The 52,621-nt window shown below is 35.8% G+C and carries 46 protein-coding genes (1 of these 46 only partly in view); 23 read left to right on the top strand and 23 right to left on the bottom strand.

Features of this window, described 5'->3' with window-relative positions:
* The first annotated feature begins 356 nt into the window (after positions 1 to 356).
* Positions 357 to 497: a hypothetical protein gene (locus BMX24_RS21370; RefSeq protein WP_228404881.1), complete on the top strand. Its 141-nt coding sequence runs from the start codon at positions 357 to 359 to the stop codon at positions 495 to 497.
* Positions 498 to 638: 141 nt separating this feature from the next.
* Here the strand turns inward: BMX24_RS21370 and BMX24_RS16480 are convergent, their stop codons facing one another.
* From BMX24_RS16480 to BMX24_RS16395, 18 genes are all read right to left on the bottom strand, one after another.
* Positions 639 to 1,325 carry a hypothetical protein gene (locus BMX24_RS16480; protein ID WP_089794641.1) on the bottom strand — a complete coding sequence of 229 codons (687 nt, stop codon included), beginning with the start codon at positions 1,323 to 1,325 and terminating at the stop codon, positions 639 to 641.
* A gap of 3 nt (positions 1,326 to 1,328) precedes the next feature.
* Positions 1,329 to 2,195 (bottom strand): dTDP-4-dehydrorhamnose reductase, encoded by an 867-nt coding sequence (rfbD, locus tag BMX24_RS16475; protein WP_089794639.1) that lies wholly within the window; start codon positions 2,193 to 2,195, stop codon positions 1,329 to 1,331.
* Positions 2,192 to 2,677 carry an acyl-CoA thioesterase gene (locus BMX24_RS16470; RefSeq protein ID WP_089794637.1) on the bottom strand — a complete coding sequence of 162 codons (486 nt, stop codon included), beginning with the start codon at positions 2,675 to 2,677 and terminating at the stop codon, positions 2,192 to 2,194. The genes rfbD and BMX24_RS16470 overlap by 4 nt, the downstream gene beginning before the upstream one ends.
* Positions 2,678 to 2,748: 71 nt before the next feature.
* Positions 2,749 to 3,252, bottom strand: a complete 504-nt coding sequence (locus BMX24_RS16465) for an OmpH/Skp family outer membrane protein (protein ID WP_089794634.1) — start codon at positions 3,250 to 3,252, stop codon at positions 2,749 to 2,751.
* Positions 3,253 to 3,319: 67 nt separating this feature from the next.
* A complete protein-coding gene (locus tag BMX24_RS16460) occupies positions 3,320 to 3,865 on the bottom strand; it encodes an OmpH/Skp family outer membrane protein (protein WP_089794632.1) in 546 nt (181 codons plus the stop codon).
* A gap of 8 nt (positions 3,866 to 3,873) precedes the next feature.
* Complete coding sequence (gene bamA / locus BMX24_RS16455; protein ID WP_089794629.1) at positions 3,874 to 6,411, bottom strand: outer membrane protein assembly factor BamA; 2,538 nt, start codon at positions 6,409 to 6,411, stop codon at positions 3,874 to 3,876.
* Positions 6,412 to 6,439: 28 nt separating this feature from the next.
* Positions 6,440 to 7,189: an isoprenyl transferase gene (locus BMX24_RS16450; protein WP_089794627.1), complete on the bottom strand. Its 750-nt coding sequence runs from the start codon at positions 7,187 to 7,189 to the stop codon at positions 6,440 to 6,442.
* Position 7,190: 1 nt separating this feature from the next.
* Positions 7,191 to 8,084, bottom strand: coding sequence for a type IX secretion system protein PorG (porG, locus tag BMX24_RS16445; RefSeq protein ID WP_089794625.1), 894 nt, complete (start codon positions 8,082 to 8,084; stop codon positions 7,191 to 7,193).
* A 213-nt stretch (positions 8,085 to 8,297) separates the two neighbouring features.
* Positions 8,298 to 10,796: an exopolysaccharide transport family protein gene (locus BMX24_RS16440; RefSeq protein WP_089794624.1), complete on the bottom strand. Its 2,499-nt coding sequence runs from the start codon at positions 10,794 to 10,796 to the stop codon at positions 8,298 to 8,300.
* Positions 10,797 to 10,800: 4 nt separating this feature from the next.
* Positions 10,801 to 11,682 (bottom strand): polysaccharide biosynthesis/export family protein, encoded by an 882-nt coding sequence (locus tag BMX24_RS16435; RefSeq protein WP_394332543.1) that lies wholly within the window; start codon positions 11,680 to 11,682, stop codon positions 10,801 to 10,803.
* 34 nt (positions 11,683 to 11,716) lie between these two features.
* Positions 11,717 to 12,844: a glycosyltransferase family 4 protein gene (locus BMX24_RS16430; protein ID WP_089794620.1), complete on the bottom strand. Its 1,128-nt coding sequence runs from the start codon at positions 12,842 to 12,844 to the stop codon at positions 11,717 to 11,719.
* Between the two features lie 108 nt (positions 12,845 to 12,952).
* Positions 12,953 to 13,954, bottom strand: a complete 1,002-nt coding sequence (locus tag BMX24_RS16425; protein ID WP_089794618.1) for a glycosyltransferase family 2 protein — start codon at positions 13,952 to 13,954, stop codon at positions 12,953 to 12,955.
* Between the two features lie 3 nt (positions 13,955 to 13,957).
* The gene (locus BMX24_RS16420) at positions 13,958 to 15,028 is read right to left on the bottom strand and encodes a formimidoylglutamase (protein WP_089794616.1); all 1,071 of its coding nucleotides are present in this window, start codon (positions 15,026 to 15,028) and stop codon (positions 13,958 to 13,960) included.
* A gap of 220 nt (positions 15,029 to 15,248) precedes the next feature.
* A complete protein-coding gene (locus BMX24_RS16415) occupies positions 15,249 to 16,346 on the bottom strand; it encodes a glycoside hydrolase family protein (protein WP_089794614.1) in 1,098 nt (365 codons plus the stop codon).
* Between the two features lie 162 nt (positions 16,347 to 16,508).
* On the bottom strand, positions 16,509 to 19,070 hold the full coding sequence (gene topA, locus BMX24_RS16410) for a type I DNA topoisomerase (RefSeq protein ID WP_089794612.1): 2,562 nt from the start codon (positions 19,068 to 19,070) through the stop codon (positions 16,509 to 16,511).
* Between the two features lie 256 nt (positions 19,071 to 19,326).
* On the bottom strand, positions 19,327 to 22,809 hold the full coding sequence (locus BMX24_RS16405; RefSeq protein WP_089794610.1) for a T9SS type A sorting domain-containing protein: 3,483 nt from the start codon (positions 22,807 to 22,809) through the stop codon (positions 19,327 to 19,329).
* Positions 22,810 to 23,125: 316 nt separating this feature from the next.
* Entirely contained in the window at positions 23,126 to 24,265 is a 1,140-nt protein-coding gene (locus BMX24_RS16400; RefSeq protein ID WP_089794608.1) for an EpsG family protein, read from the bottom strand.
* Positions 24,262 to 25,266, bottom strand: coding sequence for a glycosyltransferase family 39 protein (locus tag BMX24_RS16395; protein ID WP_089794607.1), 1,005 nt, complete (start codon positions 25,264 to 25,266; stop codon positions 24,262 to 24,264). The genes BMX24_RS16400 and BMX24_RS16395 overlap by 4 nt, the downstream gene beginning before the upstream one ends.
* A gap of 195 nt (positions 25,267 to 25,461) precedes the next feature.
* Between BMX24_RS16395 and BMX24_RS16390 the strand changes: the two genes are divergently transcribed.
* From BMX24_RS16390 to BMX24_RS16285, 22 genes are all read left to right on the top strand, one after another.
* A complete protein-coding gene (locus BMX24_RS16390) occupies positions 25,462 to 29,115 on the top strand; it encodes an MMPL family transporter (protein ID WP_089794605.1) in 3,654 nt (1,217 codons plus the stop codon).
* 42 nt (positions 29,116 to 29,157) lie between these two features.
* The gene (locus BMX24_RS16385) at positions 29,158 to 30,072 is read left to right on the top strand and encodes a hypothetical protein (protein WP_089794603.1); all 915 of its coding nucleotides are present in this window, start codon (positions 29,158 to 29,160) and stop codon (positions 30,070 to 30,072) included.
* A 1-nt stretch (position 30,073) separates the two neighbouring features.
* A complete protein-coding gene (locus BMX24_RS16380) occupies positions 30,074 to 31,213 on the top strand; it encodes a dialkylresorcinol biosynthesis protein DarB (RefSeq protein WP_089794602.1) in 1,140 nt (379 codons plus the stop codon).
* Complete coding sequence (locus BMX24_RS16375) at positions 31,213 to 31,644, top strand: hotdog family protein (protein ID WP_089794600.1); 432 nt, start codon at positions 31,213 to 31,215, stop codon at positions 31,642 to 31,644. The genes BMX24_RS16380 and BMX24_RS16375 overlap by 1 nt, the downstream gene beginning before the upstream one ends.
* A gap of 38 nt (positions 31,645 to 31,682) precedes the next feature.
* On the top strand, positions 31,683 to 32,126 hold the full coding sequence (locus BMX24_RS16370; protein ID WP_089794598.1) for a hotdog family protein: 444 nt from the start codon (positions 31,683 to 31,685) through the stop codon (positions 32,124 to 32,126).
* Positions 32,127 to 32,132: 6 nt separating this feature from the next.
* Positions 32,133 to 32,537 (top strand): flexirubin biosynthesis protein DarG, encoded by a 405-nt coding sequence (locus BMX24_RS16365; protein WP_089794596.1) that lies wholly within the window; start codon positions 32,133 to 32,135, stop codon positions 32,535 to 32,537.
* A 59-nt stretch (positions 32,538 to 32,596) separates the two neighbouring features.
* Positions 32,597 to 33,592 (top strand): BtrH-related acyltransferase DarH, encoded by a 996-nt coding sequence (locus BMX24_RS16360; protein ID WP_089794594.1) that lies wholly within the window; start codon positions 32,597 to 32,599, stop codon positions 33,590 to 33,592.
* Position 33,593: 1 nt separating this feature from the next.
* Positions 33,594 to 34,352 carry an ABC transporter ATP-binding protein gene (locus tag BMX24_RS16355; protein WP_089794592.1) on the top strand — a complete coding sequence of 253 codons (759 nt, stop codon included), beginning with the start codon at positions 33,594 to 33,596 and terminating at the stop codon, positions 34,350 to 34,352.
* Complete coding sequence (locus BMX24_RS16350) at positions 34,339 to 35,610, top strand: ABC transporter permease (protein WP_089794590.1); 1,272 nt, start codon at positions 34,339 to 34,341, stop codon at positions 35,608 to 35,610. The genes BMX24_RS16355 and BMX24_RS16350 overlap by 14 nt, the downstream gene beginning before the upstream one ends.
* Complete coding sequence (locus BMX24_RS16345; protein WP_089794588.1) at positions 35,600 to 36,025, top strand: acyl-CoA thioesterase; 426 nt, start codon at positions 35,600 to 35,602, stop codon at positions 36,023 to 36,025. Before BMX24_RS16350 ends, BMX24_RS16345 begins: the two co-directional genes overlap by 11 nt.
* Positions 36,025 to 37,179, top strand: a complete 1,155-nt coding sequence (locus BMX24_RS16340; protein ID WP_089794586.1) for a beta-ketoacyl synthase N-terminal-like domain-containing protein — start codon at positions 36,025 to 36,027, stop codon at positions 37,177 to 37,179. The genes BMX24_RS16345 and BMX24_RS16340 overlap by 1 nt, the downstream gene beginning before the upstream one ends.
* A 4-nt stretch (positions 37,180 to 37,183) precedes the next feature.
* Positions 37,184 to 37,723, top strand: coding sequence for a 3-oxoacyl-ACP synthase (locus BMX24_RS16335; RefSeq protein WP_089794584.1), 540 nt, complete (start codon positions 37,184 to 37,186; stop codon positions 37,721 to 37,723).
* A gap of 89 nt (positions 37,724 to 37,812) precedes the next feature.
* Complete coding sequence (locus tag BMX24_RS16330) at positions 37,813 to 38,070, top strand: phosphopantetheine-binding protein (protein ID WP_089794582.1); 258 nt, start codon at positions 37,813 to 37,815, stop codon at positions 38,068 to 38,070.
* 85 nt (positions 38,071 to 38,155) lie between these two features.
* On the top strand, positions 38,156 to 39,355 hold the full coding sequence (locus tag BMX24_RS16325) for a beta-ketoacyl-[acyl-carrier-protein] synthase family protein (RefSeq protein ID WP_089794580.1): 1,200 nt from the start codon (positions 38,156 to 38,158) through the stop codon (positions 39,353 to 39,355).
* On the top strand, positions 39,352 to 40,413 hold the full coding sequence (locus tag BMX24_RS16320) for a beta-ketoacyl synthase N-terminal-like domain-containing protein (protein WP_089794578.1): 1,062 nt from the start codon (positions 39,352 to 39,354) through the stop codon (positions 40,411 to 40,413). Before BMX24_RS16325 ends, BMX24_RS16320 begins: the two co-directional genes overlap by 4 nt.
* A 157-nt stretch (positions 40,414 to 40,570) precedes the next feature.
* Positions 40,571 to 41,323: a polysaccharide deacetylase family protein gene (locus BMX24_RS16315; protein ID WP_089794576.1), complete on the top strand. Its 753-nt coding sequence runs from the start codon at positions 40,571 to 40,573 to the stop codon at positions 41,321 to 41,323.
* Positions 41,320 to 41,946: a flexirubin biosynthesis/transport protein LolA2 gene (locus BMX24_RS16310; protein WP_089794574.1), complete on the top strand. Its 627-nt coding sequence runs from the start codon at positions 41,320 to 41,322 to the stop codon at positions 41,944 to 41,946. Before BMX24_RS16315 ends, BMX24_RS16310 begins: the two co-directional genes overlap by 4 nt.
* On the top strand, positions 41,912 to 42,547 hold the full coding sequence (locus BMX24_RS16305) for a flexirubin biosynthesis protein LolB2 (protein ID WP_089794572.1): 636 nt from the start codon (positions 41,912 to 41,914) through the stop codon (positions 42,545 to 42,547). Before BMX24_RS16310 ends, BMX24_RS16305 begins: the two co-directional genes overlap by 35 nt.
* A gap of 5 nt (positions 42,548 to 42,552) precedes the next feature.
* Positions 42,553 to 43,161, top strand: coding sequence for an outer membrane beta-barrel protein (locus tag BMX24_RS16300; protein WP_089794570.1), 609 nt, complete (start codon positions 42,553 to 42,555; stop codon positions 43,159 to 43,161).
* A gap of 4 nt (positions 43,162 to 43,165) precedes the next feature.
* Positions 43,166 to 43,546: a 3-hydroxyacyl-ACP dehydratase gene (locus BMX24_RS16295; protein WP_089794568.1), complete on the top strand. Its 381-nt coding sequence runs from the start codon at positions 43,166 to 43,168 to the stop codon at positions 43,544 to 43,546.
* The gene (locus BMX24_RS16290; RefSeq protein ID WP_089794566.1) at positions 43,543 to 44,019 is read left to right on the top strand and encodes a hypothetical protein; all 477 of its coding nucleotides are present in this window, start codon (positions 43,543 to 43,545) and stop codon (positions 44,017 to 44,019) included. Before BMX24_RS16295 ends, BMX24_RS16290 begins: the two co-directional genes overlap by 4 nt.
* Positions 44,020 to 44,023: 4 nt before the next feature.
* Positions 44,024 to 45,196: a DUF2062 domain-containing protein gene (locus BMX24_RS16285; protein ID WP_089794564.1), complete on the top strand. Its 1,173-nt coding sequence runs from the start codon at positions 44,024 to 44,026 to the stop codon at positions 45,194 to 45,196.
* A gap of 210 nt (positions 45,197 to 45,406) precedes the next feature.
* On the opposite strand, the gene BMX24_RS16280 is transcribed toward BMX24_RS16285, so the two are convergent.
* The 5 genes from BMX24_RS16280 to BMX24_RS16260 all read right to left on the bottom strand — a co-directional run.
* A complete protein-coding gene (locus BMX24_RS16280) occupies positions 45,407 to 47,422 on the bottom strand; it encodes an FG-GAP-like repeat-containing protein (protein ID WP_089794562.1) in 2,016 nt (671 codons plus the stop codon).
* Positions 47,423 to 47,447: 25 nt separating this feature from the next.
* Positions 47,448 to 48,542, bottom strand: coding sequence for a hypothetical protein (locus BMX24_RS16275; RefSeq protein ID WP_089794560.1), 1,095 nt, complete (start codon positions 48,540 to 48,542; stop codon positions 47,448 to 47,450).
* Between the two features lie 165 nt (positions 48,543 to 48,707).
* Complete coding sequence (locus tag BMX24_RS16270) at positions 48,708 to 49,961, bottom strand: alpha/beta hydrolase (protein ID WP_228404879.1); 1,254 nt, start codon at positions 49,959 to 49,961, stop codon at positions 48,708 to 48,710.
* A 1-nt stretch (position 49,962) separates the two neighbouring features.
* Complete coding sequence (locus tag BMX24_RS16265; protein WP_228404876.1) at positions 49,963 to 51,738, bottom strand: C45 family autoproteolytic acyltransferase/hydolase; 1,776 nt, start codon at positions 51,736 to 51,738, stop codon at positions 49,963 to 49,965.
* On the bottom strand, positions 51,728 to 52,621 hold the 3' portion of the coding sequence (locus BMX24_RS16260; RefSeq protein WP_089794762.1) for a phytoene desaturase family protein. Its footprint extends 645 nt past the window's final position; only the last 894 of its 1,539 coding nucleotides appear in the window; its start codon lies off the right edge, out of view; its stop codon occupies positions 51,728 to 51,730. Before BMX24_RS16260 ends, BMX24_RS16265 begins: the two co-directional genes overlap by 11 nt.

Raw genomic sequence — 52,621 nt, 5'->3', positions numbered from 1 at the left:
TTTTTCTCTAGTTTATTTCTCCCGGAGCTAATCTCTATGCCCATCTAAAGGCTCTTCTGCGCTACCTACTAACATCTCGTTTTCAGTGGGGCAAAAGTACACCTTATCCTCCTTTACTTCCAAATATATTTAACATAAATTTTACCCTTTGTTCATATTTAATCTTAACTTACTGAGTCTCTGAATGAATAATTTTATTTTTTTTAAACTAATGTTTGGTAATTAATAACAAACGGTAATTAAATGGTAATGATAATGTCTCGCTGATCTAGCAGATTGAGCAGATTTAGATAATTTAAAAGAGATTGTTTCATCGCTACGCTTCTCGTAGTGATCTAAAATTGATCTGAAATATAATGCTGAGAGCCTTTCAGGATGACGAACTTTGGGGAATATTTTTTCTAATATTGAAAAATATTGAATTACCGGCTGCTACCCTAGCCCCGATAGGAACGACATCCTTTTTGGTTGCGGCCGGAGCGAAGCGGAGGCCGTAACCAAAAAGATATAGTGGATAGCGGGATCAAGCTCCTTATTGAGTGGGAGGGTTTATGGGTTGGAGAGGATGGGCGTTTGTTTGTAGGTATTGCTTTTGAGCTTCGCTTGTCATTTGAGTTCTGGGGAAATAAAAAGCAGAGTTAGTTACTCTGCTTGTCTTTATTATATATTGTGCTTAAAAATTCTGCGTAGGATTTTTCTAATCCGATAATATCCCCGCTTTTCAAATTCAATCCGCCTACGCCGGTTTCGTCGGACTTGACTTTGGTGGATGAGATTTGAAAATACTGATTGGAACTATTTTCTTTGGGCTGTATTTTTATTGTTGAGCCTAACAGTTTTTTTGTTGAGATCGTATACACTACGCCCGGAATTGTTTTAACCACTAAGTAAGATCTTGGCGAAATGACATAATCTTGTTTATTCAGATTTATTTTCTGGTCTTTTTCTGAAGATGCAAATACATATAAATAGCCAGTTTGGTTTAATAATTTCTCTTTCGGTAAATAATATAAACTTAGCTTGTAATTGGCCGGATTGAAATTCTGAGCAGAACCATCGATGTTTTCGAAAGGTTTTAATGAAAATGTATTGGCTCCGATTTCTTTTGCTTTCTTATATAGTAACGAAAAAATTTCAGCATCATCTTTTGAAAATCCCTGCACTTCTACTTCACCAAGATATTCTGCATCTTTTACTTCCTCGTTTATTCTATATAAGAATTTGTCTGTGTTTTCATTTGTTTTTTCAACTTTCGTTAAGTACACGTTTTGTGCGTTAAAAAATTGAATTAAAAAAACAAAAACAATGAATATTATTTTTTTCATCCTTTATATATTATTGTGCAAGATATTTATACATTCTTCCAGACTGTTTTCCCAATGTTTGGGTTCTATTTTATAAATTTCTTCAATTTTGTCGAGACACATGGTGCTTCTCTTCGGTCTTTTTGCCGGAGTCGGATATTGCTCGGTTGTTAATTGATTTAATTTAATATTAGATTTCGAAAACTCTGCGATTTTTTTTGCAAAGTCGAACCAGGTGGTTTCCGGATAATTTGAAAAATGGAAAATTCCGTACGTTTTCTGTGGCGCTTCGATGATTTCCATGATTGCTTCTGCCAGATCGTTTGCATTTGTAGGCTGACCAAACTGATCGGCAACGATTCCCAATTCTTCTTTCTGCGAAAAAAGATTGAGCATGGTTTTCACAAAGTTTTTATTGAATTCCGAATATAACCAAGATGTTCTTAAAATAACAGTTTTGCGATTGATCTCCAATGCCAATTCCTCACCCTTTAATTTTGATTCTCCGTACACCCCGATCGGATTGGTAAAATCATCTTCGGAGTAGCATAAATTGGTTTCGCCATCGAAAACATAATCTGTAGAAACATGAATGAAAATCGTTTTGTAATCTTTACAAGCCTGCGCAAGATGTGCAACACCATCTGCATTTACAGCAAATGCTTTTTCTTTTTCTTTTTCTGCCAGATCAACCGCAGTGTAAGCCGATGCATTGATACAAAAGTCGGGTTTGTTTTCGTAGAAGAAGGCATTAACCTGATCTTCATTTGTAATATCCAGGGTCTGGGAATCTGTAAAAATAAATTCGTAATCAAGCTCAAAATCCGGAGCGATTTTTCTGATACAGTTTCCTAATTGACCGTTTCCTCCTACTACTAATATTTTTTTCATGAATTTTTTGCGTTTTGTGATCTTAAAAATTTAACTCTTGCTTGGAAATCTTTCTGCTCCAAATCTACATAGAATTTATTAAATGTTTCTTTGATATCTTCGGGATGTACATCTGATTTTCTTGTTTTAACATTAAAATAAATCACCGTAACCCATAAAACAGCATGAATTGTTTTTTCGTCTGAACTTTTCATCAGGATTTCAACCTTCGCCGTTCTGTCCTGAACATCGATGGTTTTGCTGCTAATCACAACCGAGGTATTATATCGTACTTCTTTTAAATAGGCTATTTCGTTTTGGATCGCAATCCAGGTACAGCCGGTCTGTTTGGTGTATTCTTCATAGGTGAAACCGTAAAATGTTTCTACATGATCTTCTCTGGCATTGAACATATAGTCCAGATATTTCACATTGTTTAAATGACCAATCGGATCGCAATCACTAAACCTGACCTTTACCGTGGTTGATACTTCTCTTTCCATGTTGCAAAAATAAAAAAACCACCTCGATGAGAGATGGTAAGTTTTATAAATGTTTGTTAATTTCTAAAAAATTATTGAACACCTAGTTCTTTCTTCACAGCTGCAGTAGCATCCGGACCTCCTTTGTATACGAAAGCAGAAGAGTTTGCATCCATGATATAATCGTAACCGTTTGCTTTTGCCACTTTAGTTACAGCATCGTTCAGTTTTTTCTCGATTGGTTCGTAAGCAGTATCTTGTTTAGCAACAAAATCTTTTTGAGCTTTGTCGTTCATTTGCTGGATTTCTTCCTGCATTTTTGCTAATTCAGCTTCTCTTGCTTTGTTTTCGTCAGCAGTTTTCTTAGGCGCTTCTTCAGAGTATTGCTTTAATTTAGCTTGTCCGGCATCAGCTTTCTTTTTAATTTCAGCTTGCTTAGTATCCAAGAAAGCTTTAAGGTCAGCATCTGCCTTTTTCTTCTCAGGCATTGCGTTAAGAACACCTATAACATCTAAAGTAGCAATTTTTTGAGCTTTTGCCATACCTACCGATACAACCATCATTACCGCTGCAAATAATACACTTAATTTTTTCATAATTGGTAAATAAATAATTTAATTTGTTTTTAGATCTTTAAATTTAATAAAAGTTAATTATAAACTTTTATTTTTTGGTATTAGTTTTTTCTTTTTTATCTGTTCCTTTCAATAAAATATCTAATACTTTATCAGAATAATCATATCTTTTTTGAAGGAAAAGTACATTGTTACTCGTTTTATCAAGAACTATGCCTAATCCGTTTTTCTCAGACATCGTTTTGATCGCGCCCCAGATTTCATCCTGGAAAGGCTGCACCAGATTCGTTCTTAGCTTGGCGATTTCTCCCGTTGCTCCGAAACGTAAACTTGTAGTGGTTTTGATATTTTTTTCCAAATCCATTACTTCCTTTTCTCTGAGTTTCAGCTGATCTCCGATCAAAAGTACTTTTTCACTTTCGAAGGCAGATCTTTTACGCTCATATTCAGATTGTAAATTCTGAAGTTCCGATTGCCAAGTGTCAATCTGTGAATTCAATCTTGCTTCTGCTTCTTTATACTGAGGAAGTTTGTTCAATATATAATCTGTATCTACAACACCAATTTTCTGTGCGTTGCTAAGACCGAAAAGCAAGAATAATACAAATGAGAAAACAATTTTAAAATTTTTCATATTGTGAATTATAATGACTGGTTCATTAAGAAGTGTGTCTTCCAACCTGATGGTTCACTAGATCCTATCGTTTTATCGAATCCGTAAGCAAAATCAAATCCAATAAGACCAAATGCTCCCATATAAACCCTTACACCAACACCCACTGATCTTTTTAACTGGAATGGGTTGTAGCTTCCCCAAGAATTCCACACGTTTCCTCCTTCAGCAAACGTCAGTGCATAAATTTTTGCCGTCTGGTTTAATGAAATCGGGTATCTTAATTCTAACGTGAATCTGTTATAAATAGTACCTCCCCCTGTTGGAGTGATATCTTCAGAAGTTCCTCCATATGTAGAAGCATTTTCGTAACCTCTCAACGGAATCAATTCTCTACCGTCATATCTACCACCGAATAATCCTGTACCTCCTACATAGAATCTTTCAAACGGCGGAGCTCCCAGCTGCTTGTTGTAGCCATCCATGAATCCCATTTCGGCAGAAGATCTTAAAACTAATTTTCCAACAATTTCGTTGTAAACATCAGCCTTGAACTTCACTTTATAGAATTCCATCCACTTATACTTGTCCATAGGACTCATCGTAGAGTAATCTTTGTTGCTAAACGCAGAATATGGAAGGGTGAATTTCACAGAGAAATCCAAGTTTGATCCTGTAGTAGGGAAAATCGGGTCGATCCCTGCAGAGTTTCTGCTTAATCCTAAGTTGATACTTAAGTTATTGGCAGAACCGTAATATTCCGTAGTTTCTCCAAACTGGAATGGATAATTACTGAAATCATATTTCTGATATTGAAGACCTGTATACAATGAGAAATAATCATCCGGCCATTTCAATAATCTGTTTAAACCTACTGAAGCAGAGAAAATATTTAATTTCTGAGACGCACCGTATGCATCAGAATATTTTACCCTGGAGTTGTTCAAACTTACAGAAAGAGCTGTAGGTCTTGTTCCAAATAGCCAAGGCTCTGTGAAAGATACCCCGTAGTTTTGGAAATATTGTCCTGCCTGTGCCTGGATGGATAATGTTTGTCCATCACCTTGAGGTACCGGCTTAAAGTCTTTAAACTTAAGGAAATTCCTTAATGAGAAGTTGTTGAATGTTAATCCTAATGTTCCGATGAAGCTGTTACCACCGTAACCCGCCTGTAACTGAACCTGAGAAGAACCTTTCTCTACCAATTTCCAGTTGATATCAACTGTATTATCCTGTTGATTCGGCTGAATGTCCTGACCAATTTGTTGTGGGTCGAAGAATGACATCCCCGCTAAATCAAAATATGTTCTTTTAATATCACTTTTAGCAAAAAGGCTTCCCGGCTTTGTTCTTAAAGCTCTAAGGATAACGTGGTCATGGGTGGTTGTATTTCCTTCCCAAGTTACTCTGTTCCAAGTTGCTTTTTCTCCTTCATTGATTCGGATCTCAAGATTGATCTTGTCACCGTTTACAGATTTTTCAACTGGTGTTACATTTGAGAAAAGATAACCGTTGTTCATGTAAACAGACTTGATGTCGGAATCATCTTCCTTACCACCGTCTTCACCTACTTTCTTGTTGAAACCTACTGCATCGTAGATATCTCCTTTTTTATATCCTAAAAGTCTTTGTAAATAATCTGTAGAATAAACCGTATTTCCGGTAAATGTAATATCACCTATGTAATATTGCTTACCTTCTTTCAGTTTTACATCGATTTCATAGTTGTTTCTCTTGTTTCTCCAAACAGAATCTGAAACAATCGCAGCATCTCTGTACCCTAAAGAGTTGTAATAGCTGATAAGGTTCTGCTTGTCCTCCTGATATTTATCTTCAATGAATTTTGAAGATTTCAGAATTCCTCCGATACCGAATCTTTTCTGCTTCGTTTCTTTAAAGGCTTTATTTCTAAGTTTTCTATCTGTCACATTCTCATTTCCTTCGAATTCGATGTGATCGATTTTTATTCTTTTTCCTTTATCAACGTTAATCGTCCAGTCTACCAAATTAGGATCTCCTGCATTTACTTTATCCTGAATGGTAATTTTAGCATCTGCAAATCCTTTTTTGATGTAGTCTTTAGGAATATTGGTTTTAAGACTTGAAACTAAGTTTTGAGTAATTTTAGTTCCCGGCTTAAGGTTGTTATCTTTTGCTAGTTTTTCGCTTTTAGATTTCCCGATCCCTCTTCCTGTGAATTTTACTTCCCCAAGATCTTTCAGATCCTGCAGGTAAAATCTTAAGACAATCGTTTCGCCTTCAATGCTCTGAACATATACTTCAACCTCAGAAAAAGATTGTGTGTCCCAAAGTTTTTTTACAGCGTTACTGATTTTTTGTCCCGGAATGTCTACAGTTTCACCTTTTGATAATCCTGTAAACCTCAAGATCTGAGCCGGCGTATATTTTTTCACCCCATCTACAACGATGTCTTTCAGTGTATACGTTCCTGCTTGATTTTCTGCGTGTACAGAATTGCTCACTTTTGTGCTATCCTGTGGAGTTACCTGTCCATAAAAATGTGCAGAAGCAACAAACATAATGATGGGTAATAGTCTAAACTTCATTTTATCGTAGTCTTTCTTTTCTTAAATTTTACTGGATCTTTATTTGTTCTCCGGTCATCCCGAATCTTCTTTCCTTGTTTTGATAATTTACAATACACTGGAAGAAAATATCTTTCGTAAAGTCCGGCCACAGAACATCTAAAAACTGCAGTTCTGCATAAGCAATCTGCCAAAGGAGGAAATTACTGATTCTGATTTCCCCGCTTGTCCTGATCAACAGGTCCACAGGCGGAAAGTCTTTAGTATAAAGATAGCTTTCGAATAGTTTTTCGTCTATGCTTTCTACCGCTACCTTACCTTCTTTTACGTCTTCGCTTATGTTTTTTATGGCATTCAGTATTTCGTTTTGAGAACCATAGCTTATGGCTAATACTAAATTACCTTTTGTGTTTTCTTTTGTAAGTTCCACCACACGCAGAAGCTGATCTTTTACAAGTGGGGGAAGTTTTTCCAAATTTCCAATGACATGCATTCTTAACCCTTTAGAGAAAATCTCTTCCGCTTCCAGCAATAAGGTTTCTACAAGTAAATTCATTAAAGTATTTACTTCATCAGCCGGGCGGTTCCAGTTTTCCGAAGAAAAGGTATAAAGCGTTAAGTATGGAATATGAATCTCATTACATGCATTAATGGCATTTCTTACAGCATCAATGGCATTCTTGTGACCGAAAGTTCTTTCTTCGCCACGAGATTTTGCCCACCTTCCATTACCATCCATGATGATAGCAACGTGCTTTGGTAAATTTTCAGGATCTATTTTATCTTTTATCAACGACATATTAATCACAATAACATGGAGGTCTTCCAAATGAATACGTCAACCCAAGGCTAAAAGTATTCATCCAATCTTTAGATTTAAGATCTCCAATATTTCTTTCACCCAAAAATGCAGCTTCTCTTTCTTTAGATACTACATAGTAAGCATCTGTTTCAAGTAAAGATCCTCCCGTTATAGGGCTTAAAATATCTCCGTTATACGTAGAGATTACATCTTTGCTCAGGATTCTGCTGTGATCCAGCTGATCCGTCATCGTGTATCTAAATGTAGCTTCTGCGAAGATCGCCCAGCTATAATTAAATTTATATTTTAAACCTACTCCAAAAGGAATATGCATAGTTGTCTTTGTTCCGGTAGAGTAAACAGGTGTGGTGGTAAAATCCAATTCGTTGATCGGAGCCTGTGCAACACCATCTGCATCTCTTCTAAAATCATTTACCAAGGTAGCCTTCGGCGCATCAAACATCAAAGCACCTACCCCACCGAAAATATATGGGCTTACCATACCTTTCTGTTCGTTGTTTACAGGGAAGAAATTATATTCGAAGACCAAACTAGCTTCATACACATTGTTTTTCCCGAAAGCATTTCTGTTTTTCCTGTATTCTTCCTTAGCAACCTTGTCACTAAACTGAATCTGGTTATATCCAAGATCTAATCTCACCGTCTGATGAGGGTTAAAATTAAATCTGTATAAAATACCTCCGTAAAACGGGACACCCCAGTCCGATGTTCTACTTAAATCCAATGGCTTTTGTAAAATATAATTCGTTCTTCCTATATCACCCACTAGGTTACTCATACCTAGACGAACTCCCAATTCGTTTCTTTGAGCTTTAACACTTACCACAGTTCCTAGAGCGGCAAGGAAGCTAAACAATAATTTTCTATTCATAAAAGAATATGGATTTATGGTTATTTTAAAAATTAATTTTTGCAAATATAAAACATTTTTATATTAATGATAATCTTAATGTTTAGTTAAAAATAAACAAAAAAACATAATTTGTTATAAAGTAAACGACAAACTCGTGAAAATATTCTTTTTTTAATAGATTCAAAATTGCCGTGATACAATAAACCCCCATTAAATGAGGGCCTAAATGTATTATTTTTTATTGAATATTGATTGAACTTTATTCCTAATTCTTATCAACAATGGTTCTTTATAATTTTTATCTTCATCAAAATAGCCGTAACCATAGCCATAGCCGTAGCCATAACCGTATCCGTAGCCATATCCCTGCTTCGTATTATAGTCATTATACACAAGCCCAAGATGCTCAATTTCTCCATTATGATACTTTTCGGAGATCATTTTTAGCATATATTTCTCCGTATATTCGTGGCGAACTACATACATATTGGCATCAGAATACTTCATCAGCTCATAAGAATCGGCAACCAGACCTACCGGCGGAGAGTCGATAATGATGAAATCGTATCTTTCTTTAAGGTCTTCAATAAACTTAATATTCCTTTCACTCATCAAAAGTTCTGATGGATTTGGCGGAATCGGCCCCGAAGTAGCCACATCAAGATTTGGAATTCTGGTTTTATTAATAATCTGGTCTATTTCCACTTCGCCCGTAAGGTAGTTTGAAATACCATATTTATTATCAATTTGAAAATCACCGAAAATTTTTGGCTTTCTTAAATCCATTCCCAATAGAATCGTCTTTTTGTCGCTTAAACCAAGAACTGAAGCCAAATTGATGGAAACATAAGTTTTCCCTTCCCCTCCGATAGACGAAGTAACGAGAATAACTTTACTTTTTCCGTTTTCTCCGGACAGGAATCTTACATTTGCCCTGATTCCCCTGAATGCTTCTGCAACAGAAGATTTAGGCTGATCCAGCACTGTAAGCATATTTTCGTTGGTATTATTTCCGATAACGCCCAGCAACGGAATTCTTGTAGCATTAAGCAATTCTTTGATATTTCTGATCTTGCTGTCCAGGAATTCTCCCACTAAAATAAATAACAAAGGTAAAATCAACAATCCTCCGATAATTCCGGCTTTTGCAGCCTTTATATTCGGACCGATCGGCGGCTGCCCAACATTTTTCGCAGGGTCAATCACACTGATGTCCGACTGGTTTGTAGCCATTCTCATCTGTGTTTCATTTTGTCTTCCCAACAAGCTGTTGTAGGTCGCCTCAATCATGTTATACCCTCTTTCCGCATCCAGATATTTTCTTTGCTTTTCAGGATAAGAATCCAGGTCTGAATTAGCATTTGCTACTTCATTATTGATTCTGTTGATTTCGTTGTAATACGTATTGTAATAAGTTCTTAAAGAGCCTGTAGAACCCATTTTTGCTTCATTGATCAATCTGTCAATCTCCTTCATCGGTTCAGAATTCGGAGTATAAATGGTAGCCATTTCTCTTTTCTTAAGATAAAGAGCTTTTAATTCCGAAACAGATGCCGTGAAAAGACCATCCTGAAAACCAGCAGCATTTGTACTGATCATTTTATCAAAATTCTGAGATTCAAGACTTTGCTTAATCATATTTAAAGAACTCAGCTTGCTTTCAATATCTGCTTTTTTGGCTTCAAGCTCTTTAATTCTTGTTAAGGATTTTTCATCTCTGTCTTTGATATCATAAAGCTTCTCGGTGGTCTTCATATAATTCAGAAGATTAGCACTCGAATCAAGTTTTTTTCTGATCGTATTAAGATTTCCCTGCAGGTAAACCGCTGTGTTTCTGTCAACTGTAAGTTTATCTGCCAGTCTTTTTTTCTGTAACTCACTTACCGATTTGTTCAGGAAGTTTACTGTACTATTAAGATTATACCCTTTTTTAGTAATAATCATAATCGTATTAATTTCCTTGTCAAATTCTACTCCGACAGTAGAAACAATATCATTAACCGATTGGTTTACAGAGTTTAAATTAACAATAATATTAGTAAACTGTATTTTAGGCATTACAGGATTGGCAATCAGCCTGAATCTTAAATTGGGAGAATTGTACCATTCTCCGATTTTTATGATTTTGTTTGCCGGTCTTTCATAAGGATTAATATTTACAAAACCTTCGGCAACGTAGCTGTAAAGGTTTGTAGATTGGCCTTCGTCGGGTAAAACAACCTCGTAAGTGTTACCACTTTTAGGTATCAAAGTGATGGGATAACTCAACTGTTGAGGATGACTTTTATCAATTTGCAAAAATACCGGAGAGTCATCTTTATCCAAATAAGTAGATTTGATCACTCCTTTGGTAGAATAGTTCACAAAAAGATCCAATTCTTTCACCAAATATTCATTATGTGATCTTGAAAGAAGCAATTTTTTCAGATAAACCCCATCCTGATTTCCGCCTTGTCCCCAGATAAAGTTGAAAGACTGATTGGTAGGCGTAAAATAACTTGCCGTATTATTCGAAACACTTAAAGATAAATCGGATGCATAGATATTCTGAGCGTAATATTTAGCATATATCCAAGAGAGTGCATAGCCCATAAAAAGCATAAGCACAAACCAATACCAATTCTTTAAAACCCTTCTTAAAAAATGTTCAATATCAAATAATGAGAAAGAACCGTATTTTTCCTTCTGAGAATCATTCTTCTCTAAAGCTTCGTTTTTTCCTGGAATCATGATATTAAAGGTTTTTTAGAAGTAGATAAATTGATAAAGCCGTCGTGATTACAGAAACTCCCGTTGTAAGCGTCTGGATAGGATCTTTTCCGAATCCGTTTAAGCTTTTCGCTCTTGTATTCAGGTAGATTTCGTCACCGTTTTGTACATAATAGTACGGCGAATTCATTACATCTTCACGGGTAAGATCTATTCTTGCAATCTTGATCCCTTCCGGTAATTTTCTGTGGATGACGATATTCTTTCTGTCAATAGTTCTGTTTAATCCACCACTGATTGCTAGAGCCTCAGTAATGGTAAGCGTATTTTTATGTACTACTTTCTCACCGGTAACACCTGTTGTTTCAACATCTCCTAAAACATAGAACGTAATTCCGTTGATGTTTAATCTCACCTGAGATTTTCCTTCCTGGAAGTTTTCATTTACTTTATCCTGAATCTCAGTACTGATTTCGTCGATGGTTCTGCCTTCTGCTTTTACATATCCTATACCGAAAATATTAATTTCTCCGTTGGAGTCCACTTTTAATCCGTTAAAATAAAAGATAACGTTTCCTCCTGTATTTCCATTATTACCTCCAATAGATCCCATTGCCATTCCGTTTCCGGATCCGACAGAATTCGTTCCCGGAGTAACAGTAGATCCAGAAGTATTCAGGGATGAATAGAATTGTGCTGCATCCCCTTTCGGAGTGGTCACAATATTAAGGTTTAAAATATCATTTTTAGTAATTCTATAAACGGGAATATTATAGGGAACTAAACCTTCTTCGTTGATTACAAGACTTTCATTGGGCTGCATATACCGCACATCTTTGGTTGTGATACAAGATGTCGTAATCAGAAAAGGTAAGATTAAAAGGAATAAATTTTTAAAATTCTTCATCATATTTTTTCAAGTTGTTTGCAAAAATAAAGATTTAATTGTTAGTCTTTTTATTATTCTTCAAAAGATAAATAAAATCTGGCAGATAAGCTCCAAAAAAGCCTAGGGAAACTACAATTAATAATAGCAGATTTACATTCATATGTCTCAGATAATAGGCTACAGCGACTACAAAAAGATAATATAAAATAATATAAAAGCTTGATCTTCTGTGAGTAAGATTGAGTTTTAATAATTTGTGATGGATGTGATTTTTGTCTGCATCAAAAGGTGATTTTTTGTTGGCAAGCCTTATAATAATCACATTCAGGGTGTCTACAATCGGAAGGATAAGAATGGCAACAGCCACTACCGGTGCCGATTGTAAGTGATATTTTGGAATGTTGGGAAGCTCTCTGTCTATAAAAATATCAATAAAACAGATCGAAGTAAATGCCAGTAAACAGCCTAAAAGCATCGATCCTGTGTCTCCCATAAATATTTTATTGGTTCTGTAATTTGACAAATTATAATATAAAAACGCCAGAACCGCCCCAATTATTACGGCCGATAAAACTACCAAAGGATAATTATACTCGCCTAATCTGTAATAGCTTATCCCGAAAAGTGCACTGCAGATGATAGAATACCCTCCGGCAAGGCCATCAATCCCGTCTATGAGATTAAAAGCATTAATAAGGATAATAAATGTTGTGATACTGAATAATACACTTACCAAATATTCCATTTCATAGATCCCGAATATCCCGAATAAGCTTCTAATCCTGATATCCGAACCTATCACAATAAGTGCGGCAACAACAATCTGAGCCACAAGTTTTTTATAAGCTCTCATAACTACAATATCATCCATTACACCGATGTAAAGGAGAATGATAAGAGATGCAAACAAAAATTTGTACAAATCGAAAAGTTCGTACGCAAAAATGGATGCGCAGATTCCTATGGAATAAAAAATAGCAATTCCTCCCAGATTGGGAATTTTTCGAAGATGGGAACTTCTCACGCCCGGTTCGTCCATTAAGTTTTTCCTTCTGGAAATTTTAATAATGGTGGGAACGGAAAAAAACGTGATTAGGAATGAGAATAAAAAACCCAGTCCTACCTTTACATAAAAAATAGGAATGCCCGATTGAGTTAAGAACAATTCAAAATTCTTCATTTTTTTCTATTCAAGTACTTTTTATGATTCACTAAAGAAGGCTGTAAACCTTGTAAAAAACCTGACTTCACGTCCGCAATACTGAAACAATAGTACTTACATTTGTGTCTAAATTAATTTTCTTATCAATTTTTTCTGCCCCGCAAAAAATAACAGATAAAATATCTTTTTTTTCAGAGGCAAAGATAACAGATAATTTTTATCAAAACGACTATACTTTAATATATCTTTAATTTTTATGTCTCTTTCTTTCATGAAAAGCTTCAATTTATGAGACATTTCGTAAAAAGTTTCTGCATCTTTCACAAAAGCCAAATATGCTAAAAAAGAATAAACTCCCTCAAAAATCTGAAAATTTTTAAGTTCTTCCCTTTTTTTTGAGTATTGAGACGTTTTAAAAACCTGTTCTACATCTTCTACAGCCTTTAAAATATCAAGACCTCTTTCTGTATGGGTTTTCGTAATAGAATCCGTCCTTTCAAGGTATTGATAATGGAAATTCTGGGTCTGAGCCAGCACTTTACACTCCAATAAAAGCTGCGGAATCAATTGAATATCTTCAAAATGAGCCCCTTTTTTGAACCTTTTTTCATGAAAAAGTTCTTTTTTAAAAAGTTTGTTACAGGCAAAATAACTCAAATCAGAAAAAACAGAAAAATTCTTTTCAAGGTCAATTTTTTCCGGCATATTCGGAATTTGCGTCAGTCGTTGAGTAATATTTCCGTTTTGATCAACTTTTTGAATATTACAGATCACCATTTTTGCCTGATGTTTTTCTGCAAGGGTTATCATTTCTTCAAACATCGTCGATGTTACATAATCATCGCTGTCTACAAAACCAAGATAATCTCCTGTCGCTCTGTCAATTCCAAAATTGCGGGCATCGCTTAATCCTCCATTTTCTTTACTAAAAGGCTTAATTTTTTCAGGATATTTTTGAGCATATTCTTGGATAATCTGCTCAGAATTGTCTTTACTTCCATCATTCACCACCAGTATTTCGATATTCTGATGGGTTTGGTTGATCAGAGAATCGAGGCATTTTGCCAGATAATTCTCTACATTATAAACGGGAACAATGATGGAAACTTTTGAGGGAACGTTTGTCATACATTAAATTTTCGTCAGTCGTGCATTCAGCCAGCCTTTTTTGGCTTCGTCAAAATCTTTCCTTGAGCAGGGAATACAATTTTCTATGTTTTCATCCTCCCCGAAATACCACAGATTACTGAAAGTATCACGCTTAAAAGCATATTGCCTGTCGTCAACAAGCACATAAAATACCTCGTATTGTCTTTCTTTCGGGTGAGATTTCTGGATATTAATTCCTTCTATCAGATACCAGATCATTTGTGCGAGAAGCTGGTGATTCAATTGATTTTCGGAGTAAATATTATAATTAAAAATCCCAACCGATTTCAGATTTTCGCTTAATCCGATTTCTTTCATATAAGCACAGATTTCTCTTCTGTTGAGCCCATTTACCTGTGGATTCATCGAAAAAGGTTCACTGAAACTTTCAATCGCATCACAATTTACCGTCACCAAATCTGCTTTTCTGAAAAAAGGTTCTGTTTTTTCCGTAGAATTCATCATTTCGGCCAGACGGATAATGTCAAACTCCACTTCTTTAATTAATCTTACGGAATCAACTTCATTTAAATGTTTCTGATACCCTAAATGATGATAATTTTTAATTGAAAAATTCTTTGCTCCGAAAATTTTACTTAAAAAAGTATGTTCATTAATAATTTCCCCTTGTTTAAGGGAAATAATATTGCTGATCTGGGTATAATTGATATTTTTTGTGTGAAAATTCAACGCAGAAAAAAGGGAAAAAGCAAAGTCATTCGAACCGCCGATAATCACCGGAATCGCTCTTTTGTAATGACAGGCCGACAGCACTTCCTGCAGAATATAATGAGAATCCTGAACCGATTTTCCTGAAACCAAATCTCCCAGATCCACGATCGGGATTTCAAAATCCAGTTGTGAAAGTTTGTAAAATTCTTTTCTGATTCCCGTAAAATCCTGCACCTCCGCATCGCCATTCGCTCCTCTGTAATCCGACACGAAAAGGAGAACAATGCTGTCTTCTTTTATATCTTTCGTGATCCGGTTTCCGATCTGCCAGGTTTCAGTTTTGAAATTTCTTGGTGAAATGATAAAATCTTCAAAATTCATAAATTACAATGTAGTAGCTAGCTCTTTCCGAGTTCGAAGCCCTGAAAAGCTTTAGGTTTAAAAAACATTTTCACAAACATACAAAAAACCTCATCAAGTTGACATCTTATGATATTTTTTGTTAATAAAAAAACCATCAACAAATTGTTAACGGCTTCCCGACTTTGTCAAAGTTTAAATCTTTGACAAAGTTTTTGTACATAAATTTTTAGCTTTTAAATTAATCCCAATCTCCTTTACCATTTACAATCTCAAAAACAAAAGTCGTAGAAGTTTCAAAAACTCCACCCTGAGTCGCTCCGAATAAAAACTTAGGCGTTTTTCCGTCTTTATCCAACAAAAGCATCGGGCGTTCCAGTCTTCCAAATCGGTTCAGATGTTTGGGCGGAGTCGGTTCGGTGATATAATGTTTCATATTAAGATATGCGATTTCCGGCTTTGTCCATTGCTGTCCGTCTTTTGTAGTCAGATGCAGCCCGTATTCATGATTAAAAAATCCCATATCTCTTGCTATCATGTGAAATTTTCCATGTTGTTTCCATACAAAAGCATCTTCCAGCTGTGCATTGTTGGGCAATGATGAAAAATCAATCACAGGATTTTCAGAGACTTTTACGTAAGGGCCTGAAGGAGAATCGGCCTTTGCCAATCCGTATTTCCGGTTTCCGCGAACGGGTCCTTTTTGAGTTTCGTATTCGTGAGTATTCCATGATTTATAAAACAACCAATATTTGCCATCGTTTCCTTTTACAAAAGCCGGATTTGTCGTGCAATGATCGTCCCACGAACCTTCTTTTCCCGGAAGAAGCAAAGGTTGATCGGGTCTTGTCCATTTACCATTGAGGTTTTTTGAAGTGGCTAATCCGATCCTTTTGGTATTTGTTTTCCCATTAGAATTTCCCATGAAGAATAAATAATATTGATCTTCCACTTTTTTGATCAAAGGGTTGTGGCAGGTCGTTGCATCCCAAAAACCTTCACCTCTCGGTGCAAGAATAACTTGTTTATGCTCAAATTTATCAAATGGAGAATCTGCTTCGGCACGGCAAATTTCAGAGCCGTTGAGCCATCCACCCATTCCTTTTTCTTTTTTCCATCGGGAATAAAAAAGATGAACTTTCCCGTCTTCACCCCAGATCGGTGAGCTGCACCAGATATAGTAACCCTCTAAAGAAAATTGTCTTCCGATAGGTTTTAAATTAAAATATGGCTTGTCATCCGAATCTAATAAACTTGTAAATGATGATCCCAAAACCACTGCCGCGATTCCCAAGGCTGAAGTTTGTAGAAATTCTTTACGCGTGAAAGTTTTTTCCATTGCATTTATTTGAAAGCTAATTTAATACAAGTCTGCAAACAGAGTGTCCCGTACTTTGGGGTAAATAAATAACCCTTCCAGGGTTTTAAACCCTGGAAGGGTTGTGGGGAAAAATAATTTTATACTAAAAAAGCACGGATTCGTGATCCATGCTTTTACAATTTATTTCTTTTTCGCAACTGTTTTTTTCGCAGTTGTGGTTTTCTTTGTTGTGGCCGCTTTCTTTGCCGCAGGCTTCTTTTTCTCTGCAAAAGCATTTTTGTCCTGATCGGTGATCCATTTTTTCACCTCATCCAAAGAAACTTCTTTCAATTCTTCTCCGTCATATTTGGTGTCATCAGCCTTTTTCGGGATTTTGAACATCGCTTTTCCGAATTTGATGAAAGGCCCCCATCTTCCGTTTTCAATGGAAATTTTTTCTTTTTCCCATTGCTGAATGTATCTGTTGGCTTCTTTTTCCAGCTTGGCATCAATCAATTCGTTGATGTCGCTTTGAGAAAGATTTTCAAAATTATATCTTTTCGGAACGTTTACGAAAATATCTTTATACTTAATAAAAGGACCAAATCTTCCTGTTCCTTTCGTTACAGGCTCACCTTTGTACGTTGCAATCGGAGCGTCTGCAATTTTCTTTTCATTAATAATTTCTTCCGCTCTTTTCTGATCTACGGAAAGAGGATCTTCCCCTTTCGGAATACTGATAAATGTCTCGCCCCACTTCACATAAGGTCCGAATCTACCGACACCCACAGAAACCGGCTGTCCGTCAACCTGACTCAGGTCAAAAGGAAGTTTAAATAATTCAAGTGCTTCTTCAAGAGAGATCGTGGCAATATTCTGACCTGACATTAATGAAGCAAAAACCGGTTTTTCCTCATCATCAGTCTCCCCGATCTGGATCATGGCTCCAAATCTTCCGATTCTGGCATGAACATTTTTACCTGTTTTCGGATCGATACCTAAAAGCCTGTCACCTGTCGCTCTATCTGCATTTTCTTCTACATCTGCAATTCTTGGGTGGAATTTTGAGTAGAAATCCGTCATCATCTGTTTCCATTTCTGGTCACCGCTTGCAATTTCGTCGAAGCTTTCTTCTACCCTTGCCGTAAAACCGTAATCTAAGATTTCCTTGAAATTATCTGTTAAGAAATCATTTACCACTTCACCGATGTCCGTCGGAATGAATTTATTTTTATCCCCACCGAATTTTTCGTCAAGGACTTCTTTTTTGATTTTATCTTTTGTTAAAGACATTTTAACCACTTCACGAGTTTGCGGTTCAATCTCACGTTTATCCACGTACTCACGGTTTTGGATGGTCTGAATGGTCGGTGCATATGTCGATGGACGACCGATTCCCAATTCTTCAAGCTTCCTTACCAATCCGGCTTCCGTATATCTTGCACTTGGTCTTGTGAATTTTTCAGTTGCAGTGATTTTTTTATAGTCTAAAACTTCACCCACACTTACTTTTGGAAGTAATTTATCGTTGTTTTCTTCATCGTCTTCTTCGGTTTTAACGATTCCGTACGCTTTTAAGAAACCATCAAAAATGATAACTTCCCCCTGTGCTTCGAAGTTTTGCGGTAATTTCGGGTTACCTATTTCAATAACTGTTTTCTCTATTTTGGCATTAGCCATCTGAGAAGCCAGCGTTCTTCTGTAAATTAATTGATATAATTTATTTAATTGAGAATCTCCGATGCTTTTTACTCCAAAATCAGTCGGACGGATTGCTTCGTGAGCTTCCTGTGCAGATGCAGATTTTGTGGTATAATTTCTTGGTGAAGAATATTCTGCGCCGTATTCACCGACAATTTGTCTTTTTGCACCTTCAATAGCTTCCTGAGAAAGGTTTACCGAGTCTGTTCTCATATAGGTAATGTGCCCTTCTTCATATAAAGTCTGCGCCAGACGCATGGTAGTCGTAACATTATATCCTAATCTTGAAGAAGCTTCCTGCTGCAATGTAGATGTTGTAAAAGGAGCCGAGGCAGATCGTGTTCCCGGTCTTGTCTCAACATTCAGAACTTTGAATTCTGTTGATTTTGCTAATTCTAAGAATTTTTCTGCATCTTCTTCTTTTTCGAAATCTTTTTTAAGCTTGGCAGCAATTTCCTGCTCGGTTTTATTTAAGAAAATCCCGTCTAGTTTGAAACTTGCTTTTGGAACAAACTCACGGATTTCTTTTTCTTTTTCAACAATTAATCTTACTGCAACCGACTGTACTCTTCCTGCGGATAATCCCGGTTTTACTTTTTTCCATAGTACCGGAGACATTTCGAAACCTACGATTCTGTCCAATAATCTTCTCGCTTGTTGAGCGTTTACCAAATTTTGGTCGATATCTCTCGGGTTTTCGATTGATTTTAGAATGGCATTTTTAGTAATCTCATGAAAAACAATTCTCTTTCTGTTTTCCGGTTTTAGTTTTAGTTCTTCCGCCAAGTGCCATGCAATAGCCTCTCCCTCGCGGTCTTCATCGGAAGCCAGCCAAACCATTTCGGCTTTTTTCACGGCAGCTTTCAATTCTGTTACCAATTTCTTTTTGTCTGCGGAAACCTCGTAATCCGGACTGAATGTGGCAAGATCAATTCCCATTCCTTTTTTAGGCAGATCCCGGATATGTCCGAAGCTGGATTTTACCTCGAAATCCTTCCCTAAATATTTCTGAATAGTTTTTGCTTTTGCCGGTGATTCGACGATTACTAAATTTTTCGACATTCTAAAAATTTTTTGCAAAAGTAAAGTTTTTTTATTAGATAGGTTTTGTAATATCTTGTATTTTGATAAATCGGGCTGTTTTACAAGTAAAAATAGACGAGTGCATCACTCGCTGAAAGCCTTTATTAATAGAAAGATGAAGTTTATTTACAATTAAATCATAGATATTATCTTCAGTTAAAATAGATTTAATTTAAATTTCATAAAAAAAAGGGCAAAATGTTATTCATCTTACCCCTTTTACTATTAATTGATTTTATTCTTTAATAATTTTTACAATTTCTTTTGAAGAATTTATTCTTACAAGATACGTTCCTGATATCAATGAAGAGACATTGGTCTTGCCATCTTCAAACTTACCGGATTGTACAAGCTGACCAGACATGCTGTAAATCTGATAGTAATATCCGTTGTTGTTATTCGGAGCATTGATATGAAGCTCGTCTTTCACCGGAATAGGGAAAAGAGAAATTTTCGTATCTTTTACAATGACTTCAACTTCGCTTTTATTTAAAATTTCGCTTGATATTGCAGCCGGTAAAGAAGTGATCTGAAGTTTCGGAATCACACCTTCTTCGTTTCCGTTGGCATCATATTTTATTTTCACGCAACGGCAGCTCATTCCGAAATAAGGGTCATTATTATCATGGAAGGCGATCATTCTGTTGGCACTGGAAGCTGCATCAAACAAGACATTAATAGGTCTTCCGATATAATTCGTGTTCAGAGCGGCTGTCCAGATTCCGGGATACTGTAAATTGATGAAATTGTAAGTTCCCACCGGCGTCTGATTGATCATTACACTCCTGAATCCCCTTGAACCCGAGTTCGGGTAATTTCCTACATTGTAAGAAGGATTGTTAAAAATATATCCTATTGTATAGCTATAGGTCGCGCTTCTTCTTACTCTCTGCCCCAGATAATCATTAATAATGCTATATGAGGTTGCTACGTTTTTATCTTTTTTGTACCAAGGTGTCAATCCAAAATCTTTACCGGATGTAATAGCTACCCCAGAAAGATCCGGAATTCTCCATCCGCCCGGGCAAGGATCAAAAGGAGATTTTTCGCCTCCTCTTCCCCATCTGTCGGGCGCCAAATTCGGTTCGTTGGCCAGCCAGTCTGTTCCGTTGGTATAGGCCGGAATCGCACTGTTGTACGGAGCAAATGTACTCGGAATCATATATACCAAAGGATTTCTCACAGAGTAAGACAACACTTTTGTAATTTTATCGGAAACTTTATCCGTAGCTAAAACGTTGGCATTTGTTGAATTCGCATAGGTATTATAAGGAACAATATAACTTCCTGCCAGATCATTATACGTTGCACCGGTAAGAGTCGTATATACAACGCTTCCACTTGCTGTAACACTGCCCAGATAAATCGGATAGGAGGTTCTATCATCTGCATGCTGGAAAATCGGGATCGGATCTTTTCTTCCCCATTGGTAATGCATTCCTGTAGAAGCCTTAATTTTTGCCAGTTCGGCTGCAGTAGGCGTAAGCGGATTTGCCACCGCAGGGAATGCATCTGTAGCTCCCAGGTTTCTATCCATAAATTCTGTCTGGAAAATATTGTCTGCTTTATTTACATAATTCACATAATTGGTTACCGATGCCTCCGGAAGTTCAGTCGTGTAATTTTTTGTACCGATTGCGGTATCAGTTACCCAAATATGCCAAGACCAGTAAATTGGGTTTGTAATACTTCCATTATGCAGGGTAATAACTGCATTACCGCTTTGATTAGGATTAACTGTAACCGTAATTCTTGAATTATTAATATCTGCCAAAGAACTCGGAGACGGATTAACCATCGCTATTTTATTAATTAAATTGGTATTTGTAGTCCACAGAACATTTGCTTTAAGATCATTAAAACTTGTTGTATTTAAAATACTCTTATTATTCAAAAGCTGGCTTTGTACAGAAAATGCCTTACTTACGGGAATATCAATATTGAATGCTGATGTTGTTTTTACGGCCTGATAAGTATTTGGATTGCTGAGTCCTTCACGATATTCTGTTTCCGGAACCAAGTATTCTGTAGGGAAATCATAGCTGTCTACTACATACAAAGGATCTTTGACGCATCTGCAGGCATTCACATCTGATGTAGTATTAGAACCTAAAGGAAAATACCAATATCTTCCCTGTACATTCGGAAGGCTGGGATCCGGGATGTCTGGCTGCCCCTTATCAGGAATCATAAATAAAGATCTTGCTAAAACTGCCGGAGTAGCATCAAAATGTTTAGCCATTGTTGCTGTCCATAACACGGTATGGTGCTGATCGGTATACTGACCCTGATGTGCATTAAAGGAAATCGTTCCCGTTCCAGGAAAAACACCCATATTCATTCCGCCGACGTTGGAAAGATCATACCCGAAATTGGGATATAATCTGAAACCCGTCATAAAAGAAGGGACTCCTGCATCAGTAGGTTTTATTTTATGATAATTATTGGCTTCAAACGTATTTTTCCCCATATTCGTTCTTACGCCGAAAGGAGAATAATCGATTCTTACATCATCCACATAAGTAGACGAAGCCAGGTTGGCAACCAAAACAGAAGGCATTCTCCAGCCATTCGGACAAGGGTCATAGGAAGATTTGCTTCTGTAAGGCTGTGCTGAAGCATCTGCATTATAGTTTGTACTAATTTTTCCCTGAGAATTATCCGACCAAAGATTAAGCTCCGTCAATTGGCTGTCATTGAGCCCCGTCATTTTTCCGAACCAGTTTACCATCAAGTTGGCATTATTGTTATAATAAGCTATCCCTGAATTGTCATCTTTATTTACGTAAATAAGACTTAACGGATTTTGGACCGCAAGTCTAATATTATTGGTAACATTTGCATTTGAAAGCAAAACAAATTTTCTGAGATTATCAAAACTGGTTGCTCCGGTAAAGTTTTTTGCTCCTCTATGTCTTACTCTGCCGATGGAACCTGTAACTTCATAAAAATCATTTCCTTTATACACCAGCGGCGGAATCGGGTCTTTCCTTCCCCACTGGTAAAGGAGGCCCCCGTTTTTGATCCATTCATCGGCTGTGATGGAGCTTCCTACGGCACCCAGATTTCTGTCCATCCAACCCCAATCGGAATCGGGAATTGTTTCGGTGATACCGTCTGCTCTTTGTCTTTTTACATTCGGATAACTTTTATATTTTGATCCGTTGGAAGGATCATCCGTCACCCAGACATGCCAAGACCAATAGATCTGCCCGTCTACCCTGAAAGCAATCACTGCGTTTCCTTTTTTTGCTTTGTTGACGGGAACTCTGATTTTAGCAGACTGTCCACTATCAAGAACCTCAAGAGAATACGCCGGTCCCGATTTTATAAGACCGTGAACATCCTCCCATAAAACATCGGCGGTAATTTTCCCGTTGGGAATTGCCCTACCTCCAATATATTTGTCCTGCTCCCACATAGCATATGCTTTTCTTACCGGAATGTAGATACCATCGCTATTCTGGACGGGATCGAAAATATAGCTGTTGGGTGCTTTTGTCCAATCCGGAAGAAGACTTGTTGTAAAGTTTTTATTAATACTTTGTCTTCTATCTGCACCTCCTGAGTTTTTAATTAAAGAATCCGATCTCATTACATAAGAAAGGTCTTTTACAAGAGATTTGACTTCACTGTCTCTAAATCCCGTGTGAGCGTAGATTCCACTCGTGACTAGGCAACATAAGAGTGCCACTAAATTGTTAATTGACTTTTTCATATCCTTGATTTTGTGTCATACTTCAAGTACAACATTTAAGCCTTCGTTAATAAATATCAATTTATTTTATAAATAATGATAAAATAACCACGATACATTATAAATAAAATAAATTTCTTAAATTATATGTAACAAAACTACATTTCCCAACTTGCGCTTTGCGAAATTACAGGATTTTTTAGAATATTTTTATGTTTAAAGTCAATTTAAAATAAAATTAATAAGGAAAAATTATATAGATAATTTAAATAATGCTATAACCAAAAAAAAAGACAGCATGTAAATACTGTCTTTATTAATATTTTTTTAACTAAAATTAAGGTAGGATGTGATTTTTATAAAGGTCTATAGTAAACCTTCCTCCGATAATATTTCTGAAACTTGCAAATACCACAAAATTGAAAATCACCAATGCAATAATAAAACTGTAGATCATCTTTTTTGTATTGCTGGAGACCACATACATCACATTCGGAATGATAACATAAGAGAACCCGATAAATGCTCCCGCCATCCTCGAAGAAAACACCGGGTTATTCCTGAATATAAAGTACATACAGATTCCCATGACGGCATAGACTCTGTGATATTCGTAATAGGGGTATTTTTCCACCATTTTTTTATCAAAAACAAATAAGAAGAAGGTGAGAATAGCCATCATGGCTTCCGGAATCCCGAATCCACCGTTCAATCGCTCTGCAGTCTCCTCTACATATCCGTTGAAACCTTCCACAAGCATACTGTCTGACGCCACATTACTCAGAAAATCCCCAAAAACACGATAGATTTCAAAGGGTGAAGCAATGATTGATCCGATGATCAGGATCAGCATCCAAGTCCTGTTCAAAGGAACACGAACGAGCCAGTACATCGGTAAAAATATATAACAGACATTGTGGATTCCGGATGCTATAAAGACCCAAAACAGGTAATGCCAGAGTTTCCGTTCTTTGATATACCGTATGGCGAAGTAGATGATAAAAGTTCCTAAATTCTGCCGTATCTGCCCACTTTCCCCGATAAAAAAGTTCGGGATAAACATAAACAGCGTAAAAGTAAACGGATAAAAAGTATTGTCTTCTGTATATTCAATTTTAAAAGTAATGGCAAGAATAGCAATCACCAGTGTCAGAATATAAAACGGAGCATTGAAAACATTAAGCAGGATTTTATTGATCAATGCATAAAGCCACTCAATTTCTACATTTTCAGAACCTTCAATATGAAGCGCTTTTCGGATGATACTCATATATTCTTTAGTATCAGAATAAATATAGATCCCACGATAACTTCCGTAATCCGGTCCCACATTATCACGAAGCCCTACAAGAATTATTAAATAAATTCCTAAAAACCAAAACCACTTTTTATCAACCTTCTTTCCAAAAACTTCCTGGACGCTGAAAAAAAGCATATAAACAATTGCTATTATGTAATAAGGGTGTAATAAACTCATTGTTTAGTGTTTTTAAACTGGTGACTCGCCATAATGATTCCTGTAAGAATAAGAGGTAAAAAAAGTCTCACTTCCCAGAAAAGCCCCACCAAAGTAATCATGGCAAGATAAGGCAATGAAAAGAATAAATATTTTTTAAAAACCGTTCTGCTTTCTTCATTCACACAAAGTTTATAAATAAAATAAAGCACGATAACCGCAAAAAGCAGCCCCGCAAGATTGAACGGACTGGAAAAATTTTTACTTATGTAAATACCTTCCACAAAAGTGGTATGCTCGTGATTCATCACTGCTCTCAGACCCAGATAGGGTACCAGAAAAGCAATAACCAGAGGAATTACCTTCCAGATAAACTGATAATTTCCTTCCTTTAATTCTTTCACACTGAATAAAACCGCTGCAAAAAAAGCAATATTAATACAAGCCGTTTCCCTCACCAAAGTTGATAAAGCGATCAGCACGATTAATATAAAATAATACCCATTTTTATTCGTATGAATATATTTCAATGTAAGTAAAACCCCGATCAGGTAACAGCATAAAGCGATTGTATCACAATTGGTAGGTGCATATTGGGTAATAACAATAAAGAAAACACACAAAAGATGAATAATTCTTCTGACATTAATATTCAAAAGAAAATCCACTGTCTTAAATTTTAATATCGTATTGATAACCAGCGAACAAATAACAAGAAAAAAACTGTTCATCAAAAAAAGTCCGTGGTAGAACGGCGTTCCGTTTTTAGAAAGAAAATCCCTAAACCCGGAAAGATGATTATTAATCAGATATTCCATAAGATCTGTCATCTGCACACTGAGATAATTCGGAATCACCCTGTAAGAATACACAGAGGTAAATAAAAAAGAAGGTGGTCTGTCTGAAGTTTTCAGTCTCGTATAAGAAGATTCAAATCCATAATAAGACATGGCAAACAACAGAAGCGGAAGTATTATTACAAATAAAAATCCGTTTATTTTTTCATCAAATATTTTAAACATATCAAAATCTAAGTTTCTTTTACTTAGGTCATTTTTGCTTTAAAATGTATTTCATCAATTGGGAACTTTTGCAAAAGTATAAGTTTTTTTCATTTCACCTAGAATATTTTATTGATTTTCAGTGAAAACTTATTTGTTAAAACTTTTTGAACTAATTATGAAAAAATTAAATTTGCAGACCTGATTTATAATGCAATGCATCGCTTCTTTATATTTTTATATTATCTGATCGCCAAAAACAAGCTTCTTTCTGTATTTTTTGCAGTAGGCATTGCTGTTTTGTGTGTTTTTTTTGCTTCTAAAATTAATTTTGAGGAAGACATCAACCAGATTATTCCTAAAAACGAAAAATCTGATCTCACGGCAAAAGTTCTGAAACAGCTTAATTTTTCGGATAAAATCATTGTCATCATCGAAAATAAATCTAAAGAAGACAATTTTCAGCTATCCGAAACGGCAGATACTTTTTTAGGCAAAATAAAACCTTTACAAAAATACATCGGTTCGATTCAGGGAAAGGTAAATGATAATGAAATTTCGGAAACCTTCGATTTTGTGAATCAAAACCTTCCTTTATTTTTAAATGAAAACGATTATAAAGAAATTGAAAGAAAACTTCAGAGAGACAGTATTGCCAAACAGGTAGAAAATAATTATGTTTCATTGGTTTCGCCAACGAGCCTTGTTACGAAAGAATTCATTAAAAAAGATCCGCTCGGAATTACTTTTTTAGGCATCAAAAAACTGAACGCACTTAATATCAGTAAAGATTTCAAGCTGGAAGACAGCTATATCGTTACGAAAGACGGCAAAAACCTCCTTCTTTTCATAGATCCGAAGAATAAAAGCAACGATACCAAAAACAATGAAGCTTTTGTTAATCAATTAAATGAAATAAAAGACAACCTCAACAAACAATTCAAAGGAAAAACGGAGATCAGCTATTTCGGTTCGCCGGTAATTGCGGTGGCCAATGCCCAACAGATCAAGAAAGACATTCAGAATACGGTGATGATTTCTATGACGGTGCTTCTGATTTTACTGATTTATTATTTCAGGAACATCTTTACGCCGATTATTGTTTTTCTGCCGACAGTTTTTTCTGTTTTGCTGGCTTTGCTGATTTTATATTTTATTAAAGATAAAATTTCCGCCATTTCTTTAAGTGTAGGAGCCATTCTTATCGGTATCACCATCGATTATGCCCTACATATTCTTACGCATTACAAGCACAATAATAATATTGAGGAACTCTACAAAGAAATTACACAACCTATTATTTTAAGTAGTGCAACGACCGCAGTTTCGTTTTTATGCCTGGTTTTTGTCCGTTCTGAGGCATTGAAAGATCTGGGACTTTTTGCAGCGATCACAGTCATTTTATCCTCAATTACAGCATTGATTATTGTACCTCAATTATACAAACCAAAGCAGAAAGAATCCGGGCTCAATACCAATTTTATTGATAAAATCGGTTCTTATCCGTACGAAAAAAACAAACCTTTGATTATTGTTTGCTCCATTATCATTGTTGCCTGTCTTTTCGGTTTCAGGCATGTGGGTTTTAATGAAGATATTGGTGACTTAAATTATATTCCTAAAGATTTAAAAATCAGTGAGGCAAAACTTCAGAAGCTTTCAGACATCACTTCAAAGTCCATTTACACGATTTCTTACGGAGACTCGGAAGAACAGGCATTGGCAAGAAATTCCCAATTAAGCCGGTTTTTAGAAAAAGAAAAAAAGGAAGGTAAAATTTTAAGCTATAATTCTCTTGGAAATGTTGTGTTGTCAGAAAAAGATCAACAAAAGAAAATTGAAGAATGGAAAAAATTCTGGGATGCCAACAGAAAAAACCAGACCATTGCGGAACTCGTGGATAATGGAAATAAATTTGGTTTCAACAGCTCCGCCTTTGACCAGTTTAATGAAAATTTAAATAAAAACTATTCTGTTTTAAGCTTAAAAGACTACGAAAAAGTAAAAGCCTTGCAGATTTCTGAGTTTTTAAGTCAGGAAAATGGTTTCTACACAGTCTCAAATGTCGTAAAAGTAGACGATAAAAAAAGAGATGCCTTCATCAAAGATGTTGAGAAAAAACATAATGCGATCGCCATCGACCGCCAACAGATGAACGAAAACTTTTTAGGTTTATTGAAAAGAGACTTTAATACTTTAATTAATTATTCTCTTCTGGCGATTATTTTAACGATCATCGTATTTTTCCGAAATTTTGAATTGACCGTTCTCACCATGTTCCCGATTGTTCTAACGGGGGTCGCGACAGCAGGAATCTTGTATTTTTTAGGCCTAGAACTTAATATTTTCAGTACGGTGGTTTGTACTTTGGTTTTTGGAGTCGGCGATGATTTCAGTATTTTCCTTACGAAAGCCATGCAGAAGGAACACACGACAGGAAAAAATGAACTTCCAACTTATAGAATTTCTATTATCCTGGCAGTTTTCACTACTATTTTATCGATCGGATCTTTGATTTTTGCGAAACATCCGGCGTTACATTCTTTGGCTTTGGTAGCCTTGATCGGGATGTTTTCCGTGATTATCATTACTTCGACATTATATCCGTTCTGGTTCAGATTATTAATTACGAACAGGGCAAAAAAAGGACTTTCTCCGATTACTTTCAGGCTGTTTTTACATTCTGTACTTTCTTTTCTATATTATGGATTGGGAGGATTATTTTTCTCTTTTATCGGTGTCGTTTTTGTAAAAAATTCTAAAGGGAAGACTTTAGAGTTTATTAAATTAATTATGGCTCGTTTTTTAACTTCTGTGCTATTTACGAATCCATTTGTAAAGAAGAAGGTCATTAAAAATACGAAAGAAGATTTCAGCAGACCGGCTGTGATTATTGCCAATCACACCTCTTTTCTAGATACATTGGCGATTGCGATGACAACGCATAAAATCGTTTATCTGGTAAACGACTGGGTGTATGAGTCGCCGATTTTCGGGAGAATGGTGAGAGCGCTGGGCTTTTATCCGGTTTCCCAAGGCATCGAAAACGGAATGGAAAAATTAAAGGAAAAAGTAGATCAGGGATATTCTCTGGTGGTTTTCCCGGAAGCAGAGCGTTCTTACTCCAACGATGTCAAGAGATTTCATAAAGGTGCTTTTTATCTTGCGGAACAGTTCGGGCTAGACATTGTACCGCTTTACATTCATGGGAATTCTGAAGTGCTTCCGAAAGGAGATTTTATTATCTATGATGGTGCGATTACGGTAAAAGTGGGTGACAGAATTAAAAAAGAGGATCTGAGCTTTGGCAAAAATTATTCGGAAAGAACGAAGAAGGTTAATGCATATTTCAGAGAAAAATTTGCAGAATTAAGAAATGAGCTGGAAGATGAAAATTATTTCAAGAAAAAGCTATTTTTAAGTTTTTTATACAAGGATACCGAAGTTGTACAGGAAGTGAAGAAAGATTTTAATCAAAACAAATCCGTTTACCACGAATTGAATAAACATATTCCGAAAGATTCTAATATTTTGCATATTGCAGATGATTTTGGACAAAAGGATATTTTACTAACACTTCAGCAAGCAGGTAGAAAAATTTTCACAATCATTAAAGATGAAGAAAAAAGAGAAATTGCAAAACAGAATTATATTGTAAAAAGAAGAAAGATCAGTTATATAAAAGATACCACAGAAATCAATAAACCGATTGATATTCTTTTGGTTTCCGATGAGCACTTCAACATCGGTGAAGTGGCTGTACTTCCGGAAACTATCATTTTTGTCAACTGCAAAAACACAATTTTTGAAAATATGAATTATGAATTAAAATCCAGTTCAGAATCATTAAAAATATTTAGAACTCGATAATAAATATGAAAAGCATATTTTTGTAAACGCTAAAAAATATTAATGAAAAAAAATATACTAGTTATATATTATTCACAAACGGGTCAGCTGGAAGACATTGTGAAAAATGTAGCCAGGCCTTTTGAAGCAAAAAAGGAAGAATATGACGTTACATATTACAATATAAAACTGAAGGAAGACTTTGCATTTCCTTGGTCGAGTGACGTTTTTTTTAACACCTTCCCGGAATCTTATCTTCAGATTCCCAGTGAAATTCTTCCACCGCCGGAAGAGGTTTTGAATAAAAAATTTGATCTTATCTTATTTGGGTATCAGGTTTGGTATTTAACGCCGTCTATCCCGGTTATTTCGTTTTTGAAAAGCGGTTATGCCGAGGGTATTTTAAAAGATACACCCGTAGTTACAATTTCAGGAACAAGGAATATGTGGATGCTTTCACAGGAAAAATTAAAGGTATATTTAAGAGATCTTAAAGCAAAGTTGGTAGGAAATATCGCTTTGGTAGACAGACACGACAATTATACAAGTGTACTTACGATCCTTCGCTGGATGACGACCGGACAAAAAGAAAAATCCGGGATGCTTCCTGCAGCAGGAGTTTCGGATGAAGAAATTGCCGGCTCGATAAAATATGGAGCGATTATTGAAAAACACTTATCAGGAAATACTTTGGAAAACCTACAACCCGAGCTGGTAAAAAACGGAGCCATCGAGATCCGTGCATTCCTGGTACGGGTAGAAAAAGTAGGAAACAAGATTTTCACTGTTTGGTCGAATCTTATCATGAAGAAAAAAGAGAAGCGCCCTTTGCTGATCAAATTCTTTAAGGTATATTTGATGGCAGCGATATGGATTATATCACCCGTAGTTTTGGTTTTACACCTGCTGACTACACCCATTTTTTGGTTTAAAAGAAAAAAACAAAGAGAATATTTACAAGGAATTAATTTAAAATAGAATGAACGACGTATTTATAACAAAAGCATCAACATACCTGCCCAATGAACCGGTTTCTAATGATGAAATGGAAACGTATCTTGGTTATATAAACGACGCTCCTTCAAAGGCTAAAGCTCTCATTTTAAGAAACAACAAAATTACGACGAGATATTATGCTTTAGACAAAGAAGGAAATCCCACTCATACCAATGCTCAGATTGCAGCCCAAGCTGTAGAGGGTCTTTTTGATGACAAATTCAAAAGAGAAGATATGGAACTGCTTTCCGTGGGAACTTCTTCTCCGGATCAGATCCAGCCTTCGCATGCTTCAATGGTTCACGGCGAGCTTAATGTCGAAAAACCTTTAGCCATCAACACCGCAACAGGGCTTTGCAACTCCGGGATGAATGCCCTGAACTATGGCTTCCTCTCCGTAAAGGCAGGCGTACATAAAAATGCTGTCTGTGTCGGTTCTGAAAGAATGTCTGCATGGATGACAGCCGACAAATTCAATCACGAAGCGGAAAATCTTATTTTGTTGGAAGAAAGGCCTATTATCGCATTCAAAAGAGAATTTTTGAGATGGATGCTTTCTGACGGAGCCGGAGCTTTTTTATTGGAAGATAAGCCAAGAGAAAATGAAGTTTCTTTAAAAATAGAATTTATTGATTTTTATTCTTACGCTCACGAGATCGAAGCCTGTATGTATTCCGGCTGCGAAAAACAGGAAAACGGAAGCTTAAAATCATGGGCAGATTACCCTTCAGATGAATGGTTGAAGCAATCAATTTTTGCATTAAAACAAGACACAAAACTTCTTGACCAATATATTTTAGTAAAAGGAGCAGAAAGTTTAAGATCTTCTTTCGACAAGCACAATCTTGATCCTGAGACAGTTGACCACGTTTTGGCACATATCTCTTCAGGATATTTTAAAGAAGGTTTAAAGAATGAATTTGCGAACGTAGGATTGGATTTCCCTTGGGAAAAATGGTTTTACAACCTTTCTGAAGTAGGAAATATTGGTGCAGGATCAATCTTTATCGCGTTGGAACAACTGATGAATTCAGGAAGATTGAAAAAAGGAGAAAAAGTGCTTCTTTGCGTTCCTGAAAGTGGAAGATTTGCTTATTCTTGTGCATTGCTAACTGTTTGCTAATGGAAAACAAACTGCCAACCTCCAATCAGAATTTTGTTGAAAGCCTGATTCCGCAGAGATTTCCCTTTGTAATGGTAAGCAGCATTGCAGAATATTCTGAAAATCATCTGATCTCAGGATTTGAAATAAAAAAGGAAAATCTCTTTACTCACGACGGAATTTTTCAGGCTTCAGGTTTAATCGAGCATCAGGCTCAAAGTGTGGCTTTACACACCGGCTACAAGTTTTACTTGCTGGGAAAACAAGCTCCGACAGGATATATTGGCGCCATTAAATCTTTTCAAACCGAAGCTTTGCCAAAAGTGGGAGATATTTTGAAAACTGAAGTTAAAATTCTGAGTGAAATAATGGGAGTAACATTGGTAGATGCCATTACCAAGCTGAATGATGAGGTTATTGCAAGCTCTCAAATGAAAACTGTGGTAAAGTAATAATTGAATATCTGTATTAATTCAGAAAACAAAATATAATGGAAATCAAGGAAGACAATATCATCAATATACATAATTTTCTCCCGCACCGCGAGCCGATGCTGATGGCAGACTATATTCTGGAACTGACCAAAGAAAAAGTTGTAACTTCCTTTGAAATTTTAGAAGATAATATTTTTGTTCACAATAATGAATTTGTGGAAGCCGGACTTATTGAAAATCTGGCCCAGACATGTTCATCAATTGTAGGACAAAGCTTCTTCGAAAACCCGGAAACGGAAACAAAAGTGATTGGTTTCATTACGAATATCAAGAAAATTGAAGTTTTTACGTTGCCGAAAGTCGGTGACAAGATTATTTCAAAGGCCTCACTGATTTCACAGTTTGAAAACATCTGCAATATCTTTTGTGAGGCTTTTAATAATGATGAATTATTAATCCGGGCTGAAATTAATTTGTTTATTCAAGAAGTAAAACACTGATCTCCAATGAAAAAACAAGATCTTCCTCAAGACGAAAGCAACCTGAAATCGGCCAACATGACTGAAGTTTTGTATGTGACTGATGAAAACGATAATTATACAACAGCCAACAGTATCGGCTGGGAGGCTAAAAAAGCAGCGTTGGACGAATCGATGGAGTTGATAACCGAAAGAATAGAAGAAGCAAAACAAAATGTTGCCAGCAATAAAGTAAGTCCGATTATTTATTTCATGGAACTAAATAAAATGGATCTTCAGGTTCTTGCAGCCTACGTTGGGATGTGGCAGTGGCGCGTAAAAAGGCATGCAAAACCAAAAATATTTAAAACACTAAGCGAATCCGTCCTGAAAAAATATGCCGATGCTTTCGGAATTTCAGTGGATGAATTGAAAAATTTCACCGGAAAATAAGTAACTAACCCTTTCAGAGTTTAAAACTCTGAAAGGGTTAATAAGATAACAAGCTATAAATGAAACTTAATTTTGAACACCATCAGACCGCCCATTGCGAAAACGGTGTCGCCTCTAATTTACTATTAAACAAAGGTTTAAAACTCAGCGAACCTATGATTTTCGGGATCGGTTCCGGATTATTCTTTGTGTATTTACCTTTTTTAAAAGTGAATTTCGCTCCCGGTTTTAGTTACCGACCGATGCCCGGAGCTATTTTCAGCAAAGCGGCAAAAAGACTGGGAATTAAAATTAAAAGAATAAAATTTTCAAATCCCCAGGAAGCTCAAAAAGCTTTAGAGAAAAACCTGGAAAATAATATCCCTACCGGACTTCAGGTTGGGGTTTTCAATCTTACTTATTTTCCTGAAGAATATAAATTCCACTTCAACGCCCACAATCTGGTGGTTTACGGAAAAGAAAACGGAAGATTTTTAATCAGTGATCCGGTGATGGACTATACCACTTCTCTTTCCGAAGCAGAACTGGAAAAAGTGAGATACGCCAAAGGAGCACTTCCCCCAAAAGGCCATATGTACTATCCCACCTACATCCCTGAAGATGTCAACCTGGAAGAAGCGATAAAAAAAGGCATCAGAGACACCTGTAAAAACATGCTCGCACCTGTTCCTCTGATTGGCGTAAAGGCCATAAGATGGGTCGCGAAAAGCATTCCGAAATGGGCCGAGAAAAAAGGAACAAAAGTGACCAATCATTATCTCGGGCAACTGATCAGAATGCAGGAAGAAATTGGCACCGGCGGTGGCGGTTTCAGATTTATTTACGGTGCATTTTTGCAGGAAGCCGCAGTGATTCTCAAAAATGACCAGCTTAAAGAGCTTTCCAAAGAAATTACAGCCATCGGCGACCTTTGGAGAGATTTTGCCGTGGATATTGCAAGAGTATACAAAAACAGAAACTCGAAAAGCGACATCTATAATAATCTTTCAAAGTCTATGCTTCATATTGCTGATCTGGAAGAAGCTTTTTATAAAAAACTGAGAAAAGCGATCTGATATGGCGGAGAATATTATTGAAATTAAAAATTTATACAAAAAATATAAAAATGCAGAAGAATTTTCTGTAAACGATATTTCGTTGAATATTGAGAAAAACGAAATCTACGGAATTCTCGGCCCCAATGGAGCCGGAAAAACAACCCTGATTTCCATGCTTTCGGGATTAATAAAACCGACTTCGGGAAATTTTAAAATCAACGGATTATCACCTCAAAAAGAGGGTTTTAAATTAAGACAAATCATCGGAATCGTTCCGCAGGAATACGCATTATACCCGACTTTGACGGCCAGAGAAAATCTAATGTTCTTCGGTAGTCTTTACGGTTTAAGCCATAAAAAATTACGCAATACCATCGATGAATCTCTGGAAATCATGGGTTTATCAAAATTTGCAGATAAAAAAGTGGAACAATTCTCAGGAGGGATGAAGCGCCGCTGCAATCTTATCGCGGGAACCCTTCACAATCCTAAAGTTCTGTTTCTCGATGAACCGACGGTCGGTGTAGATGTTCAGTCTAAAAAAGCAATTATTGATTATCTTTTGGATTTAAATAAAAAAGGAACGTGTATCATTTATACATCTCACCACCTCTCTGAGGCAGAGGAGTTCTGTACAAAAATTGCCATTATTGATCATGGGAAAATCCATGCTGTCGGAACCCCCGAAGAATTGGTGAACAGAGTTGCGAGCGCTGAGAATTTAGAAGATGTTTTCATTTCATTAACCGGAAAAGAATTAAGAGATGTTGTTGTATAAATTGTGGAGAAGTTTCGTTAAAGAAATCCTTTTGCTGAAAAGAGATATCGGAGGAATCGTGATTATTTTCGTGATGCCTTTATTGCTGATTGTCACGATCACATTGATTCAGGATTCTACATTTAAAAATCTGGAAGGATCTAAAATCCCGATTATTTTCATTGATAAAGATAAATCTGAAGTATCAAAAAGCATTAAAAAAGAACTGGAAAACAGCAAAACATTCCAACTTTTGACTAATTATAATGAAAAATCGGCTCAGAATGCGGTTTTTTCAGGAGATTATCAGCTTGCAATCGTGATTCCGGAAAATTTAACGAAAGATTTAAATTCAAATATCGATTCTAAAGTTCAGACCATCGTCAGTTCATTCGGACTGGAAACAGATTCTGCTTCTGCTAAAAAGAATGTTCAGATAAAAGCCAAAGATATTCATCTGTATTTTGACCCGGCAACCAATGCCGGATTTAAAAATTCTGTGATGAATTCTGTAAATAAAATGGTTTTTGAGATCGAAAATAAAAAGATTTACAAAGCTTTCCAGGATCAGCTGGGAACGACAGAAAACCTTGAAGAAAATAAAAGTTTAATCAGCTTTAAAGAAATCACCCCGAAAAAAGGAGCTTCGGAAGTCATTCCGAATTCTGTTCAGCACAACGTTCCGGCGTGGGCGTTGTTTGCGATTTTCTTTATTGTGGTACCTTTATCTATCAATTTAGTTAAAGAAAAAAGTCAGGGAACAAGTGTGAGGGTCAGAGTGAGTCCGACTCCCTATTTTATTCATATTTTAGGAAAAACATTTACTTATCTTATCATCTGTATTATTCAGTTTTTACTGATGGTTGCAGTAGGAATTTACCTTTTTCCTTATATGGATTTACCACAATTTGATGTTACCGGAAAAATGTTTCATTTAATTATTGTCACCATTTTTGCAGGATTGGCAGCAATCGGATTTGGGGTTTTGCTAGGCACTGTTGCCGATACTCAGGAACAGTCTGCACCGTTTGGCGCAACTTCTGTGGTGGTTTTGGCAGCCATTGGAGGAATCTGGGTTCCTGTATTTCTAATGCCGGAGTTTATGCAGTCTATTGCTAAATTCTCACCTATGAATTGGGGATTAAATGCCTATTACGACATCATCCTCAGAAACAGCGGAATCGGCGGAATTGCCAAAGAATTAGGCTTCCTGTTTTTATTTTACATAGCAATGGTCACTATTTCATTATTTTACGAAAGAAAACAAAATGCAGTCTAAAGAAAACATATTAAGTTGTACGGAAGAAATCCGCGTAAGGTTCAACGAGACAGATCCGTTGGGAATTGTTTGGCATGGACATTACATCGTGTATTTCGAGGATGGCAGAGAAGCTTTCGGAAGACAGCACGGTTTGACTTATCTGGACATTCAGAAAGCGGGATTTGTAACACCGATTGTAAAAAGTACGTGTGAACATTTTCTTCCCTTAAAATATGGAGAAACGTTTAAAATCGTGACCACTTTTGTCAATTCCACTTCAGCGAAATTAATTTACCGATACGAGCTTTTTAACGAAGAAAATAAATTGGTGTGTTCTGGAGAAACCATTCAGGTTTTTCTGGATTCCGACAATAATTTATGTTTGTATAACCCTGAATTTTTTCAGGCCTGGAAAGATAAAATGGGATTATAATGAGGAAGGAAGTTTATATTACAGATTACAACTGCGTCACGCCTTTGGGTTTTGATGTTTCTTCAAACTGGAATGCCCTTTTAGATGGAAAATCGGGCGTAGCTTTACATAAAATTATAGAAAATCAGGAGCCTTTTTATGCTTCCATGATTGATTCTGAAAAGCTGGAAGAAGAATTTCAAAAAAAATTCGACAATCAAGATTTCACAAGGCTTGAAAAAATGTTTTTGTTAAGTTTAAAGCCTTTGGTCGCAAGACATTCTATTTCAGATGAAACAGCTTTTATTTTATCGACCACAAAAGGAAACATCAGTTTATTAAAAAACCAGACAGCTTTACCAGAGGGTGTTTTTCTTTCAAATTTAGCTCAAAAATTAGCTGATTTTTTTGGATTTAAAACAAAACCTATTGTCGTTTCCAATGCCTGTGTTTCGGGAGTAATGGCGATTGCTGTGGCGAAAAATATGATTCAGGCAGGAAAATATAAAGATGCCGTTGTTGTTGCTGGAGATGAAATTTCTGAGTTTGTGATTTCAGGCTTCAATTCTTTTCAGGCAATCGGAACGGAAATCTGTAGACCTTACGACAAAAACCGTGATGGAATCAATATTGGTGAAGCAACAGCGGCTGTTTATATGACAAGTCGTTGCGAGGAACGAAGTGACGAAATAACCTCAAACGAAAAATTTAGTTTTAAAATTTTAGGAGACTCAGCTATCAATGATGCCAATCATATTTCCGGGCCATCAAGAACCGGTGACGGATTGTTTGCAAGCATCAAAAATGCGATGACAGAAGCCAATGTTTCCGCAGGAAAAATAGATTTTATTTCTGCACACGGAACAGCGACAATATATAACGACGAAATGGAAGCCATCGCTTTCAACAGAATGGAATTGCAAAATGTTCCATTAAACAGTATGAAAGGCTATTACGGCCACTGTTTGGGAGCATCAGGCTTATTAGAAAGCATCATTTCTATGGAATCTGCTTTAAAAAATACTCTGATTCCTTCTAAAAACTTTAAAGAGACGGGCACTTCCCAACCTTTGAACATTATAAAAGAAAATCAGCCTGCAGAAATCAAATATATTTTGAAAACGGCTTCTGGTTTTGGCGGGTGTAATGCGGCGATTGTTTTAGAAAAATGTTAAAATCATGAAGAAAACAGACATTTGCACCGTAGAAAACTCAAAAATCATTCTTAACAACAAAATTGTTTTTGAAACTCAAACTGAAAATTTTTCAGATTTTGCGAAAGAAGCTTATAAAACTTTAGAGCTTAATTATCCGAAATTTCATAAAATGGATAATTTAAGTAAATTGGCTTTTCTTGCTTCAGAAATGATTTTAAAAGAAGAAGACCAAAGCAGAACGGCATTGGTTTTTGCCAACAAATCATCAAGTTTAGACACCGATTTTAAATATCAGGAAAGCATCAATTCTCAGGAAAATTATTTTCCGAGCCCTGCTGTTTTTGTTTATACTTTACCTAATATTTGTGTCGGCGAAATCAGCATCAAACATAAAATGCAGACAGAGAATGCTTTTTTTGTTTTGAATGAATTTGATGAAAATTTTTTAAACGATTACTCGGAACAGATTTTACAGTCAGGAAAGGCTGATAAAGTACTGTGTGGCTGGGTAGAACTATATCAGGAAAGTTATAAAGCTTTTGTATATTTGCTGACTATGTAATCTAACAATGTAAAAATATAACAATGTAACAATGACTTTTGGTTCAAATTGATAAACTAGTACATTGATACATTGGTAAATTAAAAATTATGGAAAACTTAAGAGAAGAATTAAAGCACAAAATCATCGAAGTTCTTAACCTTGAAGACGTTGCAGTAGAAGAAATTAAAGATACAGATCCGTTATTCGGTGGAGGTCTTGGATTGGATTCTATCGACGCTTTGGAATTGATCGTTCTTCTTGATAAAGAATACGGAATAAAATTAGCCGATCCTAAAAAAGGAAAGGAAATTTTCGCTTCTATCGACACTATGGCGAAATTCATTGAAGAAAACAGAACAAAATAAATTAATATACCAATGTATCAATCTAACAGTCTAGCAATTATTGGTAAACTGTTAGATTGATACATTGTTACATTATAAAATTAAGATGGGTCAAAAAATTGCCATAACAGGAATGGGCATCATTTCCTCCATCGGAAACAATGTGGAGGAAAATTTGAGTTCGCTAAAATCCGGAAAACACGGAATTTCAGACATTCAGTTGTTTGAAACGCGTCATGTCGGAAATATTAAAACGGGCGAGATCAAATTGTCTAATGAAGAGCTGGTACAAAAACTTCAGTTAAACGAAGATAATAATGCTACCAGAACCGCTTTATTAGGGATGATTGCAGCAAAAGAAGCCGTAGAAAGTGCCGGAATTTCAGACATTAATGAATATAAAACAGGCTTGATCTCCTCAACCAGCGTTGGCGGAATGGATATCACCGAAAAATATTTCTACACCTACGAAGATTTCCCTGAAAAGCAAAAATATATTGACGCTCATGATGCGGGAAACTCATCTTTACTCATTGCAGATTATCTTGGTTTAAAAGGTATGGTTTCGACCATCAGTACGGCTTGCTCATCGGCAGCCAATGCAATCATGATGGGTGCAAAACTCATTAAAAACGGAGTTTTAGACCGAGTAATTGTTGGCGGAACAGATTCGCTTTCAAAATTTACTTTGAATGGATTCAACACGTTGATGATTCTCACGGATTCTTACAACACGCCTTTTGACAACGAAAGAAAAGGTCTGAACTTGGGTGAAGCAGCAGCTTTCATCATTTTGGAATCTGACGAAATCGTGAAAAAAGAAAATAAAAAAGCCTTGGGTTATCTCTCAGGATACGGAAATGCAAATGATGCCCATCACCAAACTGCTTCTTCGGAAAACGGTCAAGGTGCTTATTTAGCGATGGAAAAAGCTTTGAAAGTTTCCGGTTTAGATAAAAAAAATATCGATTACATCAACGTTCACGGAACCGCAACTCCCAATAATGATTTATCAGAAGGAATCGCTATGATTAGAATTTTTGGCGAAAATAATGTTCCGGAATTCAGTTCTACGAAAGCTTTTACAGGTCATACTTTGGCTGCGGCGGCAGGAATTGAAGCGGTTTATTCATTATTAGCCATTCAAAATAATATCATTTTCCCGAATCTGAATTTTAAAACAAAAATGGAAGAATTTGATTTAACGCCTGTGACTGAACTTAAAGAGAAAAATATTAACCACGTTCTTTCCAATTCGTTTGGTTTTGGAGGAAATTGTTCAACCTTAATTTTCTCAAAATCATGAGTGCCGTTTACATCAACAGTGCGGCCTGCATTTCGGTTCAGGACACTTTAAATGAAAATTTTTTCCAAAATTTACACCCTGAAAATTCAACTCAGGTTTTGAAAGCTATTGAACCGATTTACAAAGAATTCATTCCTCCGGCAATGATCCGAAGAATGTCTAAAACCGTAAAAATGAGTTCTGTAGCTTCACATTTCGCTTTAAAAGAAGCCGAAATCGAAAATCCTGACGCCATCATCGTAGGAACAGGAATGGGTTGTTCCCAGGATTCTGAAAAATTTTTAAAAAATGTGATTGATAATCAGGAAGAGTTTCTGACTCCGACGTTTTTTATTCAATCAACTCACAATACTGTTGCGGGGCAAATCGCTTTAGGGTTGCAGTGTCACGCGTATAATTTCACTTACGTAAATACTTCTTCGTCGCTGGAATTTTCATTTTTGGATGCAAAATTGCAGATTAATGATGGTGAAGCAGAAAATGTTCTGGTAGGTTCAACAGACGAACAAACCGAACGAACGATGGAATTGTATAAATTAAACAAAACCATTAAAAAAGAAGAAAATCTTCCCGTTGATTATTTGAATTCAACAACAGATGGCGTAATCTGGGGAGAAGGGGCAAGTTTTTTTGTTGTAGGAAAAGATAAAACGGAAAATTCTTATGCTCAATTGAAAGACATTCAAATTAGTAGTAGATTAGATTTAACTGAAATTCAACAGTTTATTGAGGAATTTTTAACTAAAAATAATTTGAAACATGATGAGATCGATGCTGTAATTTTAGGTTTCAGCGGTGATGCAAAATCTGATGTTTATTATACAAAAGCCATGGATGTATTTCAAAATTCGGCTTTATTATATTACAAACATTTGAGTGGAGAATTCAATACGGCGAGTGGTTTTTCAACATTTATGGCTTGTCATATTCTTAAAAATCAAACGATTCCGGAAGTGATGATGATTAATGATTTGAAAAAAGAAGAAATTAAAAATATTCTATTGTATAATCATTTGGGAGGAAATGATCATAGCTTGGTTTTGTTGGAAAGAATTTAGTTTCTATCAGTGAAGTAACAGTTAGTTTGTCATTCAGAGTACAGACAGAAGGTTTGCGAACGTAGTTCAGAAGTGGAGCGTGGAATCTATTACGAATTTGATATTGCTTCGTCGCTTCGCTCCTCGCAATGACGTTAAACCCCAAAAACAATAAAAGATGAAACACTATCCTTTTATCCTATTTTATCTTTTCTGCAACGTGTTTATTTATGCGTTTCATGGAGGGTTTTTGGTATATTTTCTCTGTTTTCTTGGATTTATAGCGGTTTTAGCCTGGGGCTCTTTTGATATTACATTAGGATATTTTGTCAACAGCATTACCCATAAAAGGACAAAAATCAAGGAAGTTGCCTTGACTTTCGATGATGGGCCAACCGAATTTACTCCGAAATTTTTAGATTTATTAAAAGAAAACAATACAAAAGCAACCTTTTTCTGCATCGGAAAACAGATTGAAAAATATCCCGAAACTTTTCAGAGAATTATAGCCGAAGGGCACACGATTGGAAATCATACGCTTTCGCATTCTAATAATACAGGATTTTTATCTACTTCAAAAATGATTGAGGAAATTGAAAAGTGTGATGATGTAATGCTAAAAATCGGCAATATTAAAACCAATTTATACCGTCCTCCTTTTGGCGTCAACAATCCGAATATTGCAAAAGCTATTAAAAAAACTCAAAAAAAAAGCATCGGCTGGAATGTTCGTTCATTGGACACCATTACTGAAGATGAGAAAAAAATTTACAGAAAAGTCACAAAAGGATTAAAAAAAGGAAGTATTATTCTTCTTCACGACACTTCAGAAAAAACGTACAATGTTTTGGTAGATTTATTGCTATTTTTGAAGGATAAAAAATATTCGACTTTTACTGTTGATTCAATTATTAAAAATCAAAAAAAATGATTAAAAATATTGCTTTTGGAGCATTTTTATTAGTTTCCGGCTTCTTTTTTGCACAAAATACAGCAATGTCGGGCGCTGAAGCAAAAGCATTCGTCACTAAAGTTTCCTCGGAAACCAAACAGATCAAAACATTACAGAGCGATTTTACCCAAACCAAGAAAATGGACTTTTTGGATAAAAATATTGTAACGTACGGAAGAATGTCTTTAAAATCTCCGAATATGCTGAGCTGGAAGTATACGAAGCCTTATCAGTACAGTATTGTTTTTAAGGATAATAAAATTTTCATCAATGATCAGGGGAAAAAATCTTCTGTGGATGCGAAGAGCAAAACGTTTGAGAAAATCAATAAGTTAATCGTCGGAAGTTCCAATGGGCAGATGTTCAACGATCCGGAATTTTCTGTAACCTATTTGAAAAATGCCAATTATAACATTGCAAAATTTACTCCGAAATCCGCTCAATTGCTGAAATATATTAAGCAGATCGAACTGCATTTTCCTAAAAACCAATCGACGGTTTCACAGGTGAATATGACGGAAGCTTCGGGAGATACTACGAATATTGTTTTCAAAAACACAAAGATCAATGCGCCGGTTTCTGCTTCAGAGTTTTCTTTATAGTCTGATTGTATTATCACTTGCTTCCTGTAAAACGTATAAGTTAACAAACGTACAATCTATACCCAATTCTGAAAAAACGGTTGAAAATTTATACTTTTCTTCCCATGAAGATTATGTTTATAAATGTCAGATGGATATTTATAAAAATCACGTAAGCGGCATTCTGATAATTAAAAAAATCAACGAAACAACGCATCGTGTTGCCATGACTTCTGATTTTGGAAATAAATTAATTGATTTTGAAATTTCAGAGAATGATTTTAAATTGAACTATGTTCTTCCTGACTTAGATAAAAAGATTGTCATTAATTTTTTAAAGAATGATTTTCAGCAATTATTAAAACAAAAATATCCTGTATCTGAAAGTTTTGAGAACGGAAATTCCAACATTTACCTTTCAAAAATTGATAAAAAAGCTTATTATTTATTCTTCAACAACGAAAATGGTTTATTGAAACAAATCATCTATACGAAAAACAATAAGGAAAAAATCGATTTTACTTTTGATGCAAAAAAACATATCTTCGCGGATAGTTTGAATCTTCAACACAAAGATTTCAAAATCAATATAAAACTATTTCAAATAACCGAAACTGAATAATTTCCATGAAAAAATTTACCTTTTTGTTAATTGCACTCATTTCAAGTTTTTCTTTTGCGCAAATTACTTTCACTCCGGGAATCAGAGGTGGAGTTAATTTTGCAAAATTCACAGAAACCGACGGGGGAATTTACAATTGGTTTGAGGCCAGTGATGAATATTGGGCAGATCAAGAAAAAGTGCGAACGAGCTATATTACAGATTTTTATGTGGGCGCATTTGGAACTATCCGATTTTCTAAACTCTATGCTTTACAGCCGGAAATCAATTATTCGCGACAGGGAACGATTATGAAAACCAGCAAGCAGGAAATAAAATCCGAATTATCTTATATTTCGCTTCAGGCTGTCAATAAATTTTATTTAAATAAATTCAATCTGCATGCAGGATTGAGCATAGATATTTTGATCAGTGACAAAAATTTTGATCCATATAATAAAAACACCACCGATCTTGGGATTTTAGTGGGAGCCGGTTATGATATTACCAAAAATTTTGGTATTGAGGCAAGATTTAAAAAAGGAATGATTTCACAAATAAAAACGACAAGTGAAGATCATACCAATTTACTTTTTCAGACAGGAGTTTATTATACATTTAACATGAAAAAATAATTTTATGCAGACCATTCTTACAGACTTTTATACTTTAGAATCATACGAACAGGCAGAAAACGGAAGCTTCACTGCAAATATTTCTTTAAATAAAAATCATGAAATTTTCAAGGGACATTTTCCCGGAAATCCGGTGACTCCAGGGGTTTGTATGATGCAGATCGTAAAAGAACTGACGGAAGAATTCACAGGGTTAAAATTATTCTTAAAAACAGCTTCAAATGTGAAATTTATGGCAATCATTAATCCGTTTGAAACCCCTGATTTGAAGCTCCAGTTGGACATCAACCAGACCGAAGAAGAAATAAAAGTGAAGAACACCACCTATTTTGGCGAAACTATTGCATTAAAAATGTCAGTAAACTATCAAAAATTGACATCATGAAACTTATTTTATCGTTAATAACAGCTTTCCTGTTTTTTTTCCAGAATGATCTGGATGCTCTGAGATACAGCTATGCAAAGGCAAATTCTTCAGCGGCCAACACGGCAGCCTTCATCAACGTTGCAGAAAAACAGACGGGTTCTGACCCTATAACCCTGGGCTATAAAGCTGCTGCAAAAATCATGGAAGCTAAAATCGCCAAACAAAACAGAAAACAACTGGTAAAAACAGGCGCTACAAACCTTGAAAGCATTATTAAAGCTAATCCTAACAACATAGAACTGCGAGTAATAAGATTAAGTGTTCAGGAAAATATTCCTAAAATTGTAGGATACAGAGGAAGCCTTAAAGACGATAAAGCATTTATTTTAAATAATTACAGCAAACAAAATATTGCTATGAAAAATTATGTAAAAAGATTTGCGGCACAGTCTAAAACCATTACCGAAGCAGAAAGAGCAACATTAAAATAGACCAATGACCCTGCCTGAAGTCCAAAACGCAATTTCTGAAAAGAAAATCTGTGTTTTAATTCCCACTTACAACAATGAAAAAACGCTGCAAAGAGTGATCGACGGTGTATTAGACTACACTGAAAATATTATTGTTGTGAATGACGGATCTACCGACTCCACTCCGAAAATTTTAAACCATTATTCTCAAATCAATGTAATTAATTTACCGGAGAACAAAGGAAAGGGCAATGCACTTAAACTAGGCTTCAGGAAGGCAAAAGAATTAGGTTTTCATTATGCAATCACCATCGATTCCGACGGACAGCATTATCCTGATGACATTCCTGTTTTTGTGGAAGCATTACTGAGCGAAAAACAAGATATTTTACTCATCGGAAACCGAAATATGTCTCAGGACGGGATCCCTAAGAAAAGCAGTTTCGGAAACCGTTTTTCCAACTTTTGGTTCTGGTTTGAAACAGGAATTAAATTAGAAGATACCCAATCCGGCTACAGATTATATCCTTTACATAAAATTCCGAAAAAATATTTTACACCAAAATTCGAGTTTGAGATTGAAATTATTGTAAGAACCGCGTGGAGACACATTCCTGTAAAAAATGTTCCTATCAAAGTTTTGTATGATCCGGCGGAAAGGGTTTCCCATTTCAGGCCTTTCAAGGATTTTACGAGGATCAGTATTCTGAATACAATTTTGGTAACGATTACTTTATTTTATATTATTCCGAGGAATTTCGTGAATAATTTCAAAAAAAAAAGTATTAGAAAATTCATAAAAGAAGATGTCTTGGAAAGTGACGGAACCAACCGTACAAAAGCTTTTTCCATTGCATTGGGTGTATTCATCGGTCTATCTCCTTTTTGGGGATTTCAAACTTTAATTGTCATTTCTCTGGCAGTACTTTTTAAGCTGAATAAAGTGTTGGCTTTTGTAGCATCAAATGTCAGTTTACCACCGTTTATCCCGTTTATTATTGCGGCTTCATTGTTTTTGGGAGCGCCATTTGTACATGGTGAGAGCAATATTTTAAACCAGGAATTGAATTTCGAACTGGTAAAAAACAATCTTCTTCAATACGTGATCGGAAGCGCGATTTTAGCAACGACAATATCTGTCATTTCAGGAATTGCCACTTTTCTTTTCCTGAGTAAAGTAAGCCCGGAAAATAATTAATTTTAAATCTGTTCAAACTCATTAAAATTTAACCGCAAAAGAAAAAATCAAAGATTTTTAAAGCTTATGCGTTCTTATTTGTTGCTTAATAGTAAACTTAAAATAACCAATTTATTATCTTTTGTCTCTTTTGTGGTTAAAATAAAAGTTTAAACATTAAAAAACTGCAAAGCCTTTCGACCTTGCAGCAATTCATTATATTAAATTTTATTATTTCTTAGTCACTTTCTGTGAATACGTTTTACCGTTTTTATCCATTACAATCAGTAAATAATTACCTGTATTCAGCTGTTTGATAGAGATTGAATTTCGTTCAACTTTTGTTTGTAACACCATTCTTCCGCTCATTTCGTAGACTTTGGCATCTACCGGAATAAAGTCATTTGTAGTTTTAAAGCTGATGATATCATGCGTCGGATTCGGATAAATCGTGAAGGTTTCCTGGGACGTCTGAACTTCTTTGGTATCTAAGAATGTTCCTTCTACGACGTTCAGTGTTGTATTTGGGGTTACATTATTAATCACATCAACAATTCCTGAAGGCCATTTTACGATAACCTTTGTGATCGCTGTAGCCTGACCAATTCCGAAATGTGCATTCAATGTGCTCATATTTCCGAATCCTGTTCCACTCTGGATATCACGGATCTGTTTTCCCCATGCTCCATAGATCTCCACTCTGGCTCCGATTCCGTTTCTGTTGCTTTGTGTACCTTTTAAGGTTACTTTCAGCCATTTATTCGTATTTCCGGCATTCATCATTACAGTATTCCCATTCTGAATGTCTAGGAATCCATCGTTGTTCAAATCTCCGATCGGACGATCGTAATAACTTAGATTATAAGCCGTTGGATTGGGAACAAATGTAAAATCTCCATTTCCGAACATTATCGTATTTCCGGCTCCTAAAACATCCAAAAATCCATCATTATCAAAATCGTGGGCAACATATTCCCTGCTTAAAGCATTGGTCGTGTCATAACCTGAACCTGCAGATTTATCCGTAAATGTTCCGTCCCCGTTATTCTTCATTACTTTGCTTAAACCATTGCTTGTGGAATTAATTCCCACCACGGCATCCATCCATCCGTCATTATTAAAATCTCCCCATGCTGCAGACCATGTCTGAGTAGGATTCGCCATATTTGCTGTAGCTGCAACGTTTGTAAATGTTCCGTTTCCGTTATTTCTGTGCAGTTCATCAATATTTCCACCAGGTCCTGAACCTCCTCCACTGCATTTTGCGATATAGAGATCCATATCTCCATCGTTATCATAGTCGATCCATATAGAACCGTAATTTCCGCCGGAAGGAAAATCTCCCAATCCGCCCTGATTATGGTTCATATTCGTGCCATCATTTAAATAATATCTGTTCGGAGCATTATCATCACAAATGAATGCATCTAATTTTCCGTCATTATTAATATCAATAAAATTGGTTCTCTGAACTAAAAAAGATTGCTGTTTTCTGTCTGAAGTATAAGCCGTTCCGTCTGAATTGGCCTTTAAAAAAGCTATTCCGCTTCCCGAACCGTACACAAGATCATTAAAGCCATTATTGTCATAATCTCCTGCCGCAATGCTCCATGACGGAGTGATTATAGTCGTAGGAACTGTATAGCTTACATTGGTAAATCCACCGCCGGTTTGTTGATAAGAAATCATTATTTGAGTCGCACTTATCACGGAAACAATATCATCGAGATAATCTCCGTTCATATCCACCACACAATTATTAAAAGATCCTGTACTGGACACCGATTGCGGAATGAAAGATAAGCGATCCGGCACAACAACCACTTCAGAAAGTGTAATATTAAATCCTAAAGAAGAATATTTATTATCACATACAATATAATAAGTCGTTCCGGCCACGGCATTAAAGGTTACCTGAGAAAAATTTCCTGCAAAATCGTCATTGGCAATAAGGCAGCTCAATGCTGTACAGTTTCCGGTAAATACGATCAATCGTGTATCTGCATTATTTGATCCTGCCGCTGAAGTGGTAACTTTAATCGTCTTATTCTCTGTTGGAGTATATTTATACCATAAGCCTTTTGATCCCGGCGTGCCTAAAGAGCAGGCGGTTGTCGGTGCATCTCCTGTAACATTAGGAGCGGTAATGGTTCCCACACTGAGGGGAACAGCTGTAGCACATGTGAGCTGTGCAAGTACCCATGTGCTATTCAATAATAAAACAAAAAAGGGGAATATTTTTTTCATGAGTTATAAGTTTGTTATTAATTTTTTATGGACAATTTTGGTTTAATGAAGAAATCCATTGTTTTAAAAGATCAACACCTTCATCATGAACTATCGTCCTTCCTAATAAAGGCATTCTGTTGTTTTCATTGACAGAGCTAAGCCTGAAATGCATCACCGATTTATTAGGATTTCCGGGCGTGATGATTCTCTCCAATGACGGATCTATAGGCTCATCTGCCAGTATACAAACTCCCATTTTCGCCAGGTTCGTCGTCTGGCTGAAGCTTAAACGTATGGCGCGGTAATCGCAGCGGGCATTATCCTGATGACAATGTGCACAGTTGATATCCAGGTAAGAACGTAAACGAATATCCAAAGGCTTGCTGGTATCCTTATAATTCACCGTAGAAACGATATTGGAGGGATAGCTCTGAAGATAACCTTCGTCCACCAGCTTTTGCAACTGGTTTTTCAGTCCGTTGGGATAATTGTATGAACCGTTAAGGTTTTGAGGTTTTACACCAATTGGAACGGGTTTGTTATCCAATTTATGGCAGGCGTAACATTCTGTTTCAGAAGGAATTCTGTAATCGGTAGTGATAATATCACCATTTTCTTTTTTGAAGGTAATATTCTTTGAACTTCCGCTTGTAAAATCTGTTCCCGTCACCAATTCGGCTTCAATCTGGGCATCATTCCATAAATATTCTGCGAAAATCCAGCCGCTTGATTTTTTGATCATTAAGCGGGTTTCGAGAATTTTAGTGGTATTTCCGGGTTGTATTGTGTTGTAGTAGAAGTTTTTAATCAAGACAGTTCCAACAGGGAAATTCAATGATTTATCGTCTGCATCATAACTTGCTTTTACATCATTTGGCATCCAGATAAATCTCTTTTTTAAAGCATAGTCGGTAAAAAGAGAGCTCGCAGGCTCGTAAGGAATTACTTTAGCGACCGGATCTAAATTTTTAAGATCTCCCTTAAAAAAAGCATACGTAGATAGTTTGGAATAAGGAACTGCATCAATATTAAAATTAACTACAGGACTTTCAGTTTCAACGCTGTCGATATGTTCATCGCTTTTACACGAAAACAAAATCAGGAAACAAAAAACAAATAGTAAGTAGATTTTTCTCATTCATTTAATCATTTAAAAAAAACGAATAAATATAAATAATAAATCTACACGATAATAAATTTTTTACAATAAAATAAAGAATTTGATTAAAATATTAAAATAAAAACAGAAAATCAAAATGAATTAATCAACAAAACAAGGAATAACCCTATATAAAACATAAACTTACTTCAAAATAAATTGGGTAAGATCCGTTAAAAATCCCTCATCCACATTTCCTTTGGTCTCATAATCTTTCGGAGAAGGTGTCCCGGATGTTTTCATGAATAAATGGCTCAAAGGCTGGTAAAACTTAAATTCTGCCAACTTATTGTTTTTTAACTGATTTTTCCAAAGTGCATAATCTTTTGCACTAACCTGATAATCCATTCCGCCCTGCGCAAAAAACATTGGAGCTTTGATTGATTTTATTTCTTCAAGAGGTTTATAATCAACCAAATATTTCCAATAAGCGGCTGATTGCTCTAAAGGAAGTTCCGATTTTGGAGCATTCAGATTAAATTTTTTAGAATTCAGAAAATCAACTTTCGTTTTCATATCCTGAACGTCTTTCTCAGAAATACTTGATGGATTTATTTTATGAAGATATTCAAACTGATCAACAAGCAGATCTTGCAGGGGTCTTGCATTTCCCGCCATAAAAATATATTTTGAAACCTGAGCTTTTTCCGCAATTTTCGGCATCAGATAAGCTCCCTGACTGTGTCCCAGAATAATAATCTGATATCCTTTAAAATTTTCGTTGTTTTTGAAATAATTAGAAATATTTACCGCATCATTAATCGTTTCCTGTTCAACCGTTGACTGGTCATTAAAAGTTTCAGGATTCGAATACGTCCTTTTATCGTATCGATAAGAAGAAATCCCGTTTTTATAAAGGTATTCTGCAATATCTTTGAATGGTTTGTTTTCACCAATCGTCTCATCACGATCCTGCGGTCCTGAACCATGAACCAAAATGACTAATTTTTTCTGATTGTTTTCTGTCGGCTGCAGAAGGGTTCCTTTCAACTGAATACCATCACTTCTTATCTGCAAAGCAGTTTTATCATCCGCTTTATCAAAAATCTTGTGAGGAATAAAATAAAATCCAATGATTTTATTGTTTTGATTAAAAGTAATCTGGATATCTAATTTCGATTTTTCAAATTCTGAATAAAAATAATACGTGTCATTTTCATTGTTTATTTCAATAATATTTTTAAACTTACCCAATTGTCCTTCAAGCTGTTCCGGCAAAGATTTTAATTCTGCCACAGAAATTTGTGCCCCAACCGAGGGATCAAAAAATGTATGTGCTTCTTCTATATTTTTTTCACTAAATAATGCTTTAATGAAAAGATTTCCGGCTTCTTTTTTGTCTTGTGCAAATGAAAATAATACTGTTAAAATTAAAAATAGACTTAAAATTTTCTTCATGTTAATTCTTTATTTTTTTATTAGTTTTCTTCAAATATTTTTCGACATTCTCTTTATCCGGAACCGTGGTAATTTCTTTCGTCAGCGCTTTTTCAAATTGAATTTTTGCTTTAAAATATTCTTTTTTATTAAAATAACACTTCCCGGCTTGGTAGTATACGAACCAAAAATCAGGATTTAAGGCTTGATAATGATTGATAAATTCTTCCGAGAACATTTTTGCTTTATCATCGATTCCCTCTTCCATTTTTGTGCTTAATTTTTTGTATTCCTCATAATTTTTAAACTCCTGAGAATCTACAAAAGAATCTTTCGCAATATTCAAATCTGATTTTGCAAATTTTCCGTTTTTTAATCTTTTATCGGAAAAAATTTCGTTCAGGTCATAACAGACAAATTCTCCCAATTGATAAGGATTTGAAGAAACCCAAACCAACTTTTTCTGAGGCGAAAAAATCACCGCATGATGTGCCAGCAACTGATTCAGCGCCTTTTCATTTCCCAAACCAATTTTATCACCTTTTAAGCCTGATTTATCCCTTAAAATCGCTGCCATTTTTTCCGGATTCAGCTTTTTGTTTTCCTGTAAAAGCTCCTGCAGCTTTTCATAACGGTACTCAGAATGGCTTTCTGCAATGTGTTTTTGATTTCTTTTATCATCTTTATAAGCATCTGACTGAAAGTGGTTGGTACAAAAAACACGGCTTGTATTTTTAGCTTTATAGACTCCGAAATTATCCGGTGAAACTTCAATAATTACAGCACTTTTATCATTCGCACTTCCCACCAAAATCGATTCTGAAACGAAAACTTTTCTCTTTTTGGCAATCGCTATCGCCTCATCGATATTTTTCGCATATTGCAAAATCTCTCTCGTCACCAAAGAAATCGGCGTTTTTGCCGTCAACGGAATTTTCGATTTTCCGGCGTTGATTGTTACGGTAATCCCTTCTTCATTCATCCCCGAAACCACACCGGTCATTCCCGGCCAACTTACTGACATATAAGGAATTCCTATTTCCGGTTCTACAAATTCGATTAATTTATTTTTGGCGAAATCATCACCGACATAAAAGTCAAAATTTCTCCCGATCAATAAATCCCCGTCTTCCGTATTTTCGTTCCAAACGGCGAGAGAAGTACAGCCAACCATCATCAGATCCTGCATTGCGTGACCGATATCGTGGGCTCCGTGTAAATATAAATTTCGAAGATATTTTGGGGCAATAAAATCATATTTGTCCGATGAATACTGAGATAATCCATACAATTCTGCCTGATAATCTTCACGGACATTCAGGTACATTTTGCGGTTGTACCATTTTAGGAAACCTCTCAATAAATTTTGCTTAAACTTTGATGGGACAAAACCTTCTACTTTTGAAAAGAAAATTTCTTCCTGTCTTTGCATTAAATCCTGTGTTAAAGCACCATTATTATAGCCCAGCTGCAATGGATTTCCTTTAATATAAAGCTCCCAAAGCTGCTGTTTATTTTTAGTTAAATAATTTTCTTTAAAACTAAAAGTAGAGTCATTGATTTTATTGACTTTTGGAATTTCTAATGAATATTGTTGTACTTCAGGAATATGTCTGATGGATTTTCTTACACCACAAGAGGTAAGATTGAGGATAAGGCTGAGGCTGAAAAACAGTAAAATTAAAACTCTGTCATTTCGACGGAAGGAAAAATCTATTCCAAATTGTTTAGATTCTTCGCTTCGCTCTGCTTCATTCTGAATGACAACCAACTGCATATTTTGTCCTCTATTCTTCACCTTTATTTTTATTAATCAGTTGTGTTAATCTTTCATCGATCAATTCTTTCCCGAGAATTTCAGCGCAGGTGTTGAAAGCCCCGATCGTGCAGCCCAGAATCCCGTGCATGTTTACCGATTGCCCTGTAAGAAAGAGATTATTAATCTTTGTTCGTGGAGAAACCATTGTTTTCAAAGGATTTTCAGAACTCTTGATGTAGCCGTACATATTCCCTTCAAAACTTCCGATATAATCTCGATAAGATAAAGGCGAAGAAGTATAAATTTTTTTAATGAAACTTCTCAAATCCGGAATTTTTTTCTCCAAAGCATCAATCATTTTTTCTGCCTTTTCCATTTTAAACTTGTCATACATTTCTCCTCTTTCATGCTCATCTGCAATTGTATTGAACGTATTTTCCCATTTTTTTACTTCATCAAAATCCATATAGGAAATCGTTGTGAGGCTTTCTGCAAATTCGGGATAATGCTTCGATGGTGTAGAAGAAAGCATATAGGTTTCCGGCCAGGTTTCTTCTTTGTATTGATGAGCCTTCCAAACCAGCTCATCTGATGTATAATGGTAAATATTATAGTTAAAATTCGAAATTGAATGTGGTTTTAAAACCAAATAAACACTGAAACAAGATGAAACAGGTTCCCAGCTGAACACCCTGTTCAAAAAAGACTTTTTCAATCTTTCCTCTCCAATCAGTTTAATCATCGAACGAATTTCAATATTTGAAATAAATTGTTTCGCCGAATATTCTTTTCCTGCTTTAGTTTTTACACCCGTTAAAGTATCTTTTTCATCAAAAATCAATTCTGAAACTTCAGCATGTTTATGAACTTCCGCACCGTACTGACGGAGCTTCCGGATCAGTAATTTTGAAATCTGGCTGCC

Origin of the sequence: Chryseobacterium wanjuense (genome assembly GCF_900111495.1) — a bacterium.
Lineage (GTDB): Bacteria > Bacteroidota > Bacteroidia > Flavobacteriales > Weeksellaceae > Chryseobacterium > Chryseobacterium wanjuense.
This window is presented reverse-complemented; position numbering and strand designations above follow the sequence as displayed.

Excerpts from the sequence above, each read along its gene's own strand:
- BMX24_RS21370 (WP_228404881.1), top strand. The coding sequence starts at position 357 with ATGCTGAGAGCCTTTCAGGATGACGAACTTTGGGGAATATTTTTTCTA.
- BMX24_RS16480 (WP_089794641.1), bottom strand. The coding sequence starts at position 1,325 with ATGAAAAAAATAATATTCATTGTTTTTGTTTTTTTAATTCAATTTTTT.
- rfbD (WP_089794639.1), bottom strand. The coding sequence starts at position 2,195 with ATGAAAAAAATATTAGTAGTAGGAGGAAACGGTCAATTAGGAAACTGT.
- BMX24_RS16470 (WP_089794637.1), bottom strand. The coding sequence starts at position 2,677 with ATGGAAAGAGAAGTATCAACCACGGTAAAGGTCAGGTTTAGTGATTGC.
- BMX24_RS16465 (WP_089794634.1), bottom strand. The coding sequence starts at position 3,252 with ATGAAAAAATTAAGTGTATTATTTGCAGCGGTAATGATGGTTGTATCG.
- BMX24_RS16460 (WP_089794632.1), bottom strand. The coding sequence starts at position 3,865 with ATGAAAAATTTTAAAATTGTTTTCTCATTTGTATTATTCTTGCTTTTC.
- bamA (WP_089794629.1), bottom strand. The coding sequence starts at position 6,411 with ATGAAGTTTAGACTATTACCCATCATTATGTTTGTTGCTTCTGCACAT.
- BMX24_RS16450 (WP_089794627.1), bottom strand. The coding sequence starts at position 7,189 with ATGTCGTTGATAAAAGATAAAATAGATCCTGAAAATTTACCAAAGCAC.
- porG (WP_089794625.1), bottom strand. The coding sequence starts at position 8,084 with ATGAATAGAAAATTATTGTTTAGCTTCCTTGCCGCTCTAGGAACTGTG.
- BMX24_RS16440 (WP_089794624.1), bottom strand. The coding sequence starts at position 10,796 with ATGATTCCAGGAAAAAACGAAGCTTTAGAGAAGAATGATTCTCAGAAG.
- BMX24_RS16435 (WP_394332543.1), bottom strand. The coding sequence starts at position 11,682 with ATGAAGAATTTTAAAAATTTATTCCTTTTAATCTTACCTTTTCTGATT.
- BMX24_RS16430 (WP_089794620.1), bottom strand. The coding sequence starts at position 12,844 with ATGAAGAATTTTGAATTGTTCTTAACTCAATCGGGCATTCCTATTTTT.
- BMX24_RS16425 (WP_089794618.1), bottom strand. The coding sequence starts at position 13,954 with ATGACAAACGTTCCCTCAAAAGTTTCCATCATTGTTCCCGTTTATAAT.
- BMX24_RS16420 (WP_089794616.1), bottom strand. The coding sequence starts at position 15,028 with ATGAATTTTGAAGATTTTATCATTTCACCAAGAAATTTCAAAACTGAA.
- BMX24_RS16415 (WP_089794614.1), bottom strand. The coding sequence starts at position 16,346 with ATGGAAAAAACTTTCACGCGTAAAGAATTTCTACAAACTTCAGCCTTG.
- topA (WP_089794612.1), bottom strand. The coding sequence starts at position 19,070 with ATGTCGAAAAATTTAGTAATCGTCGAATCACCGGCAAAAGCAAAAACT.
- BMX24_RS16405 (WP_089794610.1), bottom strand. The coding sequence starts at position 22,809 with ATGAAAAAGTCAATTAACAATTTAGTGGCACTCTTATGTTGCCTAGTC.
- BMX24_RS16400 (WP_089794608.1), bottom strand. The coding sequence starts at position 24,265 with ATGAGTTTATTACACCCTTATTACATAATAGCAATTGTTTATATGCTT.
- BMX24_RS16395 (WP_089794607.1), bottom strand. The coding sequence starts at position 25,266 with ATGTTTAAAATATTTGATGAAAAAATAAACGGATTTTTATTTGTAATA.
- BMX24_RS16390 (WP_089794605.1), top strand. The coding sequence starts at position 25,462 with ATGCATCGCTTCTTTATATTTTTATATTATCTGATCGCCAAAAACAAG.
- BMX24_RS16385 (WP_089794603.1), top strand. The coding sequence starts at position 29,158 with ATGAAAAAAAATATACTAGTTATATATTATTCACAAACGGGTCAGCTG.
- BMX24_RS16380 (WP_089794602.1), top strand. The coding sequence starts at position 30,074 with ATGAACGACGTATTTATAACAAAAGCATCAACATACCTGCCCAATGAA.
- BMX24_RS16375 (WP_089794600.1), top strand. The coding sequence starts at position 31,213 with ATGGAAAACAAACTGCCAACCTCCAATCAGAATTTTGTTGAAAGCCTG.
- BMX24_RS16370 (WP_089794598.1), top strand. The coding sequence starts at position 31,683 with ATGGAAATCAAGGAAGACAATATCATCAATATACATAATTTTCTCCCG.
- BMX24_RS16365 (WP_089794596.1), top strand. The coding sequence starts at position 32,133 with ATGAAAAAACAAGATCTTCCTCAAGACGAAAGCAACCTGAAATCGGCC.
- BMX24_RS16360 (WP_089794594.1), top strand. The coding sequence starts at position 32,597 with ATGAAACTTAATTTTGAACACCATCAGACCGCCCATTGCGAAAACGGT.
- BMX24_RS16355 (WP_089794592.1), top strand. The coding sequence starts at position 33,594 with ATGGCGGAGAATATTATTGAAATTAAAAATTTATACAAAAAATATAAA.
- BMX24_RS16350 (WP_089794590.1), top strand. The coding sequence starts at position 34,339 with ATGTTGTTGTATAAATTGTGGAGAAGTTTCGTTAAAGAAATCCTTTTG.
- BMX24_RS16345 (WP_089794588.1), top strand. The coding sequence starts at position 35,600 with ATGCAGTCTAAAGAAAACATATTAAGTTGTACGGAAGAAATCCGCGTA.
- BMX24_RS16340 (WP_089794586.1), top strand. The coding sequence starts at position 36,025 with ATGAGGAAGGAAGTTTATATTACAGATTACAACTGCGTCACGCCTTTG.
- BMX24_RS16335 (WP_089794584.1), top strand. The coding sequence starts at position 37,184 with ATGAAGAAAACAGACATTTGCACCGTAGAAAACTCAAAAATCATTCTT.
- BMX24_RS16330 (WP_089794582.1), top strand. The coding sequence starts at position 37,813 with ATGGAAAACTTAAGAGAAGAATTAAAGCACAAAATCATCGAAGTTCTT.
- BMX24_RS16325 (WP_089794580.1), top strand. The coding sequence starts at position 38,156 with ATGGGTCAAAAAATTGCCATAACAGGAATGGGCATCATTTCCTCCATC.
- BMX24_RS16320 (WP_089794578.1), top strand. The coding sequence starts at position 39,352 with ATGAGTGCCGTTTACATCAACAGTGCGGCCTGCATTTCGGTTCAGGAC.
- BMX24_RS16315 (WP_089794576.1), top strand. The coding sequence starts at position 40,571 with ATGAAACACTATCCTTTTATCCTATTTTATCTTTTCTGCAACGTGTTT.
- BMX24_RS16310 (WP_089794574.1), top strand. The coding sequence starts at position 41,320 with ATGATTAAAAATATTGCTTTTGGAGCATTTTTATTAGTTTCCGGCTTC.
- BMX24_RS16305 (WP_089794572.1), top strand. The coding sequence starts at position 41,912 with ATGCGCCGGTTTCTGCTTCAGAGTTTTCTTTATAGTCTGATTGTATTA.
- BMX24_RS16300 (WP_089794570.1), top strand. The coding sequence starts at position 42,553 with ATGAAAAAATTTACCTTTTTGTTAATTGCACTCATTTCAAGTTTTTCT.
- BMX24_RS16295 (WP_089794568.1), top strand. The coding sequence starts at position 43,166 with ATGCAGACCATTCTTACAGACTTTTATACTTTAGAATCATACGAACAG.
- BMX24_RS16290 (WP_089794566.1), top strand. The coding sequence starts at position 43,543 with ATGAAACTTATTTTATCGTTAATAACAGCTTTCCTGTTTTTTTTCCAG.
- BMX24_RS16285 (WP_089794564.1), top strand. The coding sequence starts at position 44,024 with ATGACCCTGCCTGAAGTCCAAAACGCAATTTCTGAAAAGAAAATCTGT.
- BMX24_RS16280 (WP_089794562.1), bottom strand. The coding sequence starts at position 47,422 with ATGAAAAAAATATTCCCCTTTTTTGTTTTATTATTGAATAGCACATGG.
- BMX24_RS16275 (WP_089794560.1), bottom strand. The coding sequence starts at position 48,542 with ATGAGAAAAATCTACTTACTATTTGTTTTTTGTTTCCTGATTTTGTTT.
- BMX24_RS16270 (WP_228404879.1), bottom strand. The coding sequence starts at position 49,961 with ATGAAGAAAATTTTAAGTCTATTTTTAATTTTAACAGTATTATTTTCA.